This window comes from Clostridium septicum, assembly GCF_003606265.1.
In the GTDB taxonomy this organism is placed as follows: Bacteria; Bacillota; Clostridia; order Clostridiales; family Clostridiaceae; genus Clostridium; species Clostridium septicum.
The window spans coordinates 57672-115342 of record NZ_CP023671.1 but is presented as its reverse complement, the minus strand read 5'-3'; the positions used below and the strand labels follow the sequence as shown (position 1 = coordinate 115342).

Here is a 57671-nt window from a genome sequence, read left to right as displayed (position 1 = left end):
AAGAAGTTAATAAATTAAGAAATAATTTATTAACTAATAACAAAAGAAAAAAGCAAAGATCTTAGATAAATTTGTATAAAAATTAAATTTATTGTAAGTAAATTAATTAAAAAATGAAGATTGACATAAAAATCCAATGTGAGATAATTATACTGAATTGTAGGAAAATTAAACAAGGAAAGTAGATGACTTATAATGGAAAATAATAGAGGATTAAGTGATTTAATAGATGTTACTTTATTACAAGATATTCAGGATAAACTTGCTGAAATTACAGGTCTTGCTTTTAATATAGTTAATTTTAGGGGAGATCCTATAAATAAGTATTCTAACTTTTGTAGTTTTTGTAAAGCTATAAGAGATACAGATGAAGGATTTAAATTATGTCGTTCTGCTAATGCTCATGGAGGATTAGAAGCTGCAATAAGACAAAAACCATATATGTTTAAATGTCCAGCAGGATTAGTTGACGTTGCTATTCCTATAATTATAGATAATCAGTATGTAGGAGCTGTTTTTTTTGGACAAGTAAGGACAAATGCTGAAGATTACTTATTAAGTAAAGAATCTAAAAATATAAGCAGATTATTAAAAAAATATCCAGATTTTAAGAAATATTATAATGATATTGGGTATATAGATTATAATAAAATAAAAGCTATATATTCATTAGTTGAGACAATAATTAATCAATTAATAAATAAATCTTCATTAAATAAATTAGAAGAAGAAATAATTTTTAATAATATTAAATTAAAGAAAAAAGAAGAAGAAAATAATATTCTTAAAAGTAATTTAGAATCTATGAACTTTAAATTTTTTCAAATACCAATTAATATTAATGTTCAATTAAGTATATTAAATTCCATATCTAATCTTGCATTAATTGAAGATGCACCTAAAACTCAAGAAATGATTTGTACTTTAGCAGAAATAATTAGGTATTCATCAAAAAATATAAATAATCAAGTTATATTAGAAGAAGAAATAAAAAATGTTAATAATTAATTGAAGATCCAAACTGCAATATGTTAAAATACAGTAAAATATAAAAATAATGTAGATGATAAAATTAAGAAAATAAAAATGATTCCAATGACTTTAATGTCAGTTATAGAATACATATTTTTAAAGAGGAAAATATGAAAAAATCAAAGAGTCATTTCTATTACAGGAAATAATAAAGAAAAATATGCTATTATCACTATTGAAGATAATGGAGTAAATATTGAAGAAAATAAGTTGTTTTTAATTATGAATAATAAAAAAGAACATAATGATTCATCTTTAAATATATCATTTATAAATAAGTTATTTAATAATTATTATGGTAATGAATATAAGATAAAAGTTACTAATAAAGAAAATATTGGTACCATAATAGAAATGAAACTTCCTTTAGTTTATGAAAAATAGAGGTAATATAATGGTTAAGATATTAATTGCAGATAGTGAAAATTTAGAAATTGAAGCATTGAAGTTAATTATTCAAAGAAAATTTAAAGAGGTTAAAGTTATTGCAACAGCCAATTGTAGTGATGAACTTATTGAAAAAGTTGAATATATAAATCCAGATATTATATTTATTGATATGTTAATATATGGATTGAATTCCTTTGATGTTATTAGATATATAAAAAAAACATATGTAAATAAAAAAATAGTAATTATGAGTATTTACGATGATTTTTATTTTGTAAGAAAAGCTTTAAAACTAAAAGTAGATGATTATTTATTAAAACCTATAAAAGTTGAAAATGTAGTAGAAATATTAAATGAATTTATAAATATTGATAAAGACTATTCTATAAATAATGAATTAAAATTTGTTTTAAATTATATAGAAAAAAATTTAAAAGGTAATATAATGTTACAAGATATAGCAAGTTGCATGAATGTAAGTACATCTTATTTAAGCAAAAGTTTTAAAAATAAGATGGGGACTAATTTTAATAAGTATGTTACAAAGAGGAAAATTGAGGAAGCTAAATATATCCTTAAGAGTACTGATATTAGTATAAGTGATTTAACCTTTAACATTGGATATAATGAACCTAATTATTTTTGCAAGGTGTTTAAAAAGGTAGAAGGGATGACACCATTAGAATATAGAGAACTATATAAAAATAAATAAAATATAAAATTTAAATTTATAATCAAAAAAGTATCATAATAATATAAGAAAGCTTTTCTCTTAGAATAAATTTGAAAAAAAGTATAATAAAGTAGAAATTAAGTGTTAAAGAAATATAAATTTTTAATGTACTATAATTATATAAGCTAAAATTAATTACTACTTTGTAAGTAAATCTATGTTTTAAAAAGTAGATATTAAAATATGGTATAAATCTAGGGGGGAGCAAATGGATATTTTAGCAAAAGGATTTATAGAACCTACTGAGAGGGTAAAAAAGTTAAAAGAAGAAGTTATGTCAGCAATGCCATGTATTGAGGCAGATAGAGCTATAATATTAACTAAAGCATTTAAAGAGAATGAAAATGAGCCAATAATTATTCGTAAAGCAAAATCATTAGAAGCAGTTCTAAAAGAACTTCCTATAGTAATTAGAGATGAAGAACTTATAGTTGGAAGTTTAACAAAGAATCCAAGATCAGCACAGGTTTTTCCTGAGTTTTCTAATGAATGGCTAGTAAAGGAATTTGATAAATTTGAGCAAAGAACATCAGATGCCTTTAAAATTACAGAAAAAACAAAGGATGATTTAAAAGAAGCTTTTAAATATTGGAAAGGTAAAACTGTTAGTGAGCTTGCAACATCTTATATGTCAGATGAAACAAAGAAAGCCATGGGAGCTAATGTATTTACTGTAGCTAATTATTATTTTAATGGTCTTGGACATATTTCTGTAGACTATAAAAAAGTATTAGATAAAGGTTTTAAAGGAATTATAGAAGAGGTAGAAGAAAAATTAGGTAATTATAATAAGTCATTACCAGATTACGTTGAAAAGAGAATGTTCTGGGAATCTATAATAATATCTTGTAAAGCTGCAATAAATTATGCTAAGAGATACTCAAATTTAGCAAAGGAATTAGCAGAAAAAGCGACAAATATAAGAAGAAAAAATGAACTATTAAATATATCTAAAATTTGTAACAAGGTTCCAGAGAATCCTGCTGAAACATTTTATGAGGCATGTCAATCATTTTGGTTTGTACAAGCAATTATAAGTTTAGAATCTAATGGACATGCAATATCACCAGCACGTTTTGATCAATATATGTATCCATACTATAAGCATGATATAGATTCAGATGAAAATTTAAGGGGTTTTAATACAGAAATTCTTCATTGTTTATGGGTTAAATTTAATGATCTGACTAAAGTTCGTGATGAAACTACAACTAAAGCATTTAGTGGATATTCAATGTTCCAAAATTTAATAGTTGGTGGACAAACTGAAGATGGTAAAGATGCAACAAATGAATTATCTTACATGTGTCTTGAGGCAACAGGTAGTTTATTACTACCACAACCATCACTTTCAGTTAGAATATGGAGTAAGACTCCAGATGATTTTTTAATAAGAACTTGCGAATTAACTCGCTTAGGAACAGGTCTTCCAGCATTTTATAATGATGAAGTGATAATTCCTATGCTAGTAAATCAAGGATTAACATTAGAAGATGCAAGGGATTATGGAATAGTAGGTTGCGTTGAACCACAAAAGCCTGCTAAGACTGATGGATGGTATGATGCAGCTTTCTTTAATTTGGCCAAAATACTAGAATTAAGTATAAATAATGGATTTAGTAACGGAAAGAGAGTTGGACTTGATACAGGAGATTTTACTTCATTTAAATCTTTGGATGACTTAATAAATGCATACGAAAAGCAAATGGAATATTTTGTTGGACAAATGGTTCAAGCTGATAACTGTGTTGATATTGCTCATAGAGAAAGAGCACCACTTCCATTTCTATCATGTATGTTAGATGATTGTATAGCTAAAGGGAAATCCATTCAAGAAGGCGGAGGGCATTATCGATTCTCAGGACCTTTAGGAGTTGGTGTAGCAAATGTTGGTGATTCATTTATGGCTATTAAAAAGCTTATATTTGATGAAAATAAATTAACTTTAGAAGAATTAAAAGAAGCCCTTGATTCAAATTTTGGAGAATTTGATAAAGACAATAAAAAGAAAGCAAATCATAAATCTATTAAGCAAATGTTACTTAATAGATCACCTAAATTTGGTAATGATATAGATGAAGTTGATGAACTTACACGTATAGGCTCTCTTATTTATTGCAAAGAAGTAGAAAAGCATATGAATCAACGTGGAGGAAAGTTTATACCAGGATTATATCCAGTATCTAACAATGTTCATTTAGGTAGTTTAGTATTAGCAACACCTGATGGAAGAAATGCATACAAGCCATTAGCTGATGGGGTATCACCAACTAGAGGAGCTGATTTGCAAGGGCCAACAGCAGCAGCAAATTCAGTATCAAAATTAGATCATTTTAGTGCACCAAGTGGAACATTATTTAATCAAAAATTTAATCCACGTTCTCTTGAAGGAGATAATGGTTTGAAAAATTTAGCAGCATTAATAAGAAGTTATTTTGATAAAAAAGGAATGCACGTACAATTTAATGTAATTGATAAGGAAACATTAATAGATGCACAAAAACATCCAGAAAATTATAGAGATCTAATAGTACGTGTTGCGGGGTATAGTGCTCAATTTATCTGTTTAGATAAAGGTGTACAAGATGATATTATAAAGAGAACAGAACAAAGTATGTAAAACTTAAGCCAAATATAGTCCTGTTTTATTAAAATATTGAATTTTAATATCAATATTTATTAAAGCGGGACTTTAAATTTAAGAATAAAAAGAAAGCAGGGCTAGAGTATGGAAAATAAAATAGATTATGATAAAAGAGGAATTATTTTTAATATACAAAGGTTTTCAGTAAATGATGGACCTGGAGTAAGGACTATAGTATTTTTAAAAGGTTGTCCTTTATCTTGCTTATGGTGTAGTAATCCAGAATCTCAAAATTCCTTTAAAGAGTTAATGTTTAATATAAAAAATTGTGTAGGTTGTGAAAATTGCAAAGATATTTGCAAGGAAAATGCTATTGATTTTAATAATGTTAATAGAATAGATAGAGATAAATGTATAAATTGCATTGATTGTTCAGAAGTATGTTATCCAGGAGCATTAGTTATATCAGGTGAGGAAAAAAGCGTAGAAGAGGTTATTAGTGAGTTAAAAAAAGATTCTACTCATTTTAGGCATTCAAACGGGGGGATTACTTTATCTGGTGGAGAACCATTAATGCAACCAGAGTTTACTTTAGAGCTATTAAAAGGATGTAAAGCAAATGGGTGGCATACAACTATTGAAACAACGGGTTTTGCATCTAAAGAAGTTGTTGATAAAATTATTCCTTGGGTAGATTTAATTCTTCTAGATATAAAGCATATGGATTCAGATATACATTTACAAAATACTGGACAAAGAAATGAAATTATATTAGAAAATGCAAAAAGAATTTCAGAACTTGGAGTAGATACTATAATTAGAACACCTGTAATTCCAGGATTCAATTCAGAGAAAAAAACTATTGAAAAAATAGCAAAGTTTGCAAATACTCTTAAGATGGTTAAAGAAATTCATATATTACCTTATCATAGATTAGGACTCAACAAATATAATTGTCTAGATAGAAAATATAAAATAAAAGATTATATAGTTACTCCCTCAAAGGAATATATGGATGAACTTAAAGAAACAATTGAAAATATAGGTATAAAGTGTAATATTGGAGCATTATAGTAAAAATTATTTTTTTAATTAGTTATTATACTTTTAAATAATATACTCGTAAATAAGTATAATATAAAAAATATATTGAACTAAATAATGTATTATAAATATAAAATATTTATAGCATTAAATTAAGGCATATTAGATTCTCTAATTTATTATATATATATAATTAAAACAATTATTAACTATTTAGTCTAATCATAATTCTAATTTCATAATATAAAAATGTGAGACCTTATAAATATATAAAATTTATTAAAATAAGGAGGAATTATAATGGATTTAATTGTTTTTATTCCTGTATTTGCAAGTATTGCTTTATTATTTGCAGCCTATTTAGCAGTTACAATTTTTAAGCTAGATGAGGGTGATGACTTAATGAAATCTATAGCAAAAAGTATTAGAAAAGGTGCTAATGCCTTTTTAATTCGCCAGTATAAGGGGATTTCTATATTTTTCTTAATTATGTTTATAGTATTTTTTGTATTAAGTAGACTAGGATATATGTCAATATTCGTTCCATTTGCTTTTTTAACAGGTGGATTTTTCTCAGGGCTTAGTGGTTTTCTAGGAATGAAAGTTGCTACTAATTCTAATGCAAGAACTACAAATGCAGCTAAAAATAGTTTGAATGGTGCATTAAAAGTAGCATTTTCAAGTGGATGTGTAATGGGATTAGTTGTTGTTGGGCTTGGTCTTTTAGATTTAGGAATATGGTACAACATTCTTAATTGGTATTATGATTCATTACCAGAAGCAGAACGAATAGCCCAAATAACTTCTACTATGTTGACTTTTGGTATAGGAGCTTCTTCAATGGCACTATTTGCGAGAGTTGGTGGTGGTATTTTTACAAAGGCAGCAGATGTAGGTGCAGACTTAGTAGGAAAAGTTGAAATTGGTATTCCAGAAGATGACCCAAGAAATCCAGCCGTTATAGCTGATAATGTAGGAGATAATGTAGGAGATGTGGCTGGACTTGGGGCAGATCTTTATGAATCATATGTAGGATCATTGATTTCTTCCTGTGCATTGGCTGTTGCAGCAGGTCTTGGAAGAGGAGGAGTAACTATACCATTATTAGTTGCATCTCTTGGTCTTATAGCTTCTATTTTCTCGTCTTTTTTTGTTAGGGCTAAGGAAGACTCAACACAAAAAAATTTATTAAGTGCCCTTAGAAGAGGTGTATATATATCAGGAATAATTGTTGCTATAGGATCATTTTTTATAGTTAATGGATTACTAGGAAAGAATTATATTGGAATTTATTTTAGTATATTATCAGGTCTTTTAGCTGGAATATTAATAGGATTTTTTACTGAGTATTATACAAGTGATAACTATAAACCTACTAAAAAACTTGCAGAGTCTACCAAAACAGGTCCAGCCACAACAATAATTGGAGGACTATCTCTTGGAATGTCTTCAACTGCAATGCCTGTGATAGTAGTAGGTATTTCTATTCTTGCAAGTTTTTATTTGTCAGGAGGTTATAGCGATTTTAGTTTAGGCCTTTATGGTATTGCTATATCATCAGTGGGAATGTTATCAACTTTATCAATGACACTAGCAACTGATGCTTATGGACCAGTTGCAGATAATGCTGGAGGAATAGCAGAAATGTCTAATCAAGATCCAATAGTAAGAAAAAGAACAGATGCTTTAGATTCATTAGGAAATACAACAGCAGCTACAGGAAAAGGATTTGCAATAGGATCTGCAGCTCTCACTGCTTTAGCTTTTATTGCGGCATATAAAGATTCTATTGAAAGTATCGCTAAAAGTAATAATATAGATTTTACATTTAATTTATCTGTACTTAACCCTCAAGTTTTAATAGGTTTGTTTATAGGGGGAATGATAACATTCTTATTTTCATCTAAAACTATGGATGCAGTTGGACGAGCAGCTTCTAAGATTGTTGTAGAAGTAAGAAGACAATTTAAGGAAATAGATGGTCTTATGGAAGGAAAGAATGAGCCTGATTATGGCGCATGTGTAGATATATGTACAAAATCAGCACAAAAAGAACTTATAACTATTGCAGTTATAGCTATATTAACTCCTATTTTAATTGGTTTAATATTAGGCCCCAATGGAGTCGCAGGATTACTTGCAGGTTCAACAGTAACAGGGTTTGTACTTGCTATTATGATGGCTAATTCAGGTGGAGCTTGGGATAATGCAAAAAAATATATAGAATCAGGTGTATTAGGAGGGAAAGGTTCAGATTGCCATAAAGCTGCAGTAGTTGGTGATACAGTTGGAGATCCATTTAAAGATACAACAGGACCATCTATAAATATATTAATTAAATTAATGTCTATAGTTTCAATAGTGTTTGCAACATTTATATTAAGTTTTGGAATATTATAAGAATTTTAAAGTTAAACTAAATTACAATATATATTTTTCTATATGAAAAAGTGTAATATTGATATATAATACTTAGGATAAGATATATTTTAATTAATATGGAGGAATACAAATGAGAGTAGTTTATAGAAATCCTAAGGAGTTAGCTACACATTTAAAGGATTTAGTTGATTTATATTTAGAGGATCTTTTATCTTATAATGAATTAGAAGGTAAAGTAATTAAAATTATAAAAGCTAATGAAGATAGAGTGTACAAAGGAAATACTATGCCAACAAAGTTAGCTAATGTTTTAGGTAATGAAAGAGTAGAAATTATAAATGAAATATTTAGTAAAATAAATTAATTAAAATAAATTAATTAAAATAAGACTGTACAAATGTACGGTCTTATTTTAATTAGGTAAACCTTCACTTTCATTAATTAATATATTACCACTAGAATAATATTTTTCTTCATTAAAAGAGTTTATAATACAAATATAATCTCCCATAGTATTTAATGTACTTATACACATATCTAAAATTCTATCTACATTAAGAATTAATCCAATTCCATCAATTGACAAACCTACAGATTGAAGAACCATAAATAATATTATCATTCCAACTCCAGCAACTCCTGCAGTTCCAATTGAAGCCAAGGTAGCAGTTAAAATAATTGTTAGGATTGTATTTATTCTTAAATTAATTCCATAAATTTGAGCTATAAAGATATCTGCAGCTCCTTGCATTATAGCAGTTCCATTCATGTTTATAGTAGAACCTAAAGGCATAGTAAATGATGAAATGGAATTATCAACACCCATATCATCCATTGTTTCTAAAGTAACTGGAAGAGCTGAATTACTTGAAGTTGTAGAAAATACTATAGAATCAGGTTTTATAAATTTTTTACAGGAGAAGTTTTTTCAGAGGCTAAGCAAATTGAAAGTCCTAGCAATATTGAAAAAAATATAATTTGAAGCATTTTTCCTTCAACCATTGATTTAAATGGATTAGAAGGAATTATTCCAATTAAAATCTCAGTAAAGGATTTTGAGCTAGAAATAATAGGAGTTTCAGAAACTAGATGGAATAAATCAAGACCAATACCAGGATTTATTAAAAATGCAATAAATATAGCAATGGTAATAGCTATACATGTTGTAGAAATATAAAATGTAAAAGTTTTAAATCCAACTGGACCTAATTTTTTTACATTTCCCATTGATGATGCTCCTTAAGTTAAAGATATTAACACTAAAGGAACTACCATCATCTTTATAATAGTTAAAAATCCATCACTTAGTATTTTAATAATACCATTTAAAAGAACAGTATCTAGCAGAAAGCTAGATGGAATTGATCTAATTAATAAGGCAAATATTAAGACAGTAAACATTCAAAGGAATATTTTATATGTAAGACCTAAAGTTTTTTTCATATAGTATCATCCTTTATTTATATAAGTATATTTTACATATTTAATACAAAATTGGAAAGTTATTTTTGCAAGTGAAGTTGTCAGATAAATTTAATACTTGTATTTAATATACTCGTAAATGATATAAAATAAAAATTTACAAAAAAAACAACCATTTGATATAATAAAAAATAAAAATAAAATAGGAGAATGTAATGATAAATAAATTAAAAATTATATTTAATAAATTTGATCCGTATATAAATGGTTGGGAATACATGAAAAGAGCATCAGTTGCAATTATAATACTTGAAGAAAATGGAGAAGAAAATGTTATTTTTCAAGTAAGATCAAAGAAAATGAAAAGTCAACCAGGAGATATATCTTTTACAGGCGGTAAAATAGACAAAGATGAAACGCCTAAAGAAGCCATTGTTAGGGAGATTTGGGAAGAAATTGGGTTAGATATTAATGATTTTGATATAATAACTGAATTAGATACATTAGTAACTCACTACGGATTAATAATACATCCATTTATAGTATATATAAAAAATATGAATAATATAAAAATAAACAAAAGTGAAGTAGATCATATATTTTCAGTACCTCTTAAATTTTTATATGAAAATAAGCCTACGATAATTAATAATGAAATATTAATAAAAAGAAATGAAAAATTTCCATTTGAATTAATAAATAATGGAGAAAATTATAAATTTAAAAATGGAATTTATCCATCATTATTTTATATATATAATGAATATGTTATCTGGGGGATAACAGCTAAAATACTAGAAAACTTTATAAAAGAGCTAAATAAAAAAAATTATTTTAAATAAAAGAAAGGGATATGAATATTATCCTTTTCTTTTATTTTTTAAATTGATTAGTTTTTCCCATAATATAAGCTAATTTAATCATTTCTTTTTCAGTAGTAGTTAAAGATTTACTATACATTTTTTCAAATTGACTAAATAATTTATCATAATCAATATTTAATTTGTTAGAAGTTGACTTACTATTATATATTTTAAAATTATAAATTGATGGTTTAATATTAGAATTATACACTTTTTTAAAGACTTCAGCAGTATAGTAAGCATCATTAAAAGCATTATGTAAATCTTTATCTAATTCAATATTATAAATTTCTAGTGCTTTACTAAGACCTATTTTGATTCCTTTAGGGCACTTAAGTTTCTTTGAAATAATTTTTTGTAAATCTATATATCTAATTTCTAATGAATCTATATTTATTTTATGAAATTTCATATTTCTAACAATTTCTTTAATATCAGTAGTTCCCCATACTATAAAAATACTATCCTTTGATTTAGCAAACTCAAAAAAATTTTTTATAATTATGCTAAAATCATCAGATTTAATTAAGTCTTCATCTTTAATTCCAGTAAGCTCTCTTACAAATGGATGAATGTAGGGATAAACAGTAGGTTTAATTAGCCTATCAAAGTAGTTAATGTTGTTTAAATATTCATCTAACTTTATAGCGCCTATCTGAATTATTTCAAATGGACATAAAGAATTTGTAATTATTTTATTTTCATCTGTTGGGTCATAGCATTGGTTAAATTCTAAATCAAATACAATATAAGACATAATATCACTCCTAAAGTCAAGAATATTGTTAATTATATCATTAAAATATTAAATGTGAATAAAAATATAAATTTTATATAGTAAACAAAAATACTTTTTATGATATAATTTGTAAGAGCAAACAAGGTAAAGCACGAAGGGGTAGTTACTATGAAAAAATTTAACATTAAAGTATTAAAGCAACAAAATATGTTTTTATTAACCTTTATATTTTTATTATTGAAAAATATATTATTTTTAGGGTTAGTAACAACATCAGGAGGAGAATTGAAAATTAATATTTTTAGCCTAAGTTTTTTTAGTGCATTTATATTAATTTTTATGTCATTTGGCTATTTTTTAAAAGAAAAACCACAAAAAATATATTATATTTTAATAAACTTAATAATAAGTTTATTTTTAATATTTGATATATGGTATTTTAGAGCAACAAATGGATTTTTAGGATTAAAATTAATATTTTTTAATGATTTAATAAATCCATTTAATAAAAGCTTAATTAATTTTAACTTAATAGATAGTTTATTTTTAATAGATATTATTAGTATTATAATTTTAATAAAAAATAAAACTATAAATTTTTCAGCAAGAAGAAGTTACATTAAAGGTATTTTAATATTGAGCCTATCATTTTTGGTTATATTTGGTTTTAATAGGGCTTTTGATATAAAAGATTTATCAGATGGAGAAATTAGCTTTTTTAAAACTGAATGGGCACAATATATAACTATGAATAATTTAGGACCGATAGGATTTCATGTTTATGAAGCTGATAACACTTTAAAAAAATTATTTACAAAAGAAAATAAAGAGGATAAAGAACAAATAGAAAGCTGGTTAAAATATAATAATGAAAATTTACCTGATAACAATTATAAAGGAATGCTTAAAGGAAAAAACGTTGTATTTTTACAAATTGAATCATTAGAAAACTTTGTTATTGGTAAAGAAATATTTGGACAACCTATAACGCCTAATTTAAATAGACTTATAGAGAATTCATTATATTTTAATAATATATATGAACAAAACAATGGTGCAAATAGTATAGATTGCGATGTTTTAATTAATGCTTCTACATTTACATTAGGAGATTGTATAACAGCTCTTGATTATCCAGAAACAAAATACAATTCTTTTCCAGCAGTTTTAGGTGAAAATGGATATCATACTTTTTCAACTCATATAGAAAAAGGGTCTGATTGGGGATTTGGTGAGCTTCATAAAAACGGATTTGGTTTTAAAGAAATATGGGATATTCGAGAATATAAAAAGGATGAATATGCAGGTTTTGGTTTGTCAGATAGAACTACATTAACACAGTTTTATAACAAATTAGCTACATTAAAACAACCATTTTATGGTGTAATCAGCACCTTAACAAGTCATGGACCTTTTGATATACAAGATGAGTATAGAAGTTTATCATTACCTAAATGGTTAGATGAAAATTATCTTGGAGGATATTTTCAAAGTATAAATTATACAGATAAGCAAATAGGTATGTTTATTTCACTTTTAGAAGAAAGTGGTTTAATGGAAAATACAGTTGTTGTAATTTATGGAGACCACGGTGGCGTTCATAAATATTATAATGATAAAATTCAAGATTTACCTTTAGAAGGAGATTGGTGGAGAAGTTATGAAAAGAAAATCCCATTTATTATTTATTCTAAGAACAATAAAGGTGAAACTTTTAATGTAAATGGAGGACATGTAGATATAGCTCCAACTTTATTATATTTATTAGGAATTGATGATAAATATTATAAAGAAAAATTAATGGGAAGAGTTCTTGTAAACACTAATAGAAATGCAACTGTAATTAAGGGAAATGAAATAAAGGGTACTCCAAAAGATGAAAAAGAAGAAGAACATTTAAAAAATGCCTATAAAATTGGAGAAAAAATAATAAAAGGTAGATATTTTAATTAATAATTTAAATTGTAATTAATATATTATGAATGTTTACTTTAAAACTATATAGTGTTAGAATTATTCGGTAATATTTATAGATAACATATGAAGAATGAGGAGGAAAAATCTTGAAGAAATATTTTAATTTAACAACCTATATTGTGTTTGGGGTTGCTAGTGTATTAACAACATTTTATTTCCCTTATCTAAATCAACATGTAGGATTGTCTTTAACACAGGTTGGTGGGGTAGTTTCTGTAGGAGCATTATTTACATTAATTGCACAACCAATTTTATCAAATCAATTTTCCAAGGTTAAAAATAGAAATAGATTTATTTTAATATATTTAGCTTTTGTGTTTTTTGCAATAATAGGGTTAATTGTTATAAATAAAGATTTAGCTATTATATTTGCACCTATCTATGGAGGAGTCCTAGCTCCAATAACAGGTATATTTGAAATATATATAGAAGATTTATGTGTTAAAAAGGGATATGAGTTTTCTGATATTAGAAAATGGGGTTCAATAGGATATGGTTGTATTGTTTTATTAGGAGGAGGAATAATAGCCAAATTTGGTTATAGAATACTTCACATTTTGGCATTATCAATGATAATTATAATGGCATTAATTATCATATTTAAGTTTGAAAATACAGAAATAAAAATAGAAAACTTATCAAAAGTTGGATTTAAAGACTTAATTAAAGATAAAAATATAGTACTTTTAGCCCTAATAGTATTTTTAAGTATTGGTAGTTATACAGGGTTAGACTTTGCTTATTCATCATATTTAGTAGACGTAACTAAGAACATTGATTTAGCTAATAAGATATATAGTGGGTCTATAGGGTTTAGAGTTTTTATAGAGTTCTTATCTTTTATGCTTGTTACTAAATATTTATCAAAAGCTAATAGTAAAAAGTGTATAATGATGGCATTTACAATAGCTTCAATTAAAATAATGTTATTTTCAACAGGTGTACTTCCGCTTATAGTACTAGGAGACCAGTTACATGGAGTTATGTATAGTTTATATTTAACGTTTATCTTTAAGTATTTAAGAGAAGTAACAGATGAAAAGATAGTGCCTAGTGCTTTTGCTATATTATCAGTTTTAAGTAGTGGAGGAGCCAATTTTATATATCCAGCTATATATAGTTTTGTACAAGAAAAATTTGGATACGGCTTAATGTATTTATTAGGATTTATATTAATTATTCTTGCAATAGTATTAACATATACGTTACTTCCTAAAGGAAAAATGAATAAAACCTCTAATAATGATTTAAATATATAATAATTAGATAAAAAAGTACCCTTATGAATTAATGCATAAGGGTACTTTTTTTATTTAATAGTGAAATTTATTATCAATTAATGTTGATATATAAAGTCGGATATGATAATTTAGTACAAAGAAATGATAATCGTTATCAACAAATAATTTGTAAAGATGGAGGGGATTATGAAAAAAATTATTATTATCAATTATGATTGGGGTAATATCTTTAGGGATATTAGCTGGATGTGGAAAGGAAGAATTATCAGATAAGTCAAATTCAGGAGTTTTAAATCTATATACAAGTAGACATTATGATACTGATGATGCTTTATATGAAGAGTTCACTAAGGAGACTGGAGTTAAAATAAATGTAGTTAAAGGGGAACCAGATGCTCTTCTAGAAAGGTTAGAAAGAGAAGGTAAGGATACTGAGGCAGATTTATTAATAACAGCTGATGCAGGTAGATTATATGCTGCTAAAGAAAAAAAGCTTTTACAACCAGTTGAGTCAAAAGTTGTAGATGAAAATATTCCATCAAATTTAAGAGATAAAGATAATGAATGGTTTGGTTTGGCAGTTAGAGCAAGAGTCTTAGTTTATTCTAAAGAAAGAGTAAACCCAGAAGAATTATCAACTTATGAAGAATTAATTGACTCTAAATGGTCAGGCAAAATATTAACTAGATCATCTACTAATATATACAATCAATCATTAGTTGCATCTATGATAGCAATAAACGGAGAAGAAGCTACTGAAAAATGGGCTAAAGAATTAGTTAAAAACTTTGCTAGAGATCCAAAAGGAAGTGATAGAGATCAAGCTAAGGCTGTAGCTGCAGGTGAAGGTGATATTGCAATAATGAATACATATTATGTAGGAAAATTAATAGATTCTAAAGATTCAGAAGAAGTTAAAGTAGGAGAAAAGGTAGGCGTATTTTTCCCAAATCAAAATACTACAGGTACTCATGTAAATGTTAGTGCGATAGGTTTAACTAAATATAGTAAAAATAAGGAAAATGCAATTAAGTTTATAGAGTTTTTAACTTCTGAAAAAGCTCAAAAACAATTTGCTGAAACTAATTTCGAATATCCTGCAAATCCTAAAGTTGAATCTGCAGAACTTTTAAAATCATGGGGAGAATTTAAGCCACAAGATATAAATTTATCAGCTCTTGGAGAATATAATGCTAAAGCAGTTGAAATAATGAATAAAGTTGGATGGAAATAATAATGAATATCAAAAAACTTAAAAGAGGATTTAAAAAAGATTTTAATATATGGGCTCTTTTAAGTACATTAGGGGTAGTGCTTATTCTTGCACCTACCCTTGATGTTTTATTAAAAATATTTGAAGAGCCTAATGAAAACTGGTATCATGTTAAAGAATTTTTACTTAAGGACTATACAATAAATTCGTTGAAAATAGCATTTTTTACTGCAATATTTACTTTAATACTTGGAGTTGTTTTAGCTTGGCTAATTAGTATGTATGATTTTCCATTTAGAAAATTTTTTAGTTTATCATTAGTACTACCAATTGCTATACCTGGATATATAGCCGCATATACATATGCTGGAATCTTTAGTTATACTGGTATTATTCAAAAAACTTTAAGAAATAATTTTTCCATATTTTTAGACCCAAAGTATTTTGATATTATGTCGTTAAAGGGAGCTGTATTTATATTTACATTTTTTCTTTTTCCATATGTATATATAACAACCAAGGCATTTTTAGAAAATCAAAGTTCAGCATTAATAGAAAATGCTAGAATGCTAGGACATAATTCATTTTCTATATTTACAAAAATAATACTTCCAATCTCAAGGCCATCAATAATAGCAGGTGTAAGTTTAGTAATATTAGAAGTTTTTAGTGATTATGGAGTTGTTAATTATTTTGGAGTAAGTACATTTTCAACAGCCATATTTAAAACATGGTATGGAATGGGTGATATAGATACAGCAGTTAAATTAAGCGGAATATTAATGATTTTTGTTGTAGCCATTTTTATTTTTGAGAATATATTAAGAGGGCGAAGAAAATATTCCTCATCAAATAGTAAAGTAAGACCTTTGAAAAGACAAAAATTAAGTGGTAAAAAAGCTTTAATAGCCTTTTTAAGTTGCTTTATAGTATTTTTAATATCATTTTTAATACCAGTTCTTCAATTGATATCATGGGCTATTTTTAGTTATAAAAATGTTTTAAATCATGATTTTCTAAAACTATTAAGGAATACTATTTTAGTAGCAAGTATAGCAACTTTAATAATAATAATTGTATCTATTATTATAGGTAACTTTTGTAGAATAAATAAGTCTAAGATATCGAAAATATTTTCAAAAATTGCAACTCTTGGATATTCAATTCCAGGAGCAATAATAGCAATTTCAGTAATAGTATTTTTTATATCAATAGATAGAAGTTTAGTAGATATATATATAATCTTTGGTGTTACTAGTAAGACTCTTATTTTAAGCAGTTCACTAACTATGTTAATTTTTGCATATATAATTAGATTTCTAGCAGTTGGATTTAATAATGTACAAGCAGGATTTGAAAAAGTAGGATTTAAATATTTTGAAGCATCAAGATTACTTGGATATGGAATTACTGAAACTTTTCTGAAAGTGGATTTAAATATGATAAAAGGTGCTATAGTAAGTGGAGGAATTCTTACGTTTATTGATATAATAAAAGAACTTCCATTAACTATGACATTAAGACCTTTTAATTTTGATACATTAGCAACAAAAGCTTATGAATTTGCAAATGATGAAAGAGTATATGAAGCTGCAATTCCTTCTTTAATAATTATAGGAATTAGTATGATTTCAATATTTATTTTTCATAATATAAGTAAAAATAGGAGGGAAAAGAGTGCAAGTTAAGATAAAAGATTTAAGTTTTAAGTATGATAACTCTAAAGATATGATTATAGATAAATTTTCATTAAATATAGAAAAAGGTGAGATAGTAGCTATTTTAGGAGCTAGTGGATGTGGAAAAAGCACTATTTTACGTTTAATTGCAGGACTTGAAGAGCCTTATAGCGGAGAAATTATACTTGGTAACAAAATAGTAGTTACTGATGAAAAGTTTGTATCTCCAGAAGATAGAGAGGTTGGAATGGTATTTCAAGACTATGCATTATTTCCACATTTAAATGTTTATGAAAACATAAAGTTTGGCTTACATAAAATTTCTAAAAAGGAACAAAAGGAAATAGTTGAAAATATGATTAAACTTGTGAATTTAGAGGGGTATGAAAATAGATATCCTTATGAATTATCAGGTGGCCAACAACAAAGAGTAGCTTTAGCGAGAGCATTAGCTCCAAAACCAGTAATAATTTTAATGGATGAACCTTTCAGTAATTTAGATAGTCATTTAAGAGGAAAAATAAGAGAAGAACTTAAAGAAATAATAAAAAAATCAAAAACTACTTGCATTTTTGTTACTCATGATATTGAAGATGTAAAAGCTATAAGTGATAGAGTAGTTAAAGTATAAAAATAGGTTAACTGATTAATCAGTTAACCTATTTTTATACTTTTAAGTTTTTAAATCAAATTTAACTTTACATTTAGTACATGTTACAATAATATTTCCCTTACCTTTAGGTAATCTTAATTTTTGTTTGCAGTTTGGGCATTTAGTTATTTTATAACCTTTATTTTTATTTCTTTGCTGTTTAAATATATTAACTAAAAGATATATAGAATTAAAATCAATAATAGGAATTGATTTAGGTATAGATTTTCCAAATTTATTTAAAACTTTATTTAAGTAAAAAATAAATTTATCTAATTCATCTCTTCTTTTATACTTATTTTTAGAAAAACATCTAAAAATAGCTAAAAGTACAAATAAAAGACCTAATATCTTAGTTAAATTAAATATATTAAAAATAGAACCTAAAAAAATTAAAAATATAGAAAGAATATCAATTCCATAGGCGTTTCTTAAAAATCTCATGTAAATCACTCCTATAAATATGTAATAAGGCTATTATAATATAAAATGATAGTTTGGACAAATAACTAATTTATGTATATTTTGTAATACATGTAGATAGAATAACAATGACTCTTCTATTAAGGACAAATTAAACTTAAATTAATAATCTGTTCACTAAATAACTTGATTTTTAGTATATAATCGTATAAACAATATAGAAAGGATTTGAAGAAGTGTTAGAAAAACTAAAATTAGAAAGTAAATATATAAGATATGGATTATATATAATTTTAGCAATATTATTACTTTTTTTAGGCTATAAAATAATAGATAATGGAAGTTATTTAATAGATATTACAAAATCTAATATATATAATTTTTTTAGAATGATTTCGCCGATTTTTTATGCTTTTCTTATCTCATATTTATTATTTAAGCCAGTAGTATTTTTTCAAAATTTAATATCAAAATTATATAGTAGCATTACAAAAAGGAAAATTAACGATAGAATTTATAAAATCTCTAGAGTTTTAGGAATAATTATAATGTTTGTAATTATTAGTATATCTATAGCTTTAGTTATAAATTTTGTAATACCTCCAATAGTTGAAAATATAAAAATACTACTTAGTAAACTACCAGAATATCAAACACAAATGAAAATATGGATTGAAGAAATAGTAGGATTTTTTAATAAAAATAATATGGATATACAAGCTACAGGTGAACTAGCTACAGGCGTTACAGATAAATTATTTTTAGTTGGAAATAAAACACTAGCTTTTATTGCAAATAGTGTAACTACTCTTAGTTCCTTAATATTAGATCTAATATTAACTATTATACTTACATTTTATTTTCTTAAAGATAAGGAAGTTCTTTTTAAAAACTTTAAAAAAATTAGAGATGTAGTTATGCCAAAAAAATTTGGTAGGGCATTAACTATTTTCGTTAATGATATAGATGAAATCGTAGGTAAATTTTTAGTTGCAGAAATATTAGACTCTGTAATAGTAGGGGTAGTTTCAACTATACTGATGTTACTTATAAGACATCCTTTTTATATTTTAATTGGATGTGTTGCCGGACTTACAAATATAATACCATATGTAGGACCAATTATAGGAGCTGCTTTAGCTTTTGGACTTGGAATATTTAGTAGTTTAGGACTTGGAGTAAGTGGAGCTATTTTACTTCTTTTATATCAGCAAATAGATGGTAACTTTGTTCAACCAAAAATAGTAGGAGATAAAGTAGGATTAATACCTGTTTGGATATTAATTGCAGTACTAATTGGAGGAAGTTATTTTGGCGCTATAGGAATGATTTTATCTATACCAGTAGCTGGTTTAATTAGGATTTATTTTAATAGATATGCAAAGTATAAAAATATAATATGAAATTTAGGAAATTTTTACTGTTAAACAAGCTATTTATATGATATAATTCATATTAGATTTTTTATGGAGGTAGTTTGATATGAAACATATAAAAACAGTAAATAAGACAAATATTAAAAATAGTTTAGCTAAACCTGGATGTAAAGAATGTGCAAACTCATGCCAATCAGCGTGTAAGACTTCATGTACAGTTGCAAACTTAGAATGTGAAAACTAATATTTAAGCAGTAGCAATTAAGCTGCTGCTAATTTTTTTTAATATTTAATTTATTAATGGAGGATATAATAATGGCGTTAATTCATAAATTCAAACAAGGAGAAAATTTCTTCATTTTAGATGTAAATACAGGTGCTGTTCATATAGTTGATGAATTAGTATATGATTTAGTTGATGAAGATAAAATGAGAAATAAGGAAGAACTTATCGCTGAATTTAGTAAAAAGTATGGAGAAGATGTTATTTCAGAAGCTTATGATGAAATAATGGAACTTATAGATGAAGACATCCTTTATTCAAAGGATCAGTATGAAGATATAGCTCACAGTTCAATGGATGATAGAGATTACATAAAAGCTGTATGTTTAAATATAATTCATGGATGTAATTTAAGATGTAAATATTGCTTTGCAGATGAAGGAGAATATAACGGAAATAAAGGTGTTATGTCTCTTGAAACTGCTAAAAAAGCAATAGATTATGTAGTAAAAAGAAGTGGTCCAAGAAAAAATATAGAAATTGATCTTTTTGGTGGAGAGCCAACTATGATAATGGATACAATTAAAGGTATCATAAAATATGCAAGAGAAAACGAAAAATCTTGGAAAAAAAATATTAGATTTACAATGACAACAAATGCTACTCTTTTAAATGATGATATGATGGATTTCATGGATAAAGAAATGGGTAACATAATACTTTCATTAGATGGAAGAAAGTGTGTAAATGATAATGTTAGAATTAAAATAGATGGCAGTGGATCATATGATGATATTATTCCAAATATAAAGAAAATGATTAAAAAGAGAACAGAAGGTAAAACCTATTATGTAAGAGGGACATTTACTAGAGCTAATACTGATTTTTATGAAGATGTAATGGCTATGATTAATGAAGGCTTTAGAGAAATTTCTATAGAACCTGTTGTTTTAGAAAATGGACATCCCCTTGCTTTAAGAGAAGAGGACTTAGAAGAAATATTTGAAAATTATGATAAACTATATGATGAAATGTCTAGAAGAAAGAAAGAAAATAATGATGTGTTTAATTTCTATCATTTCAACATAAGCCTAAATGGTGGACCATGTGTTTATAAAAGAATTTCAGGGTGTGGTGCAGGATTTGAGTATGTTGCAATAACACCACAAGGTGATGTTTATCCATGTCATCAATTTGTAGGAAAAGATGAATTCAAACTTGGTACTATATACGATGATACTTATAACACAAGCCTTGGAAAAGAATTTAAAAAAGCTCATATATATAATAAACCTAAATGTAAAGAGTGTTGGGCTAGATTCTATTGTAGTGGTGGATGTCAAGCTAATAACTTTAATTTTAACGGAGATATGAAGATACCATATGAAATTGGTTGTAAAATGCAAAAGAAAAGAATTGAGTGTGCTATTGCATTAAAAGCTGAATAATAAGAATCTTGGAGGTATATTTTGGTAGAGTATATCTTAAAAAATAATATAAAGTTAGTATATAAAAAAACTACATCAAGTTTAACTTCTATTTCTATATCTTTAGGCGCAGGGGCTGCTATGGACGGAAAAAAACTAGGAATAGCCCATGCTACTGAACATATGGTTTACAAAGGAACAAAGAATAGAAGTGAAGCTGAAATCAATAGGGAATTAAGTGATATTTTTGGGTTTCAAAATGCTATGACTAATTATCCATATGTAATTTATTATGGAACTCTTTTAAATGATGATTTTAAAGCGGGAATATCTTTATTTAAAGATATTCTTGTAAATCCAGAGTTTAAAGAAGATGGTTTTAATGAGGAAATGCAAGTAATTATTGAGGAGCTTAAGGAATGGGATGAAGAATTAGATCAATATATTGAAGATAAGCTTTTTCTAAATTCTTTTAGTAATAGAAGATTAAAGAATCCTATTATAGGAAAGTTAAGTACTTTAAAAGAAATGACTTTAAAAGATATAAGAAACTTTTATAATAAGTATTATGTTCCAAGCAATACTTCAATAGCAGTAATATCCTCTTTAAATTTTGATTATGTAAAAAAAGTAATAGAAGAAGAATTTAATAGTTGGGAAGATAAAAAATTACTTAAAGAAAAAGAATTATATGAAAGCCCTAAATGTGAAATCTTTTATAATTATAGAGAAGGTATAAAAACTTGTAAAGTAGAGATTATATATTCTATTCATAACTTAACAGAAAAAGAATTAAAGGCCTTAACCATATTTGATGAATATTTTGGAAAAGGAGTAAACTCAATTCTTTACGATACATTAAGGACTAAAAATGGCCTTATTTATGATGTACTTACTAAGATATCTTTAGAAAGTCATATAAAATTATATAAGATAAATTTTAGTACTTCAAAAGAAAATCTAGATTATTCATTAAAGTTGATTAATGATTGTATAGATAACATAGTTAATTTAAAAGATATGCTAACTGAAGAAGATAAAAAAAGATTAATTAAAGGCATTAAATTAAAAAGGTTATTTAGAGAAGAACAAAATATAATTTTAGCTAAAGAACTTTCTACTTATGGAACAATGTTTAATGATTTTAATAGATATTTAGATGAAATTAATAATCTAGAGGATATGGAAATTGATTTTATAATTGATGTTGCAATAAAAGTATTAAAAAAACCTTCTATAGAAATAATATTAGGTAAATAGTTTATAATATAAAGGAATGAAGTAAATTTTCATTCCTTTATATTATTTTAAGTTAAGGAGTGTAGATATTGAAGGAAAAATTACCTTTATTAAATGAATTAATAAAGTATCATAAAGAAAATAATTTAATACTTTCTATGCCAGGTAATAAGTGTGGAAAAGGATTTTTAAGAGATGGTATAGGAGAAAACTTTGTAAGAAATTTAGGCTTTTTGGATATAACAGAAGTAGATCCTTTAGATAATCTTCATTGTCCAGAGGGGGTTATTAAAGATTCCCAAGAATTACTTAGTAAATATTACAAGGCAAAAAAAGGATACTTTTTAGTAAATGGTAGTTCAAGTGGTAACCTTGCAGCTATATTTTCAGCTTTCAATGAAGGAGATGAAATATTAGTTGAAAGAAATTGTCATAAATCAGTTTATAATGCCATTATATTAAGAAAGCTGAAAGTAATATATATTGAAGGTAATATAGATGAAAATAATGGAATATTTTTGCCACCTAATAATGATAATATTTATAAGGCTTTAAAAAGATCTAAAAATCCAAAAGGTATAATTTTAACTTATCCTAATTATTTTGGGATTACATATAATTTAGAGAATATATTAAAGAATTTAAAAAGTAGCAATTTAAAAATAATTATAGATGGAGCTCATGGAGCTCATTTTGGAGTAACTGATAAACTACCCAAATCTATAGTTAATCTATCAGATTATATTGTTTTAAGTGCACACAAAACGTTACCTTCATTAACTCAAGGAGCATATCTTTTAACTAATAATGAAGATAGTAATTTAGAGTTTTATTTAAAAGCATTTACAACTACATCGCCATCATATTTAATTATGGCATCTTTAGATTATGGACGCTATTATTTAGATAATTACGGAAAAGAAGATTATGAAAAACTTATAACTCTAGCAGAAAAATGGAAAGAAAATATAAATTCTTTAAAAAAGGTTTATATATTAGATAAAGAAGACTTAATAGAAGGATATAATGTTGATAAAAGTAGATATATTATTACAGTACCTAAAGGGCATAATGGACATAAGCTTTTAGCCTATTTAAGAAAAAATAAAATTCAAGCAGAAATGAGTTTTCAATTGGGAGTAGTTCTTATGTTATCATCATTTAATACAGATGAAGATTTTTTTAAGATATTTAATGCTATAAAAGCATTAGATTTATCTTCAATATACGAAGGAAAGTCCTTTAATAAGGTTTATAGTTTTATTGGAGAAAAAAAGATGGAACCCTATGAAGTCTTTAATAAAGATTCTGAAGAAATAAATATAGAAGACTCGGAAGGAAGAGTATGTAAAGATTCTATAATACCATATCCACCAGGTATACCTTTACTTTGTGCAGGAGAAGTAATAAATAAGGAAGTAATTTTAATTATTAAAGATTATATTTATAACAATATAAATGTAATTGGGATATATAAAGATAAGGTAAATGTAGTAAGATAGTCATGTTAAAGTTTTAAGATAAAATTATTTTAAAAGTTTAAATATTAATTATGGACAAGTATTTGTTATTGAATGTATAATAAATAGAATTGAATTTTAAGCAATATTTAAAGTAAGGAGTGGCTATTATATGGATATAAATCAAATACTATATGTTGCTATGTATGCTGGGAAAATTATGTTAGAATCTGGAGCAGAAACATATAGAGTTGAAGAAACTATAGATAGAATATGTAAAAGTTATGGTATAGCGGAAGTTGATAGTTATGCAACACCTACTGTAATTATTGTATCTGTATATAGTAAAGGCCATACATCTTCTTTAGTTAGAAGAATATCTAGTATATCTGTTGACTTGAATAAAATAGATATGGTAAATAATTTGTCAAGAAATATAGAGAGAGAGAATTTATCTATATATGATTTAGAAGATAGATTGAAAATTATAGAAAGTAAAGAAAGATATTCATTTAAGATAACTCTTCTTTTTTCAGCCCTTGGTGCTTTCGGATTCGTATTTCTTTTTGGTGGATCATTTGTAGATGCAATATCAGCATTTTTTATAGGTTTTATAGTTAAGTATGTGACAATAAAAGGTAGTGAAATTAAAATAAATCCATTTTTTATAAATAGTATATCTGCAGGTGTTTTAGCGTTTTTTGCCATTTTATCTGTAAAAATTGGATTAGCATCAGATATAGATAAGGTAATTATAGGATCTATAATGCTTTTAGTTCCAGGACTTTCTATAACTAATGCTATAAGAGATACAGTAGCAGGAGATTTAGTATCTGGGCTAGCAAGAGGAACAGATGCATTTTTAACAGCAATAGCAATAGCTATTGGAACTGGGGCAGTTTTAAGTTTATGGATTAATATATTTGGAGGATTATAGATGCTTGGTGAAACATTAGCAGCTTTCGTAGCTACAATAGGATTTGGAATATTATTTAATATTAAAGGTAAAAAGCTTATTTTTGCTGGAATTGATGGTGCTATAGGATGGTTTGTATATAAATTTATTTTAATATTAGGATTATCACAGGTTTCAGCATTGTTTATTGCATCCATTAGTATAAGTATATTTTCAGAAGTTTATGCAAGAGTATTAAAAACTCCTGTTACAACATTTATAGTTTGTGCCCTTATTCCATTAGTTCCTGGCGGTGGTATGTATTATACAATGGTAGAAGCAATAACAGGAAATATAATGGAATCTTTAGAAACAGGAATAAACACTTTAGCATCAGCAGGATCACTTGCACTTGGAATAATATGTGTATCTACTGTAACTAGAATTATAATGTCCTATAATAATAGTAAATCATTTAAATTTAGACACAGTAGACATATGAAATTGTAAATAAATAACCCGTTTTAATTTATAAAATGGGTTATTTTTATATAAAATATATGTATAATAATAAATAAATAATTATTATAAAAGAGGAGATTAAATGAAGATTATTAATAGTTATTATGAACTTAAAGAATTTATAAATAATAATTCTTTAAGTATTATATATTTTAGTACTAATACATGTACAGCTTGTAATGCTTTAAAACCTAAACTAATATCATTAATAAATGAGTTTAAAGATATTAAAATAGCAGAAGTTAAAGCTGATAAATCTATAGAATTAGTAGCTCAGTTAAATATGTTTATGGTACCAGCTATTTTATTCTTTGTAAATGGAAAAGAAACATTAAGAGAATCCAAATATATAAGTATAAGTGAACTTAAAAATAAATTAGAAAGGGTTGTGAATTTATATGAAAGATAAATTAGAGGAAAAAAGTATGTTTTCAAAATATAAATATAAAAGACCAGATTTTGAAATGTATAAAAACACTATATTAAAATTAATTACTGAAATGGAGATAGCTAAAGACTTTAAAGAAATTGAATCTAAATTAAAAATAATAGAAAAGCTAAGAAGTAATTATGATACAATGTTTAATTTAAGCTATATTAGGCATACAATAAATACTAAAGATGAATTTTATGATAAAGAACAAGAATATTTTGATACTAATGGACCTCTTTATTCTGAAGTAGATGATAAGTTCTTTAGATTTATAAATAACTCAAAATTTAAAAATGAGTTTATAAATAGGTATGGAAACCAGTTTATAAAATTAATAGATCTTAAATTAAAAAGTTTCTCACCAGAAATTATAGAAGATTTAAAAGAAGAAAATAGATTAGTAACTGAATATGGAAAATTAATTGCATCTGCTAAGATAATTTATAATGGAGAAGAATTAAACGTTTCATCTATAGGTAAATATACAGAGGATTTAGACAGAACTATAAGAAAAGAATCATCTGAAAAACTTTGGGGATTTTTTGAAGAAAATGAAGATAAATTTGATGAAATATATGATTCATTAGTTAAAGTGAGAACTAAAATAGCTAAAAAACTAGGATATAAAAATTTTATAGAATTAGGTTATATAAGAATGTCTAGAACAGACTATAATAAAGAAATGGTAGAAGTTTTCAGAAAACAAGTAGAAAAATATGTTGTACCAGTGGCAATTAAGTCTTTTAAAAAACAGCAGGAAAGATTAAATTTAAATAATTTTACTTATTATGATTTACCTATAAAATTTTTATCAGGAAATGCTGTTCCTAAAGGAGATAAGAATTGGATGTTAGATAAAGCCTCTAAAATGTATTCAGAGCTTTCAAATGAAACAAAAGAATTTTTTGATTTTATGATAAATAATCAATTATTAGATTTAGAAAGTAAAAAAAATAAGGCTGCAGGAGGATATTGCACATATATAGCTGATTATAAATCACCATTTATATTTGCTAATTTTAATGGAACTTCTGGAGATGTAGATGTTTTAACTCATGAAGCTGGTCATGCATTTCAAGTTTATTCATCTAGATGGATAGATATACCAGAAATTCTTTGGCCAACTAGTGAAAGTGCTGAAATTCACTCAATGAGTATGGAGTTTTTAACTTGGCCTTGGATGGAATTATTTTTTAAGAATGATACAGAAAAATATAAATTTACTCATTTAGAAAGTGCGTTAACATTTATTCCCTATGGTGTTGCTGTAGATGAATTCCAACACTATGTTTATGAAAATTATACGGCAACTAAGGAAGAAAGAAAGGCTGCTTGGAGAAAAATAGAAAATAAATATTTGCCATATAAAGACTATAGTGAAAATTCATTTTTAAATAAAGGAACATATTGGTTTAAACAAGGTCATATTTTTGAAGTTCCTTTTTATTATATAGATTATACTTTAGCACAAATATGTGCATTGCAATTTTGGGAAAAAATGAATGAAAACAAAGAAGAATCATGGAAAGATTATATATCTTTATGTAAAGAAGGTGGAACAAAATCATTCTTGGAATTAGTTAAAATTGCAAATCTTAAATCACCCTTTAAAGAAGGATGTATGGAAGAAATTATCGATAATATAGATAAATATTTGGATAGTATAGAAGACAAAAAACTTTAATTGAAAAATTTCTTAAAATAATTAGTTATAACATAAACTTTACATACATATATATAAGTAAATCAGATTTAAAGGAGATGTATTTATGAGTATATATGTATTAATAAATTATGTTGAGGAATGTTTTAAAAATGGAATAGAACCAACATTTAACGGACTACACAAATTTAATAAAGAAATAAAAAATTAGAGATTACTATTTAAATATAGTAATCTCTTCTTTTTATATAAATTATAGCAATATTTTAATAAATTATTAAAAGAATGTTGTTACTAATTGTTAATATGAATATCCATATGTATAATAATATGTGAAAAGACAAGTAAATAATAAGGGATAATTAGCTACAAATTAATTACGCTAGGAGGATTAAAATTTGAAAAAGTACATTGAATTTATAGATGTAAAGAAAATCTATAAAATGGGTGAAGTAGAAATTAAAGCTTTAAATGGAGTGGACTTTAACATTAATAAAGGAGAGTTTGTAGTTGTAGCAGGAGCTAGTGGAGCTGGGAAAAGTACTATATTAAACATATTAGGTGGAATGGATATAGCATCTAGTGGAAAAGTTATTGTAGATGGAAAAGATATTAGTAAGTATTCATCAAAGGAGTTAATAACTTATAGAAGATATGATATAGGATTTGTATTTCAATTTTATAATTTAGTACAAAATCTAACGGCTTTAGAAAATGTAGAATTAGCTACTCAAATATGTAAAGATTCTCTTAATGTAAGCGAAACTCTAGATGCTGTAGGACTTTCTAATAGGAAAAATAATTTTCCAGCTCAGCTGTCAGGTGGAGAACAACAAAGAGTAGCAATTGCAAGAGCCCTTGCTAAAAATCCTAAATTGCTTTTATGTGATGAACCAACAGGGGCTTTAGATTATAACACAGGAAAATCAATTTTAAAATTATTACAAGATACATGTAGGAAGATGGGAATGACTGTAGTAATAATTACCCATAACTTAGCCTTAACACCAATGGGAGATAAAGTTATTAAAGTTAAAAATGGAAAAATAGAAAGCATTGTCATTAATGAAAATCCGGTACCAGTGGAAAGGATTGAGTGGTAATGAAAAGTGGTGCGTTTAGTAAAGATATTTTTAGAGACATAAAAAAGTCTAAAGGAAGATTTATATCAATAATTGCAATTGTAGCTTTAGGAGTAGCTTTTTTTGCAGGGGTTAAAATTTCACCTGTTGATATGAAGAAAACTGCTGATACATATTTTGATAATTATAATCTAATGGATATTAGAATTTTATCTACTCTTGGATTTACAGATGAGGATTGTAAAGCTTTAAAAGAAATTAAAGGAGTTGAAGGAGTTTTTCCAACTTATTCAATGGATGCTTTAACAACAATAAAATCGAAAGAGTATGTATTAAAAGTTCATGGGTTAGCACTAGATAAATTAGGTAGCAATGATTTAGATTATATAAATAGATTAAATATTATTGAGGGAAGATATCCAGAAAAATCTGGTGAATGTGTAATTGAAAAATCAAAAATGGATGCCTTAGATATAGATATAGGTTCAACTATAACTTTATCATCAGGTTTAGATACCAATATAACTGAGTTACTAAAAACTTCAGAATATAAAGTAGTTGGTGTAGTTGAAACTCCCTATTATCTATCATACGATAAAGGAAAATCTAACATAGGAAATGGTCAAGTAAATAATTTTATTATGATTCCCAATGATGATTTTATAAGTAAGGCTTATACTGAAATTTTTCTTACGGTAAAGAATGCTAAAAATGTAAATAGTTATACAGATGAATATTTTGATATTGTAAATAATGTAAAAGAGAAGGTAGAAAATTTAGGGGAAACACGAGCTGGAATTAGATATAAGGATGTATTAAAGGAAGCTGAAGATAAAATAGATTCTGGAAAAAGTGAACTTGAAGAAAAAAGAAAATTAGCTAATGATGAGCTTGAAAAAGCTAAACAAAAGATAGAAATTTCAAGAGTACAACTTGAAGGAGCCAAAGAAGCTTTAGATATTAAAGAAAAAGATTTTAATGTATTTATTTCAAATTCAGAAGATAAAATTAAAACTTCTGAGGAAGAGCTAATTAAAGGTGAGAAAGCATATGAAAGTGCATTAAATATTTTTAATGAAAAGAAAAAAATGGCTTTACAAGAATTTGAAAAAATAGAAAGCCTAATAAGAAACTTAGAAAGAAATTCTAATGAACTACAAACAAAAGTAAAGGATTTAGAAATTAAATTAGAAAATCCATTACTTACTGATGAAGAAAAGTTGCAATTAGAAAATGAATTAACTGAAATAAAAGATTCTTTAGAAAGTATACATACTAGGTTGAAAAATACGCAAAATTCACTTAAAGAACAAAAAAGCACTTTATCTAAAGGTGAAGAAGAACTTAATAATAAAAATATTATTTTGCAAAATTCTAGAAAAATATTAGAAAATGAAAAAGAAAAATTAAATGATGGAAAGAAGAAGGCTGAAAATGATTTTTCCTTAGGAAGAGAAAATATAGAAGAAGGAAAACAGGAACTTATAAATGGTGAAGATGAGTACAATAACTCTAAAAACTTATTAAATGAAGAACTTAAATTAGCTGAAAGTAAAATTAAAGATGCTGAAGAAGCTTTAAGTGATTTAGAAAAACCGGAATGGTTTGTTTTAGATAGAAATTCACACTTCTCCTATGTTGATTATGGTAACTCTGCTAACAGTATTGATGCTTTAGCAAAGGTATTTCCAGTATTTTTCTTTATGGTAGCAGCTTTAGTTTGCCTAACTACAATGACAAGAATGGTGGATGAGCAAAGGGTTAATATAGGAACTTTAAAAGCCCTTGGTTACTCAAAAAGCACTATTGCTTCAAAATATATAATATATGCATTATTAGCAAGTATTATTGGAAGTATTTTAGGATTATCTATTGGACTTACTTTATTTCCTAATATAGTTTTTAATGCCTATGGAATTATGTACACTTTACCAGATATAATTTTAGAGTTTAATATTCCAATTTCTTTAGGGATAACATTAGCAGCAATATTAGTAACTACCCTTTCAGCATTTTTTGCTTGTTATAAAGAGCTTATAGAAACACCATCTACACTTATGAGACCAAAGGCACCTAAAGAAGGGAAAAGAATATTATTAGAAAGAATTCCGTTTCTTTGGAATAAGTTAAGCTTTATTGGTAAAGTAACTATTAGAAATATTCTAAGATATAAAAAGAGATTTTTAATGACTGTTTTTGGAATAGCAGGGTGTACAGCTTTACTTCTTACTGGGTTTGGTATAAAGGATTCTATTAAAACTATAGTATCTAAACAATTTGGAGAAATATTTAAATATGATATGGTAGTTAATTTTAATAAAAAAGCTACGATACCAGAAAAAGAAAAAGCATATTTAAATTTATCTAAAGATTCAAGAATATTAAACTCCATAGAAGTAAATAGTGAAAACGGAAAGGTTAATTTTAAAGATAGTGAAGAAAAAGATATAAATATAATAGTTCCAAAGGATTTAAAGAATTTTGAAAATCTTATATCCTTAAATAATAGAAAAACAAATGAAAGAATAACTTTATCTGATGATGGAGTTGTTATTTCTGAAAAAGTAGCAAAGCTAATAAAAGCTAATGTTGGAGATGAGATAGATATTATAAATGCTAATAATAAGAAAGGAACTGCTAAAATTACCGCCATAGCAGAAAATTATACATTTAATTATATCTATATTACTTCTAAAGTTTATAATGAAACTTTTAGAACAACAGTGGAATTTAATTCAATATTTGCTTCTTTATATGATAAATCTAAAGACGCAGAAGCTTCCTTAGCAAAAGATATTACACAAGATGCTGTTATAACAGGAGTAAATTATAATTCTAGTATTAAAAATAATTTTAATGATACTATTAGAAGTCTAAATTATGTAGTATTAATTATGATAGTGTCAGCTGGTGCATTAGCTTTTGTAGTGTTATATAATCTTACTAACGTTAATATAAGTGAAAGATTAAGAGAAATTGCAACTATTAAAGTATTGGGATTTTATGATAATGAAGTATCTGCTTATATATACAGAGAAAATATAATTTTAACGTTGGTTGGAACAGGTTTAGGTCTTATTCTTGGGGAAATATTACACAAGTTTATTATGATTACAGTTGAACTAGAGAATATGATGTTTGGTAGAATAATTGATGTTTCAAGCTTTATATTTTCTGTAATATTAACACTATTTTTCGCAATACTTGTAAACTTTACAATGTATTATAAACTTAAAAATATTAAAATGGTAGAATCATTAAAATCTGTTGATTAAGATTAAACGTACCTATATATGAATAGGTAATATAGCAACTAATAATAACTTTAATATTATTAGTTGCTTTTTATTTAAATAATAAGAAAATAATTAATAAAGTATAGTTTTAAGACACTTTTATCTTGTGAAACTTTGTATCCATACAATAGACATTGTATATTCTATATATTATTATAAGAATAATTATTTAATAAAAGTGTAGGTGGTTAATTTGAAAAATAAAATTAAGAGAGTTGCAGCAATAAACGATATGTCTGGAATAGGTAGATGTTCATTAACAGCAGTAATACCTATACTTTCAACCTTAGGAATTCAATGTTGTCCTTTTCCAACAGCAATTCTTTCTAATCAAACTGAGTATTCAAAGTTTACATTTTTAGACTTAACAGATAATATGAAAGAATATAAAAACTCATGGAAAGGTTTAGATATTACATTTGATTGTATATATAGTGGTTTTTTAGGTTCAGAAAGCCAAATAAATATTGTATCTGAATTTGTTAAGAATAATCATGATGCATTAATTGTTATAGATCCTGTTATGGGTGATAATGGTATTATTTACGATACTTACACCAAGGAAATGTGTTCTAGACTTAAAGAACTTGTTAAAATGGCTGATTTGGTAACTCCTAATTTAACTGAAGCATGTATTTTGACAGAAAAAGATTATAACTCAATAGATATAACAGAAAAAAATCTTATAACTATTGCAAAGGAAATAATTAATTTAGGTCCTAAAAAAGTAATTATAACTGGCATTATAAGTAAAAATGAAATTTGGAATTTTGCATATGATAAAGAACTTAAGGAGAGTTTTATAGTTAGATCTAATTATAATAATAAATCTTATAGTGGTACAGGTGATATATTTACATCAATAGTAGTAGGTATGTTATTAAGGGGAAATAGCTTAAAGGAATCTATAGAAAAAGCTTCAAAATTTATATATAAAGTAATTGAATTTACTTCAAAATATGATACTGACACAAAAGAAGGAATTATGTTTGAATTATTTTTAAGGGAATTAATTTTATAAATACATAGTATATAACTAAAAACAGCATTTTTTCAATATGCAAGTAGATATTTAAAATAGAACTTTTATAAAAAAGATAGATTTACTAATTAGATCTATCTTTTTCTTTGAAATTAATTACAAAATTTCCCAGGTAATGAGGCGGATTTTATATAAAATTTACTTTATTAATAAATTGTTTTAATATAATACTATAATGAGTATTTTATATGGAGGTGATATATTGAAATTAAAGGATATTGTAAATGGAGTATTATATTCAGGATCCAATTTTATAAGAACTCAAGGTAAAACTTTATTTGATTTAAAACTAGTGTCTAATATAAAAAGCAAAAAAATAGATAATATATATCATATATACGGAAAGGTATTGAATGAAAATAACTCTAAGGATTATAGTTGTCATATAAAAATAGATTTAAACTCTAATAAGATTATTGGGAGTAATTGTAGTTGCGAAGATTTTTCTAATAACTCAAAATATAATATTAACTTTATTTGTAAACATATTATTGCAACAACTTATAAATTTTATGATTTAGCAAAAGAAAAAATTCCCAATTTAAAACAAGATTCTGAATTAAATGGTAATAGAATACTTAAACTTTGGAAAAATAAAAAAAATATTGAAATTTTAGATTTAAATATAAAAATAAAAAGTATAAATACAGAAAAATATAACTATTATGAAGCTGAATTTAGAATAGGAAATAAGTATAATAATTTAATTAATTCTTTAAAGGTAAGCGAGAATAGGACTTGATAGAAGCTAAAAATAAAAAGGAACCATTAATATTTATTAAAGATTTTACATATGAACCTAGAAAACAGATGGTTAATAAATGTGATGAAGATATATTTAATTTTATAGAAGAGTATCTAGATGTAACAAATGTATACAACAATAAAAATTTTAACTTTGTAAATGGTAAAAATCTAATAATATTGCCTAATAATTTGAGAAGATTTCTTTTACTTATAAAAAAAGATAAAAAAATAGATATTAATTATAATTATATTACTTATACATCTAAAATAAATAATATAAAATTACCATTATTATTTACAATAAAACAATCTGAAAAAATATTTACAGTAAAAACAACTAAGAAATTACCTATTATATTAAATGAAAAGGGAGACGTTTATATCTATGATAGGGAAATATATATTCCCCCTGTAGAGTTAAACTATTATTATAAAAGTGTTTTTAGAGAATTTACTTCCAAGGGAGAAATAAACTTAAATAAAAATATAAATAATATCAAGGAATTTCTTAAAATATCAGAAGATATAACAAGTAAAGTAATTTTAGATGAAAGCAGTAAAGAATACATAACTAATCTAATAAAACTTAAGTTTTACTTCAATAAAATTTATAATAATATTTATTGTACTGTTAAAATTGAATATTTAGATAAAGAATTTAACATATTAAAGGAAGAATATAATAGAGCTTTTTTATTAGAGTCTAAAATAAAAGGTAAAATAGATATAGAACTTGAAAGATTTAGATTTATAAAGAAAATTGATAAATTTGAATTTATCGGTAATGACGATGATTTATATTATTTTTTAAAGGAAGGGTTAAATATTCTAAGAAGACTTGGAGAGGTTATATTATCAGATTCTTTAAGAAAGCTTAAACTAATAGATTCTTCTTATATAGATTCTTTTATCTATTATGAAAATTCTTATTATAATTTAAACTATAATATAGATAATATGGATTTTTATGAATTTAAAAATGCATTAACATCTATTAGAAATAACAAAAAATATTTTAAAACAAAAAATAATAATTTTTTAGATTTGACAGATACAGCAGTTAAGGAATTTTTCTACTTATTAGATATTTTAAATTATGAAGAAAATTTTAAGAATGGAAGTTTGAAAGTAGATAAAAATAAAGCTATTTATTTAGATAGCAAAATAGAAAATAAAGAGTTATCCTTTATAAGATCTGACAAAACATTGAATAAAATATCAAATAAGTTAAAAAATAAAAAAGATATAAAATTTAACCTACCCTCTAATCTTAAAGGATCACTTAGAGATTATCAAATAATAGGATATAATTGGCTTAAGACTATAGCATCTATGAATTTTGGTGGAATATTAGCAGATGAAATGGGTCTTGGAAAAACTGTGCAAATAATAGCTTTTTTACTTTCAGAAGTTAACAGAAAAACTCTAATAATTACACCTACTTCTTTAATATATAACTGGCAAAAAGAGTTTGAAACTTTTGCTTCAACCATAAAGGTAGGGATAGTCCATGGAAGTACTAAAGAAAGAGAATATATTTTAAGAGATAAATATAAATATGATGTAATACTTACTACCTATGGAACTTTAAAAAATGATTTTGATACTTATAAAGATCAAGTATATGATTATTGTATTATTGATGAAGCTCAAAATATAAAAAACTCTAAGTCCCAAAATTCAAAAATTGTAAAGAAAATAAATGCAAATTGTAAAATTGCACTTACCGGAACACCACTAGAGAATAATTTATATGAATTATGGTCAATTTTTGATTTTATTATGCCAGGATATCTATATACTGAAGAAGAATTTAAAAATAAATTTGCTGATAACGTAGATGATCTAAAAGGCTTAATTAATCCATTTATTTTAAGAAGACTTAAAAGTGATGTTATAAAAGAATTAAAAGGTAAAATAGAAAAGAAGTATTTTGTTGAAATGACAAGAGAACAAAAACAAATTTATAACTCTTATGTTATAGATATAAAAAATAAAATTAAGAGTAGTAAAACTAATAATATTACAGTATTTTCTTATTTAACTAAGCTTAGAGAATTATGTTTAGATCCTTCTATTTTAATAGATAATTATACAGGGGGTAGTGGAAAGTTAAATATAGCAATAAACTTAATAAAAAATAGTATCGCTGACAATAAAAAGATACTAATATTTTCCCAATTTACTTCGGTGTTACAAAAAATTAGAGAAGAACTGGAACTTGAGAAAATAGATTATTTTTATTTAGACGGAAAAACTCCAGCTAAAGAGAGAGTAACTTATGTTGATAGTTTTAATAAAAGTTCAGATAAAAATGTATTTTTAATATCCTTAAAAGCTGGTGGAACTGGATTAAATTTAACGTCAGCTAATTTAGTAATACATTTTGATCCATGGTGGAACCCTGCAATAGAAGATCAAGCAACAGATAGAGCTCATAGAATAGGTCAAAAAGATATAGTAGAAGTAATAAAATTAATATCTAAAGATACTATTGAAGAGAAAATAATTGAAATGCAAGAAGACAAAAAAACTTTAATTAATGAAATTATTAATGGAGATAATTCATTAAAGGAAAATAATTTAAGTAAGTTAACAAATGAGGAGATAATAAAACTATTTGAATAATATCATTTATATAATTGGTAACAAATTTTAATTTCAGCATATGATAAATAGTAAATTAATTAGAGGTGATCATATGTTTGAATTTAGAGATATACTTATTAAGCAATTTTTTAACTTTCAAGTTGTTAGAAATATTCCAGGTGAAATGCTTATAAAATTTCCTAATTATATAGATTGTAAATTTGAAAAATATAATATAATTTTAGAAGAAGGGATTAAATTATTAAAAGGAATAAAGAGTATTCAATTTGATTATTCTAGAAATTTAATTGGAATAAATTATAACATAAAAAAAATGGACTCTAAAATATTGTTATATTGGATTAAAATTGTTATTGAAACTTTAGTTGATAATTCAACTTTTATAGAAAAAAATTTTAATGTTGATATAGATATAATTATTTTAAAAGTAAAATCAGACTTATTAATAAAAAGAAATAAATTTAACTAACAATCCTAAAGGTATTAATATATCTTTAGGATATTTTTATTCTTTATAATTATATATTAAAATAACAAGATTTGTAAAAGTAATTATAAAACTTAATTATAATGCTAACTAAGCAGAAAAATAAGTTGCTCTAGCTTTTTCTTCAGCAGCCCTATCTTCATGTAGATCAGCAACTACATCACCTTTAGCTTGAATATAGGTTGCAGTCCATGGATTACTTTTTGAATCAGTATAATATAATGCTCTACCATGATCTGTATAGTGGCTTCCTAAACCAGCTTAAATTACTTCCTCTTTAGTAGCATTAGACATTAGTTGATATATCATTGTTGCAATCATCTCAACATGAGCCATTTCTTCTGTACCAATATCAGTCAATAATGCTTTTGATTTTCCAGTTGGCATTGTATAACGTTGATTTTGATATCTAAGAGCCGCACTTAATTCACCGTCTGGTCCACCATATTGGGACATAAGAAATTTTGCCATTTTTAAATCTTTGGATTTTAAATTTATTGGATATTCTAGTGTTTTAACATAATACCACATTAACTTATTACTCCTTTACTTATTTTCCCAAGGCCAAGGATTACATGTCCATTTTACAGGATCTTCAATTGAAGCAGAGCCGAAATTACTTAAGGGTCCGTAACATCTTTCATATTGAACAATTAAAAAGTCAAGTTTTTCAGAAACTGATTTATAATCATCTATAGCCTTCTGATTTGTCGGAAAATTATCTAAATATAAGTTAAGGTCTATAGCATAAAATATATATTTCATAATATTAACTAATAATGAATTTTCAGACATAATATTCATCTCTTTATTAATTATTTTTCACTTTCTATATATGGTCTATAAAGATCTCTAAAAATTGTTCCTATATTTAAAGCAGTAGCAGGAGTAAGTAGATTTTCATATTTTTGAAGAATTATATATGCTTTTGCATATTCATTATTTCGAATTAGATTTTCTTCAATATTCATTTTTCACCAATCCTTTTTTTTATATTTCATACAGTATATACTATGTAAAAATGAAAATTTAGTTATATAATAATATAAAAATTTACAGAAAATGAATTGCTTACTTTTTATGATATTACTATCGGGTAATATAGCTGTAATTATTAAATTAATATATGAATATATTTAAATAATTAAAAACAAATATCTATAAATAATATATATAAGAATAAATAAAGGAGAGAGTATATAAAATGAAAACAAAGAGATCATTATTAAACCTAATATTTTGGATATTATTAGCTATTATATTTAATATATATATATACTATTTAAGGGGAGAAAAGGCAGCAGTAGAATTTTTAGGTGGATACATAATAGAAATGTCATTAAGCTTAGATAATCTATTTTTATTTTTAATGATATTTGAAAGTTTTGGAATACCTGAAGCCTATCAGGAAAGAGTGTTAAAGTATGGTGTCCTTGGAGCTATTATTTTAAGATTAATATTTATATTATTAGGAGTTGCTATAGTTAATAAGTTTCACTTTATAATATATTTCTTTGGAATACTATTATTTTTTAGTGGATTTAAAATGATATTAGATAGACATTCTAATATGAATTTTAGCAATAATCCTATAATAAGATTAGTAGGAAAGATAGTACCACTTACTAATACATTTCATGGTGATTGTTTCTTTGTTAAGATTAATAAAATTATATATGCAACTCCATTATTTATAATATTGCTTATTATAGAAAGCTCAGATATTATTTTTGCATTAGACTCTATACCGGCTATATTTTCTATAACAACAGATATATTTCTAGTTTATACCTCAAACATATTTGCAATACTTGGTTTAAGAAGCATGTATTATATACTTGCAAGAATGAATAGTATGTTTAAGTTTATGAAATATGGTGTTGCATGTATTTTAATGTTTACAGGATTTAAACTTATGATAATGTATTTTGGTATTGAAATATCTGTTGTAATATCAGTTTTAATAATTATGATAATATTACTTTCAAGTATTTTAATTTCTTTAGTTTTTGATGATAAAAATATAAAGAAACATAGATACATAAGAAAATAACAAAAATATATTTTTAGAATATAGTAATTATTAATTATATAAGTATTAAAATTTTATAAAAAACCTATTGTATTTATAAAAAACTTTGATTATAATATAAAAAAATAATATTTTAAAGATAGTGATAAGGAAGAGTATATAAAGAAAACTTTAAAGAGAGCTGAATGCTGGTGGAATTTCAGTAAGTAAACTTTATAGAAGCAGCCTTTGAATCTCTTATTGAAAAATAAGAATATACATTTCTTAATTAGATAATGACGTTTTCCTTACGTTATAAAGGATAGAATATAATTTTTTACCTATATTCTAGCTGAGTGAGCAATTTTAAATTGCTTATTAGGGTGGTACCGCGAAGTAATTCCTTCGTCCCTTGTTTGGGATGAGGGAATTTTTTTATAAAAAATATTTAGAGTTAAAATACATAACTTTTAAAAGGGAGGATTAGAAATGGATGATATACTTGAAGTTCTGGAAAAAAATAGTAGGTACACTGATGAGGAAATAGCTATTATGGCTGGTAAAACAGTTGAAGAAGTACGAGAAGCTATTAGAGAATATGAAGAAAAAAATATAATTGCCGGTTACACAACATTAATTAACTGGGAAAATACAGGCAAAGAAACTGTTACTGCATTAATAGAAGTTAAAATAACACCTCAAAGAGGAGTTGGTTTCGATAAGGTTGCAGAAAGAATATATAACTTCCCACAAGTTAAGGCCTGTTACTTAATGTCATCAGGTGGATTTGATTTAACTGTTATAGTTGAAGGGAAAACAATGAAAGAAGTAGCTATGTTTGTATCAGGAAAACTTGCTATACAAGAATATGTTACAGGAACAGCAACCCATTTTGTGTTAAAGAAATATAAAGATCATGGAACTATATTTAAAGAAAAAAAATCTACTGATAGAGAGGTAATATTTATATGATTTTGCAAGATATGATTTTAGATAATGTTAGAAATATGCCTCCGTCAGGTATAAGGAAATATTTTGATATGGTAAATGAAATGGAAAATGTAATATCTTTAGGCGTTGGAGAGCCTGATTTTGTTACTCCATGGAATGTAAGAGAGGCTGGTATATACTCTTTAGAAAAAGGACACACACATTATTCTTCAAATGCAGGGTTTATTGAATTAAGAGAAGAAATATCAAAATATTTATATAGAAGATTTAATACACTATACGATCCAAAAGAAGAAATTCTTGTAACAGTAGGTGGAAGTGAAGGAATTGATTTAGCATTAAGAGCTTTAGTTGGACCTGGAGATGAAGTTATAATTCCAGAACCAAGTTTTGTTGCTTATAAAGGATGTACAGCATTTACAGGAGCTACTTCTAAAATTATAAATTTAAAAGCTGAAGATGATTTTAAGCTTACACCTAAAGTTCTTGAAGAGGCTATAAATGAAAAAACAAAAGTTGTTATAATACCGTTTCCTAATAATCCAACAGGAGCAATAATGACTAGGGAAGAATTAGCTTCAATAGTAGAGGTCTTAAAAGATAAAAATATTATAATAATTTCTGATGAAATATATGCTGAATTATCTTATGATAAAGAACATGTTTCTATAGCTAGTTTTGAAGAAGTTAAATATAAGACTTTAGTTATAAATGGTTTTTCAAAAGCTTATGCTATGACAGGATGGAGACTTGGTTATATTTGTGGTAATAAAATATTAATTGATGCAATGAAAAAAATACATCAATATGCAATTATGTGTTCTCCAACTACTGCCCAATATGGGGCGATAGAAGCTCTTAAAAATGGAGATGATAGTGTTAAGGAAATGGCAAGAGAATATAATAGAAGAAGAAGAGTTCTTGTTAATGGATTTAGAAAAATGGGATTAGATTGTTTTGAACCTTTAGGAGCGTTATATGTATTTCCTTGTATAAAGTCAACAGGAATGACTTCAGATGAATTTTGTGAAAAACTTTTAATGGAAGAAAGAGTTTTAACTGTTCCAGGAAATGCTTTTGGAGAATGTGGTGAAGGATTTATAAGAGCATGTTATGCAGCTTCTATGGATGATTTAATAGAAGCGGTTAAAAGAATTGAAAGATTTATTAAAAACCATAAGAAATAAAATTAAAGGAGATCATAGTTAAAGACTATGGTCCCTTTTAATTTTATGATATAATAAATTCTATGCGTTTTACTAATGAAAATAAAGGAGAGGTTTTTTTGAAAGAAAAATATAAATATATACAAACTTTAATGATTTTAGTAATAATGATTCTTATGGCTACAACGGAAGGATTTATAAATATTTTTGGAACAACTATTAAAGGTGATTTTGCATTAAGTGATACTAGATATTCATTAATGTTTACTTTAGGATCTATAGCTTATTTGATTTTTAATTACGTAGGTGGATCTTTATGCGATAAACTTGGTCAAAAAAATCTGTTTCTAATAGGGTTAATAGGTGTAACATTAGGTAATTTAATTCTAGCAACAGCACTTAATTTCAATATTTTTACTATGGGTTTTATAATAATGCAATTATTTATGGGAATGATGTCTATAGCAGCTAATACTATAATTCCACTTTTATGGATTACTGGCCAAGCCATTATAATGAATTTAACACATTTTTCATATGGTGCAGGCTTATCTATTACACAAAAATTAGCAGGAGTATTTTTAAATAAAGGAATTACATGGAGAAATATTTATTTAATAGGTGCTCTAATTTCATTAATAGTATTTATAGTATTTGTCTTTATTAAATTACCTAAAAGTAAAGTATCAAAAGCCGAGAAAAATATTTCTTTAAAAGAAATTTTAACTAAAAAAGTTTCTTGGTATTTTATTTTTGCTATGGGATTCTATATTATGGCAGAACAAAGTACAGGAAGATGGTTACCAGGATTTATAAAAATTTCGTATTCTAATTTAAATGAGTCACAAATAGCATCATATATATCTTTATTTTTTGTATCACTTACATTAGGAAGGTTAATTGGTGGATTTATAGCTGAAAAATTAGGAGAAATTAAAACAGTAATAATATTTTCAATTTCAGGCGGAATCTTATTTATTCTTGGATTACTCTTAGGGAAAAATGGATTATACATTATTTCATTATCAGGGTTTTTCTTTTCTATAATATTTCCAACTCTTGTTATAATAGTAGGAAATACATTTAAAATAAGTACTGCTTATACAACAGGAGTTATAATTAGTTTTGCAGGAATAGTAAATACAAGTATGAATTTAGCTTTAGGATTTCTATCGGATTTAATTGGAATAGAAAAAGCTATTTTCCTAGTCCCAATAGCCATTTTAATGACATTTATATTTGTAAGTTGTATAAATTGGAATTTGAAAAATATAAAGAGTGTTATATAAAAAAGTAGATTTCTATTAAAGTGGTACCTATGTCAAGGACATTTAAGAAAAGAGAGTTAAGAAGCTAAAAGCTGATTTCTGTATTTTACAGGAGTCAGCTTTTTTAAGTTCCACTGACAACGCTCATTGTTATAATAATCAATATAATCATCTATCATTAATTGTAATTCTTCTAAACTCGAGCAAGATTTATAGTTAATTTCATCTTTCATATGTCCAAAAAATGATTCCTGTGGTGCATTATCCCAGCAATTTCTGCGTCTGGACATAGATTGTCCAAGTTTTTTAGATTTCAAATAATTATAATAACCGGAACGTGAAACTCCAGCTACATTACATAGCTGTTTAATTACATTATTTAAATGTAGTTTATTAACTATAGATTTTATTAGCATAAATGCTTGTGCTGCTACTAATTTACCTTTTTTCACCTGCCTTTCGTGCAGCTCTAATTTTTTTAGTAATTCTACCTCGGCCATTAAATACTCAATTTCAGCATTTTGTTTCGCTATTATTTCATCTTTGGTGATTTTACGCTGACGCGGACGACCACTATTGTTTCTTCTAGTGTCATCTAAGCCTAGCACACCATTCTCTTTATATGCCTTCCTCCATCTAGTGCCTGCGCAGTCTATACGTCGTACTCCAAGAACATCAACATCAAATCCAGCTTCCTCAAAAATAACCTTTGAAGTTTTACCTTTACTGTATTCAGCTATAAAATGTATCTTAAATTCATTAGTATATGTTATTGCTTTATCACTTACCTTAAGAACATATTTATTTTTTGATAATTTATCTATTTCATTTTTTGAGAATCTTATTTTACTCACAACTAATTCACCTCATAAATTTATTGTACAAAAAAAGAACCTATATGAATAGACTCTCTTTTATAAGTGTCTATCTTATAGGTTCCATTTTATATAAAATCCACTTTTTTATTTTTAAAGTTAATATAAATATTATTTATTAAACAATTAAATAAAAATTTTACTTTTTAAACATATTAATAAGAGAATTTGTAGAAAAATATTTGAAGGAATATTTTTACATATGAAGAATTTATAAAAATAGGACAAGAAGAGCTGACATCGTTAGTATATTGTAAAAGGAGGGAAGCTTATAAGAAAAATTTGTATTTTATACTCTATAAGAATAAAAATTTAGTATTAATTGCAATTTTACAAAAAAGGGGGATAAAATGAATAGTAAATTTTTAAAGAGGTTAGCACTTTTTATTACTTTAGCAATTACAACTCAAGGAATAGCTTCTTATGCAAACGTTTCAAGAAAAAATTATGATGAAAATTTATGTATATCAGGTGACACTAACTATACACAAGAAAAATTATTACTTTGGTATGATGAACCAGCTACACAATGGGAAAGTCAAGCTTTACCAATAGGTAATGGTCACATTGGAGGAATGATTTTTGGAGGAATTCAAAGAGAACAAGTTCAGTATAATGAAAAGACATTATGGTCAGGAGGCCCAGGTTCTGTAGATGGATATAATGGAGGAAATAAAGAAGGGGCTTATGAAGCGCTTACTCAAATAAGAGAACTGCTTGCAAATGGTGAAGAACCATCTAATTCTCTATATCAGGCAGTATGTGGAGATGTTAAGGGTTTTGGATCTTATCAAAATTTTGGTAATATATTTTTAGATTTTGATATACCTAATAATTCCGAAATAACTAATTATAGAAGGGAACTAAATATTGAAGATGCTATTGCAAATGTTAAATATACTTATAATAATATAAATTATACTAGAGAGTATTTTATAAGTTATCCTGATAATGTAATGGTTATTAAAATAACAGCTGATACACCAGAATCAATTAATATGAATGTTAAAAACGAAGGAGTGCATGAAGGAAATAAGTCTAATGAAAAGATAACAGTAGAGAATAATACTATAACTTTAAAAGGTACTTTAACTCCAGGTGTTATATATGGTGGAGATGGAAATGTTGGAAATGGCATGAAATATGAATCACAAATAAAAGTTATTAGTGATGGTGGTGTAATTGAAGATCAAAATACTAATATTCAAATTAATAATGCTAATTCAGTAACGTTATTAATGGCAGCGGGAACAGACTATAAAAATGAATATCCAACATATAGAGGAGAAGATCCCCATAATACAGTAACTGAAAGAATAAATAATGCAATAAATAAAGGATATGATGCTATTAAAATCTCTCATTTAGATGATTATAAATCTCTATTTGACAGAGTTGATTTACAGCTTGGTGAATTAAATCTTAATAAACCAACAGATAAATTATTAGAGGATTATAGAATAAATAAGTTTAATAGTTTAGAAGTATTATTTTTTCAATATGGTAGATATTTATTAATTTCATCATCAAGAGAAGGATCTCTTCCTGCCAATTTACAAGGTATTTGGAATAATTCTAATGTAGCTCCATGGCAATCAGATTATCATTTTAATGTTAATCTTGAAATGAATTATTGGCCAGCAGATGTAACTAATCTTTCAGAATGTGCTACTCCATTAGTAGATTATGTAGATAGTTTAAGGGAGCCAGGGCGAGTTAGTGCAAATGTTCATTGTGGAATTGATGATGATGGTACAGGAGCTCCAGGATGGATAGTTAATACCATGAATAATCCTTTTGGTTTTACAGCTATGGGATGGGCATTTGATTGGGGGTGGGCTCCAACAGCAAACGCATGGATTTCACAAAATCTTTGGGAAAACTATCAATTTACAGACAATAAAGATTATTTAAGAGAAAAAATATATCCAATAATGAAAGAAGCAGCTAAATTTTGGACTAAATTTTTAGTTGAATATACTCATTCAGATGGAAAAACATATTTAGTGTCATCACCAAGCTATTCACCAGAACATGGACCAAGAACTGTAGCAACAACTTTTGATCAACAATTAATACGTCAATTATTTAATGATACTATAAAAGCTATAGATATTTTAGGAGTAGAAGATGAAGAGTTTAAAGAAGAATTAATAAATAAAAGAGATAGGCTGCTTCCTACTCAAATTGGAAGTCGCGGGCAAATACAAGAATGGAAAGATGATATAAATGCAGGAGAAGCTAATCATAGACATATTTCTCATCTTGTAGGTTTATATCCAGGAAAAGAAATAAATAAAGATACCACTGAATTATTTGAGGCAGCTAGAATTACAATGCAAGAAAGAGGAGATGGGGGTACTGGATGGTCTATGGCCAATAAAATTAACCTTTGGGCTAGGTTATTAGATGGTGAAAAAGCACACATGCTTTTAGGAAATCTATTGAAAAATGGTACTTTAGATAACTTATTTGATACTCATCCACCATTTCAAATCGATGGCAATTTTGGAGCAACAGCAGGTATTTCAGAAATGCTAATTCAAAGTCACATGGGTTATATAAGTTTAATACCTTCTCTTCCTAATTCTTGGGCTGATGGATCTTACTCAGGATTAAAGGCTAGAGGGAATTTTGAGGTTTCTGCTAATTGGAAAAATAGCAATTTAAAATCTGCAACTATCGTGTCTGGCTCGGGAAATGAATGTATAATAGATTATCCAGGTATAAAAGATGCAATATTAAAAGATGCAAATGGAAATAATATAACGCTTATAGTAACAGAGGAGGGAAGAATAAAATTTTCTACTGAAAAAGGGATGACATATACTATAGAGAATATTCCTGCTCAACAAGTAGAAAAAGGAAAAGGATTAAAAGCTCTAAGAATTGACGATAATTCCATTAAATTAACTTGGGAAAAGTCTAAATTTGCAGATGGATATAATATTTATAGAAAGTCTGAAGGTGAAGAATTTATTAAAATAGCAGAAGACGTAAAAGAATTATCATTTATAGATGAAATTGCACCTTTAAATGATGCATATGACTATGTATATTATATTAAGGCTATAAATTCATTAGGAGAAGGGGAACCTTCGAATTTAGCAATAGCAGAAATGTTGTTATATTTAAGTGATTTAGAATGGAAATCAGCAACAACTGGTTGGGGAAATATAGGAAAAGATGTTAGTGTTGATGGAAATAAGTTAACTTTAAAAGGAGAAGATGGATCTAATGTAAAATATGATAAAGGACTTGGCGTTCATGCTAATTCTACTATAATTTATGATTTATCTGATTATGAATATTATGACTACTTTGAATCTTATGTTGGAGTTGATAGAGAGATGACAAGTACTGCATCTATAGTCTTTAAAGTATATTTAGATAATGAAGAAGTCTTTAACTCTGGTATTATGAATCCTGACACTACTGAAAAATACGTAAAGGTTCCTATTAAAGAGAAAAATGAATTGAAATTAGTAGTAGAAGATGGTGGGAATGGTATAGGGTCCGATCATGGAGACTGGGCTGATGCAAAATTTATTAAAAATCATCCTACAACTAATGCATATCTAAGAAGTATATCTATAAACAAAAATGAATTAGAAGATTTTAACTCAGATGTATATGAATATACTTATGATTTAGGTAAAGGTGAAAATTTATCTAATTTGGAAATATCAGCTATAGCTGAAAATAGTAATGCAAAAATTGAAATAAATAAACCAACTACTATTCCGGGAAAAGCTATAATAAATGTTATTTCAGCTAATGGAGTTATTAATAAAGAATATCTAATTAATATAAATCCTTATGTTGAAATATTAGAAGAAACAATAGCTCAATATGATTTTGAAGATGTAAATAACTTGGGAAAAGATATATCTAATAACAAACTTAACGGTATTTTAAACGGAACTATACAACAGGTAGATTCTACCAATGGAAAAGCAGCTGAATTTGGAAATGGATATATAAGTGTAGAAAGTTCAGAAGATCTTAAATTCAGTGAAAATTTTGCTATTGAAGCAGACATATATTTAGAAAGATATACTTCTTATTGGCAAAAAATAGTTCAAAAAATTAATAATGAAACAGGAAAAGGCGGATTTTTATTAGATGTTTCTCCAAGTGGTAAATTAAGATTTCATGCAGAAGGGGCAATAACACAATTTATATCTAATGAAACTATTCCATTACATGAATGGGTGAAAATTAAAGTTGTATTTGAAAATCAAGAAGGTACAGCAAAAATTTATATTAACAACAAATTAGATAAAACTGTTAATGTAAGTGAAAATTTAGAAGTAAGTGATTTACCTTTGATAATAGGTGCTAATGGAAGAGGACAAGAAAATTTAAATGGAAAAATAAATGATATAAAGATAAGCAAATTTAGAAAAGAAGTTATAACAGAAAAATCAGCTGATTTTAATAATAATGGTAAAATAGATATTGGAGATTTATCAATGGTATCAAAATATTTTAATCAAAATATACCTAAATATGATTTAAATAATGACAATATTATAAACGACTATGAAATTGAATTTATAACAAATAAAATCTTAGAAAATTAATTGTTAAAAGTAAAAGAGATGTATATAAATATTAGTGTACATCTCTTTTATTATAAAACTAAGAAGATTATTTATCTATAGAAATAACAATTTCTAATATTATTAGTAAAAAATTCATGAAATTTTTTAATGAAATTTAGTTACTAATTACATTTTTTACTTAGCCTAAATTCTAAAAAATAGTACATACTATAAATGTGAATAAAATAAAGGAGGTACCAAGGCATGAAAAAGAGATTATTAACATCTTTAGTATTAACAACTATGGTTATAGGATCAGCTAGTAGCCGAAATGTTATGGCAGTGGAATGTAAACCTAATAGTCTTCGAGTATCCTGTGAAATATCTGCACCTAAAACTGCAGCTAATTTTGATGAGTTTTGGACTCCGGAAAATGAAGGTTTTTTAACTTCCGATGGAAAAGAAAAAATACATTCATTTAGGGAAAGAGTAGAAAAGGGCGAAAGATTATCTGAACATGAAAAGCATGAAATTAAAGAATTAAAAGCAGAAGTAATAAAAACAAAACTTGGAGAACAAAAATTTAATGAACTTCAAAAATTAATAGAAAAAAGAGAAGGCTCTACAGATTTAACTTTAGAAGAAAGAGCTAGATTATATGAACTAGATAAAGAAGCAACAGGTAAGTAGAGATAATATAAGCCTAATTTTATTCACAAAGAAAAGGATAATGAGTTTAAAAATCATTATCCTTTTTACTTTTAAATAAATTTAAATGGGCTTTAAATAATATATCGAGATTATTTTCATTAGTACTAATATCAGTTATTTCTAGTATATCAGTATTAACAAAAGAAATAATTACATTTCCTTGTTTTTTATCAAATTGAATTATTGATGTATCTTCTAAATATTTAAAAAATGTATCTTTTTCAATATTAATAAAACCAATTTTTCCTTCTTGAAAATGAAATATCCCTTCTCCATTTTCGCTATAAGGCATAAAAATTGTTTTAATTTGAAGTGGTAAATTATTATATTTAAAGTTAATAAATATATAAAGTTTATTATTATTGATATTTACTTTTAATCCTGTTACATTATTTTTTAAATCAGGTATTTCATTAACTACCGAAATAAACAAATCTGTTAATTCTTCTTCTGTAAAGTTAACCTTAGATTCTAAAGATATTTCAGATAATGAAAGATTAAGTTTATTTGGGAAAAATTTAGCTAATAGTTTTTTATTATCTATAATTGCTTCACTATTTATAGATTTCACTTCAATATTAGGATAAAAATAATGTTTGTAAATAGCAACTATACTAAAGCAAAAAGTTAATATTATTAGTAAAGTAGTTAAAATAATAGATTTCTTTTTCATATTAATAACCTCCAACATTATTATACTCTATAATAAGATTAATAATTGTCAATTTAAAATATATATTCACAAAAATTTATTAATAAAATATTAGTAATATTTATAATTTAGTGATAAAATGTAAAAGACGAACAAAGACAGAATAATACAGAAAAACATATGATTTTGAAAGGACGGATATTTAATGGAAAAATATAAAAAAGAGTTTATTGAATTTATGGTTGAAAGTAATGTATTAAGATTTGGTGACTTTGTTACTAAAAGTGGTAGAAAAACTCCATTTTTTATTAATACAGGAAATTATACTACAGGAGAGCAACTAAAAAAATTAGGTGAATTCTATGCACAAACAATAAATAAACACTTTGGAAAAGATATAGATATTTTATTTGGACCAGCATATAAAGGTATTCCATTAACTGTAACTACCGCTATCTCAATGAATCAATTATATGATATGAATGTTGAATATTGTTCAAATAGAAAAGAAGCAAAAGATCACGGTGAGGGAGGTATCTTACTAGGTGCTAAACTAAAAGATAATTCAAACGTAGTAATAGTTGAAGATGTTATGACAGCTGGAACTTCTATTTATGAAACAGCACCTATATTAAAAGCACAAGGCAATGTTAATATAATGGGTCTTGTAATTTCAGTAGATAGAATGGAGAAAGGTAAATCAGAGAAATCAGCTCAAGAAGAAATAAAAGAAGTATTTGATATTACAACTTATTCTATAGTAACTATGCAAGAAGTAGTAGAACATCTTTATATGAAAGAGATAAATGGAACTATCTACATAGATGAAAGCATGAAAGAATCCATAAACTCTTACTATGAAAAGTATGGAGTAGCATATAAAGCGATATAATAGATAGGAAAGACAGTATTTAAAAACTGTCTTTTTATTTTTTATAAGAATATAAATATTATTAATATATTGTGAAAGTTTAAAGCATATTACCATATACTGTACTAATACTATTTGTATTATAAAGGGGATGCAATAAAATTGTATGAATTTATATTATGGTTTTATGTCTATAGCTTTTTAGGATGGATATGTGAAACTATCTATTGTTCAATCCCAGCTAAAAATTTTATTAAAAGAGGTATGTTAAAAGGACCTGTATGTCCTATTTATGGATTTGGATCTTTATTTGCTATTACCTTATTAAATAAATGTGATTATAAAATTTATACTATATTTATTTTAGGACTACTTCTAGCATCTATACTAGAATTCATAACCTCATTTCTTCTTGAAAAAATATTTAATCGTAAATGGTGGGATTACTCTAAAAATAAATTTAATATAAATGGAAGAGTGTGTTTACTTAATTCGACTTTGTTTGGAATTTTATCAGTTTGCTTAATTAAATTTATTCATCCAATAGTAATTTTCATTTTAATAAAAATACCTTTATGTATTATAGAAAAAATTACACGAAGTATTGTTATAATTTTTGTATTAGATGCTGGTACAACATTTTTTAATTTATACCAATCACGTAAGGGGCTAATTAACTAATAAATATTATAAAATAATAAAGAACCTAAAGGTTCTTTATTATTTTATAAAGGAGAGTTTTTAATAACAAATTTCAAAACTTCTAAAGCTACAGGAGCTAATTCTTTTACATTTATATTGCTTAAATCATGATTACTAGTTTCTAAAGAAACTAGTTTTGTTTCAACGGAAGCTTTTAATAACCTATTATAAAGTAATGTAGAATTTTCATAAGGAACAAGTTTATCTGTTTTACTATGTATTATTAGAGTTTCTGGAACCCCTTCCTTTACATAATTTATAGGACTATATTTTTTTTCAAGTTCATTTAAATTTGGTAATTCAGATAATTCTGATGCAATAGTAGTATTTGCATTATTTATATTTAATGTAGATAAGTCAGTAGGTCCAAAGATATCAATAACATATTTAACATTTGATGGATAGTCTTTTAAGTTAATATCACCTATGAATTCATCTTTATTAGAATATGCAGATATAAGAGATAAGTGAGCTCCAGCAGAAAATCCAAGTATTCCTATTTCGTCTGTATTAAAATTATATATATCTTTATTTTTATAAACCCATCTAATTGTATCTTTAACATCTGATATTGGTTTATCCATATTAATATCTTCTTTTAAAAATTCATAAGATGTACTAATAACTGTATATCCTGATTCTCTAAATGATTCAAGTAAAGGTGATATGCTTTTAGGAATTGTTTTATCTCCATATATCCAACTTCCTCCGTGAACAAATAGTACTACAGGAGAACCCCCATTTAATTTTTTAGTAGGTCCAAACAAGTCAAGTGTTAATTCTACTCCATTTTGATTTTTATAAACTATATCTTTATAATCCATGCTATTTAAAGGTGTATAACAAGTTAAATCCTCAATTGATTTCATATCCTCTTCTATTTGGAGATAATTTTTAGCTATATTTAAATATAAATTTATTCGATTTCTAAATACATATGTAAATATTCCTATACCAAATACACATATAAAAAAAACTACTAATAGTGTTTTTAAAAATTTTCTCATAAGCTTTTCAAATCCTTTCTCTTATTTTATTTAAAAGTTCACTTAATTAATATTATAACCATAAAATTTAATTAGTTAACGTATATAATATATATTTTCTATAATAAATAGCAAACTTTTTTCATAGAATGTAAAAGATAAAATATTAAAATATATCAAAAGGGGGAAATGCTAAATATATAGCATAAAATTATGAGTAATTTAAATATTGACAAAGAGGATATATTTTATGTATCTTTATTAAACCTAAATGAACAAATAGCACTTAATCTAGTAAATAAAGATAATAATATGGTAATTTACACAGAAGATTATTATAAATATAAGATAATTAAAAATTTGGTTATAGATAGATTAATTAAAGAAAAGAAGGTTTTAATAATATCAGATAATATTGATAATAATTTATTTCAAGAATTAAATTTAATTAAGAATAAGGTAATAAATATTTCAAATAATGACATAGATAGCATAATAAAAAATCAACTTAAAAATATATCTAAAACTACTGGAAAAACTACTATAAGCAAATTAAATGTTTTATCAAGAAACATTATCAAAAGTTTAAAATCTTTAGAAGATATAAATAATATATTAAATATTAAGGGTTATTGTGGGCTTACATTATTAGAAATGTATAATCTAAGTATTAAAGTAGAAAAAGGCCAGTTAAGCAATGAATATAAAAGATATAGAATAAAAAAACCTTTAGTAAGTTACAGTTATGATATGTTAAAAGAAAATGTTAATAATATACTTAAAAAGGATATTATTAAAGATTATATTAAATATAAAAGATTTAATAAAAATAAAATTTTTGACATAATAAATAAACCAATAGATAAAAATAAAATTAATAATAGTATAAAAAAGTTAAATGGATTAATTAATAATCCCTTTTCTATTGAATTACCTGTAATTAAGTCAATATATACAAAATATTTTTTAGAATACCTCACTAAAAATACATTTCCTACAGAACAGGATATTAGCATACTTTCTAAAGAAGTTAATATTAAAGTAAATTCATCTATTTTGAATTATAAAAATATAAAAAGTAAAATTAATCCTCTATATTGGGTTAATATAAAAAAATATAAAAGTGATTTAGAAGAATCTAAAAAAAATTTTAATATACATGAAAATATAATTTATTTGGAGTATATTGAAAATCAAAAAAATATTAGTATTTATTTACATGCTTTTAACTTTTTAAAGGATATTATTACTGATGAGGAATTTAAAAAATTTCTTAAAAAATTATTAGACACAAATGATACTATAGAATATTTGAAATCATTAAGAGACACATTAGTAATTGTGCGAAATTTCAATATTATATTAGAAAAAATAGAATCGTTAAATAATGTAGAAAAGGAAATTTTAGAATATTGTTATAATAATATTGAAAATAAAAATCAATTTGAAAGTTTATTGACCAATATTCCCTAATTTTTCATTTGCTTTTAAATATAGAAGAATAATAGAGAAGTTAAAATATAAAATATTATTGAAAATTATAATATTATTATATAATATATTTTAAATAATATAATTTAGTAGTTATAGATACTAGAGCAAAACTTATTCCAGATGTAATAAAGTATGTATGGGATGATAAATTCTTAAGTGAAATAAAAGATCAAAACATTAATATCAATGAAATAAATAGATTATTAAATAATTCTACTGACTATTCTATTAATCTAAAAGATATTATTTTAAATTTATTTCCTTGTATTATATCTAATCTTAATAAAGCAAAAGATATTATTAATGAATTTGATTTAGTTATAATATATGATTACAAAAGTTGCTATAATAATATTTTAAATAACTTAAATTCCAATAATAAATATATAATAGTTTCAAAGGAAAAAACTGAGCTTAGTAAATTTAAAGACTATAATATGAAATTCATTAATATAAATAAACCTGTTTGTAAATTTAAATTTGAAAAAGATCTAATATTTAAAAGTAGCCTTCAAAAGAAAATTTATTTAGCTTTAAAAGACTTAAGCTATTTAATGGAGATAAATGTTCAACTAGATGAATATATATTACCTATTGTTATACTTGATAAATTTAGCAAAGAACCAATTTTAGTTATCGAAGTAGATGATATGATATATTCTAAGAATTATAATATTTTTAAAGATGATATATATATTCATAAATATCTGGATTTTTTAGATTTAAAATTTATCAGAGTTTGGAGTAATGATTGGCTAAAAGATAAAAATACAGTTATTAATAATATTTACAGTAATATTACTTAATAGTAAAAGCAGGCATCATATAATAAGTGTCTGCTTTTATTATCCAATATAGAGCTTAATTGACATATTTAAGAAAATATTTTATATTAAACTTAAAGAAAATTATAATATAATTAATTTAATAAGAGTTCTAGGGGGAGTGAGAATATTATATGTCAAAAATTATTATATGTCCTAATAAATATGTTCAAGGAAAAGGTGAAATAAAAAATTTAAGTAAACATACTAAAAATCTTGGGAAATCTATTTTTATAGTAGCAAGTCCAAATGGTATTAAAAGAACTAAAGTTATAATCGAAGAAAGCTTTAATGAATCTGGATGCAGTTTAGTTTTTGAATCTTTTAATGGTGAATGTTCAAAAAAAGAAATTGATAGGTTAGGAAAAATAATAGTAGATAATAAATGTGATGTAATAGTAGGAATTGGAGGTGGCAAAATATTTGATACAGTTAAAGTTGTAGCCTATTATAAAAAAATTCCTGTAGTTATTGTTCCTACTATTGCTTCTACCGATGCACCTTGTAGTGCATTATCTGTAATATATACAGAGGAAGGTATATTTAGTGAATATCTTTTATTGCCTAAAAACCCTGATTTAGTATTAGTTGATACAGAAATTATAGCTAAATCTCCTACAAGACTTCTTATGGCTGGTATCGGTGATGCGTTAGCAACTTATTTTGAAGCAAGAGCTTGTGTTAGATCTAATGCTTTAAATATGGCAGGTGGTGAAATTACAAAAACTGCATTAGTATTAGCTAAATTATGTTACACCACTTTATTAGAGGATGGCTTCAAAGCAAAACTTGCAGTTGAAAATAATGTAACTACAAAGTCAGTTGAAAATATTATAGAAGCTAATACTTTTTTAAGCGGTATAGGATTTGAAAGTGGTGGTCTTGCGGCAGCACATGCAATACATAATGGATTTACAGTTTTAGAACAATGCCATCATTTATATCATGGTGAAAAAGTTGCTTTTGGAACTATAGTACAACTTGTATTAGAAAATAGTCCTACAGAAGAAATTGAAGAAGTCATAAAATTCTGTATTAAACTTGGACTTCCTGTCACTTTAGAAGATATGGGAATAAATAAGATAATTGAAGAGGAAATTAAAGCAGTTGCAGATGCTTCATGTGCAGAAGGAGAAACTATTTATAACATGCCTTTTGAAATAACATCAAATGATGTATATGCTGCAATTATTTCAGCAAACTCTTTAGGATGCTATTATAAAACAAATGCTTTGTAGTAATTCTTAATAATTTATAAATTGAAAAGCTGTAGTGATATTATTTATTACTACAGCTTTTTAATTTAAACTATATTATTTAATTTAGAATGAAACATCTAACCCTTTTTCTTTAAATATTGATACAAACTCTAAAAACTTAGGGTCATCTTTTTTTAAAGCATCAACATCACTCATATTATAGGTTTTATTTAGTAACGTATATTTATTTTCTCCAAACTGATGAAATGGGAGAAGATTTACTTTATTTATGCCAAGATTTATTAACGCATCTGAAAGTCCTATTGCATCTTTAATACTAAAATTAAATCCTGGAATAATAGGAATTCTACCAATTACATCTAAACCACAGTCTATAGCATATTTTATATTTTTCTGTATATTTTCTAAAGAAACACCAACAACATCTCTATGCTTATTACTATCATAATGTTTAATATCACATAAAAGTAAATCTAAATTTTCTATAAATCGTTTAAAAGTTTCGAAATCAGTATAACAAGTAGTTTCACTAGCTGTATGCAAACCATTTTCGTGAGCCTTTTTTAATAATTGCATTGCAAATTCAGCTTGTTGAAGAACTTCTCCACCAGAAATAGTTACTCCACCTCCGCTTTCATCATAAAATACATCATCTTTCATCACTTCATTAATAATTTCATCTACATCTTTAAATTCGCCCTCATAAGAAATAGCACTTTGTGGGCATTCATTCTTACATTTTAGGCAACCTACACATGTTTTTTCATTAACTGAAATAATTTTATTGCCGTCTTTTATAATGTTACTTAAAGACTTAGTAGGACATATATCAATACATTTTTCACAATTAATACATTTATTTTTATCCCAGGTTATTTGAATATTATTATTTTGAGATTCTGGATTCGAACACCAAGGGCAATGTAATGGACATCCTTTTAAAAAGACTACGGTTCTGATTCCTGGGCCATCATGAATACTGAATCTTTGAATATTAAAAATAATGCCTTTTTCACAAGTCATAATCTCATCTCCTTAAATTTATACAATAATAATTTAATATTACTTATTTATGGATAGGATAACACAAAACCTAATAAGCGTAAAGAATATTGTTGCAAAAACAACAAATTTTATTTTCATATAAAATTTAAAATAATTTCGTTTGAAACTTTTAATTGACTCAAATGAAATGGAGTGTTATATTATTAGCATAAAGTAATAAATCTTCTAAGTAAATAAAAGAGAAATGGAGGGAAAATAATTATGAGTAATTATTTTGGAGAATTAACATCAAGAATGAATAAATATAGAGAGGATGTACTTAATATTAAAAGATGGGTATGCGTAGAAAGAGCTATTTATACCACTGAAGCTTATGGTGAACATGAATCTCAACCTCTTGCTATTAAAAGAGCCTTAATGTTAGATAATATTTTAAGTAAAATGACAATATATATAGAGCCAGAATCAATTCTTGCAGGTAACCAAGCAACTAGTAATTGTGCTGCACCTATTTTCCCAGAATATGCTATGGATTGGGTTATAGATGAATTAGATAAATTTGAAAAAAGAGATGGAGATGTATTCTATATAACAGAAGAAAATAAACAAGTACTTCGCAATCTTGCTCCATTTTGGAAAGGAAAAACCATTAAAGAAAAAGCACTTGTTGCAATGCCTGAATTATCAAAGCTTTATTATGATCTTGGAATTATTAAAGCTGAAGGTAATATTACAGCAGGAGATGCTCATATAGCTGTGCTTTATGAAAGAATTATTAAAGAAGGTCTTAAGAGCTATGAGGCTCAAGTTGATAGAAAAATAAAAGAACTTGATTTAACAGAATATACAAATCAAGAAAAGCTTCATTTCTATAAAGGTATAAAGATTACAATAGAAGCAACTAAAAAGTTTGCTAAAAGGTATAGTGATCTTGCTAAAAAACTTGCACAAGAAACTAAGGATAAAAAACGTAAAGATGAATTGTTAGAGCTTTCAAGAATTATGGATAAAGTTCCATATAAAGCAGCAGATACTTTCTATGAAGCAGTACAATCAGTTTGGTTTATACAACTTGTACTTCAAATTGAAAGTAATGGACACTCACTTTCTTATGGACGAATGGATCAATATTTATATCCATACTATAAAAGAGACCTTGAAAATGGAACTATGACAGAAGATTTTGCATGTGAATTACTTACAAACCTTTGGATAAAAACATATACAATAAATAAAATTCGTTCATGGAGTCATACTCAATTTTCAGCAGGAAGTCCGCTTTATCAAAATGTTACAATTGGAGGACAGACAGTAGATGGAAAAGATGCAGTTAATCCTTTATCATATATGATTATTCGTTCAGATGCACAAGTTCATTTACCACAGCCTAATTTAACTATACGTTATCATTCAGGACTTGATGATGCTTTCATGAATGAAGCTATTGAACTAATGAAACTTGGAACAGGAATGCCAGCATTTAATAGTGATGAAGTAATTATTAAGTCTCTT

General features: G+C 25.5%; 51 protein-coding genes, 1 pseudogene and 1 other annotated feature (1 of these 53 only partly in view). Of the genes and pseudogenes, 40 read left to right on the top strand and 12 right to left on the bottom strand.

From position 1 onward, the window contains the following. Positions 1-195 precede the first annotated feature (195 nt). From CP523_RS00485 to CP523_RS00460, 7 genes are all read left to right on the top strand, one after another. Entirely contained in the window at positions 196-1008 is an 813-nt protein-coding gene (locus CP523_RS00485; protein WP_120140410.1) for a PocR ligand-binding domain-containing protein, read from the top strand. A gap of 246 nt (positions 1009-1254) precedes the next feature. Next, positions 1255-1416, top strand: coding sequence for a hypothetical protein (locus CP523_RS15855; RefSeq protein ID WP_162925923.1), 162 nt, complete (start codon positions 1255-1257; stop codon positions 1414-1416). A gap of 10 nt (positions 1417-1426) precedes the next feature. Next, complete coding sequence (locus CP523_RS00480; RefSeq protein ID WP_066676308.1) at positions 1427-2134, top strand: response regulator transcription factor; 708 nt, start codon at positions 1427-1429, stop codon at positions 2132-2134. Positions 2135-2363: 229 nt separating this feature from the next. Beyond that, positions 2364-4775: a glycyl radical protein gene (locus CP523_RS00475; protein ID WP_066676306.1), complete on the top strand. Its 2412-nt coding sequence runs from the start codon at positions 2364-2366 to the stop codon at positions 4773-4775. Positions 4776-4883: 108 nt separating this feature from the next. Continuing rightward, positions 4884-5813, top strand: a complete 930-nt coding sequence (locus tag CP523_RS00470) for a glycyl-radical enzyme activating protein (protein ID WP_066676304.1) — start codon at positions 4884-4886, stop codon at positions 5811-5813. Between the two features lie 270 nt (positions 5814-6083). Further along, positions 6084-8183 carry a sodium-translocating pyrophosphatase gene (locus CP523_RS00465; protein ID WP_066676302.1) on the top strand — a complete coding sequence of 700 codons (2100 nt, stop codon included), beginning with the start codon at positions 6084-6086 and terminating at the stop codon, positions 8181-8183. A 112-nt stretch (positions 8184-8295) separates the two neighbouring features. After that, positions 8296-8529 carry a TIGR04540 family protein gene (locus CP523_RS00460; protein ID WP_066676300.1) on the top strand — a complete coding sequence of 78 codons (234 nt, stop codon included), beginning with the start codon at positions 8296-8298 and terminating at the stop codon, positions 8527-8529. Between the two features lie 48 nt (positions 8530-8577). Here CP523_RS00460 and CP523_RS16265 read toward each other — a convergent pair whose 3' ends face one another. Genes CP523_RS16265 through CP523_RS16255 form a run of 3 tightly spaced genes read right to left on the bottom strand, consistent with a single transcriptional unit; the run spans position 8578 to position 9566 of the window. After that, complete coding sequence (locus CP523_RS16265; protein ID WP_242871375.1) at positions 8578-9054, bottom strand: dicarboxylate/amino acid:cation symporter; 477 nt, start codon at positions 9052-9054, stop codon at positions 8578-8580. Between the two features lie 11 nt (positions 9055-9065). After that, positions 9066-9392: a cation:dicarboxylate symporter family transporter gene (locus CP523_RS16260; RefSeq protein WP_066676296.1), complete on the bottom strand. Its 327-nt coding sequence runs from the start codon at positions 9390-9392 to the stop codon at positions 9066-9068. Positions 9393-9404: 12 nt separating this feature from the next. Further along, a complete protein-coding gene (locus CP523_RS16255; protein ID WP_227909502.1) occupies positions 9405-9566 on the bottom strand; it encodes a hypothetical protein in 162 nt (53 codons plus the stop codon). 236 nt (positions 9567-9802) lie between these two features. Between CP523_RS16255 and CP523_RS00450 the strand changes: the two genes are divergently transcribed. After that, on the top strand, positions 9803-10429 hold the full coding sequence (locus CP523_RS00450) for an NUDIX hydrolase (RefSeq protein ID WP_066676294.1): 627 nt from the start codon (positions 9803-9805) through the stop codon (positions 10427-10429). A gap of 31 nt (positions 10430-10460) precedes the next feature. Here the strand turns inward: CP523_RS00450 and CP523_RS00445 are convergent, their stop codons facing one another. After that, entirely contained in the window at positions 10461-11207 is a 747-nt protein-coding gene (locus CP523_RS00445) for a 3'-5' exonuclease (protein WP_066676292.1), read from the bottom strand. A gap of 150 nt (positions 11208-11357) precedes the next feature. On the opposite strand from CP523_RS00445, the gene CP523_RS00440 reads away from it, so the two are divergent. The 5 genes from CP523_RS00440 (at position 11358) to CP523_RS00420 (ending at position 17930) form a co-directional block, all read left to right on the top strand. Next, positions 11358-13142: an LTA synthase family protein gene (locus tag CP523_RS00440; protein WP_066676289.1), complete on the top strand. Its 1785-nt coding sequence runs from the start codon at positions 11358-11360 to the stop codon at positions 13140-13142. A 110-nt stretch (positions 13143-13252) separates the two neighbouring features. Beyond that, entirely contained in the window at positions 13253-14425 is a 1173-nt protein-coding gene (locus CP523_RS00435) for an MFS transporter (protein ID WP_120140409.1), read from the top strand. 193 nt (positions 14426-14618) lie between these two features. Further along, on the top strand, positions 14619-15641 hold the full coding sequence (locus CP523_RS00430; protein ID WP_120140408.1) for a Fe(3+) ABC transporter substrate-binding protein: 1023 nt from the start codon (positions 14619-14621) through the stop codon (positions 15639-15641). A 2-nt stretch (positions 15642-15643) separates the two neighbouring features. Continuing rightward, positions 15644-17308 carry an ABC transporter permease gene (locus CP523_RS00425; protein WP_120140407.1) on the top strand — a complete coding sequence of 555 codons (1665 nt, stop codon included), beginning with the start codon at positions 15644-15646 and terminating at the stop codon, positions 17306-17308. Further along, positions 17298-17930: an ABC transporter ATP-binding protein gene (locus CP523_RS00420; RefSeq protein ID WP_066678158.1), complete on the top strand. Its 633-nt coding sequence runs from the start codon at positions 17298-17300 to the stop codon at positions 17928-17930. Before CP523_RS00425 ends, CP523_RS00420 begins: the two co-directional genes overlap by 11 nt. Before the next feature lie 42 nt (positions 17931-17972). Here the strand turns inward: CP523_RS00420 and CP523_RS00415 are convergent, their stop codons facing one another. After that, on the bottom strand, positions 17973-18395 hold the full coding sequence (locus CP523_RS00415) for a hypothetical protein (protein ID WP_066678156.1): 423 nt from the start codon (positions 18393-18395) through the stop codon (positions 17973-17975). A gap of 215 nt (positions 18396-18610) precedes the next feature. Between CP523_RS00415 and CP523_RS00410 the strand changes: the two genes are divergently transcribed. The 15 genes from CP523_RS00410 to CP523_RS00345 all read left to right on the top strand — a co-directional run bounded on the left by CP523_RS00410 (position 18611) and on the right by CP523_RS00345 (position 36858). Then, positions 18611-19777: an AI-2E family transporter gene (locus CP523_RS00410; RefSeq protein ID WP_120140406.1), complete on the top strand. Its 1167-nt coding sequence runs from the start codon at positions 18611-18613 to the stop codon at positions 19775-19777. Positions 19778-19856: 79 nt separating this feature from the next. After that, positions 19857-19994 (top strand): six-cysteine ranthipeptide SCIFF, encoded by a 138-nt coding sequence (gene scfA / locus CP523_RS00405; RefSeq protein ID WP_066678151.1) that lies wholly within the window; start codon positions 19857-19859, stop codon positions 19992-19994. A gap of 71 nt (positions 19995-20065) precedes the next feature. Further along, positions 20066-21421, top strand: a complete 1356-nt coding sequence (scfB, locus tag CP523_RS00400; RefSeq protein ID WP_120140405.1) for a thioether cross-link-forming SCIFF peptide maturase — start codon at positions 20066-20068, stop codon at positions 21419-21421. Positions 21422-21442: 21 nt separating this feature from the next. After that, complete coding sequence (locus tag CP523_RS00395; RefSeq protein WP_120140404.1) at positions 21443-22660, top strand: M16 family metallopeptidase; 1218 nt, start codon at positions 21443-21445, stop codon at positions 22658-22660. A gap of 68 nt (positions 22661-22728) precedes the next feature. Further along, positions 22729-24141, top strand: a complete 1413-nt coding sequence (locus CP523_RS00390) for an aminotransferase class I/II-fold pyridoxal phosphate-dependent enzyme (protein ID WP_120140403.1) — start codon at positions 22729-22731, stop codon at positions 24139-24141. A gap of 130 nt (positions 24142-24271) precedes the next feature. After that, positions 24272-25036 carry a threonine/serine exporter family protein gene (locus CP523_RS00385; protein ID WP_120140402.1) on the top strand — a complete coding sequence of 255 codons (765 nt, stop codon included), beginning with the start codon at positions 24272-24274 and terminating at the stop codon, positions 25034-25036. After that, on the top strand, positions 25037-25504 hold the full coding sequence (locus CP523_RS00380) for a threonine/serine exporter family protein (protein ID WP_066678144.1): 468 nt from the start codon (positions 25037-25039) through the stop codon (positions 25502-25504). 94 nt (positions 25505-25598) lie between these two features. After that, positions 25599-25925, top strand: coding sequence for a thioredoxin family protein (locus tag CP523_RS00375; RefSeq protein WP_066678143.1), 327 nt, complete (start codon positions 25599-25601; stop codon positions 25923-25925). Further along, on the top strand, positions 25915-27633 hold the full coding sequence (locus CP523_RS00370; RefSeq protein ID WP_227909503.1) for a M3 family oligoendopeptidase: 1719 nt from the start codon (positions 25915-25917) through the stop codon (positions 27631-27633). The genes CP523_RS00375 and CP523_RS00370 overlap by 11 nt, the downstream gene beginning before the upstream one ends. 377 nt (positions 27634-28010) lie before the next feature. Beyond that, a complete protein-coding gene (locus tag CP523_RS00365; RefSeq protein ID WP_120140401.1) occupies positions 28011-28715 on the top strand; it encodes an ABC transporter ATP-binding protein in 705 nt (234 codons plus the stop codon). Continuing rightward, positions 28715-31969, top strand: coding sequence for an FtsX-like permease family protein (locus tag CP523_RS00360; RefSeq protein ID WP_205687124.1), 3255 nt, complete (start codon positions 28715-28717; stop codon positions 31967-31969). Before CP523_RS00365 ends, CP523_RS00360 begins: the two co-directional genes overlap by 1 nt. A 214-nt stretch (positions 31970-32183) precedes the next feature. After that, positions 32184-33011 carry a pyridoxamine kinase gene (locus CP523_RS00355; protein ID WP_227909504.1) on the top strand — a complete coding sequence of 276 codons (828 nt, stop codon included), beginning with the start codon at positions 32184-32186 and terminating at the stop codon, positions 33009-33011. A gap of 223 nt (positions 33012-33234) precedes the next feature. After that, positions 33235-33774, top strand: coding sequence for a hypothetical protein (locus tag CP523_RS16250; RefSeq protein WP_243106762.1), 540 nt, complete (start codon positions 33235-33237; stop codon positions 33772-33774). Continuing rightward, positions 33771-36407, top strand: coding sequence for a DEAD/DEAH box helicase (locus CP523_RS00350; RefSeq protein ID WP_243106760.1), 2637 nt, complete (start codon positions 33771-33773; stop codon positions 36405-36407). Before CP523_RS16250 ends, CP523_RS00350 begins: the two co-directional genes overlap by 4 nt. Before the next feature lie 73 nt (positions 36408-36480). After that, a complete protein-coding gene (locus tag CP523_RS00345) occupies positions 36481-36858 on the top strand; it encodes a hypothetical protein (RefSeq protein ID WP_066678136.1) in 378 nt (125 codons plus the stop codon). A 120-nt stretch (positions 36859-36978) separates the two neighbouring features. Here CP523_RS00345 and CP523_RS00340 read toward each other — a convergent pair. The 3 genes and pseudogenes from CP523_RS00340 to CP523_RS00330 form a co-directional block, all read right to left on the bottom strand. Further along, positions 36979-37407: pseudogene (locus CP523_RS00340) on the bottom strand (manganese catalase family protein); the annotation flags it as partial. A 15-nt stretch (positions 37408-37422) separates the two neighbouring features. Beyond that, positions 37423-37671 carry a spore coat protein CotJB gene (locus CP523_RS00335; RefSeq protein WP_066678130.1) on the bottom strand — a complete coding sequence of 83 codons (249 nt, stop codon included), beginning with the start codon at positions 37669-37671 and terminating at the stop codon, positions 37423-37425. A gap of 20 nt (positions 37672-37691) precedes the next feature. Continuing rightward, entirely contained in the window at positions 37692-37847 is a 156-nt protein-coding gene (locus CP523_RS00330) for a spore coat associated protein CotJA (protein ID WP_083089593.1), read from the bottom strand. A gap of 233 nt (positions 37848-38080) precedes the next feature. Between CP523_RS00330 and CP523_RS00325 the strand changes: the two genes are divergently transcribed. The 4 genes from CP523_RS00325 to CP523_RS00310 all read left to right on the top strand — a co-directional run bounded on the left by CP523_RS00325 (position 38081) and on the right by CP523_RS00310 (position 42293). After that, on the top strand, positions 38081-38929 hold the full coding sequence (locus CP523_RS00325; protein ID WP_066678128.1) for a TerC/Alx family metal homeostasis membrane protein: 849 nt from the start codon (positions 38081-38083) through the stop codon (positions 38927-38929). Between the two features lie 112 nt (positions 38930-39041). Continuing rightward, positions 39042-39303, top strand: a binding site (T-box leader). Between the two features lie 73 nt (positions 39304-39376). Then, positions 39377-39859, top strand: a complete 483-nt coding sequence (locus CP523_RS00320) for an Lrp/AsnC family transcriptional regulator (protein WP_120140399.1) — start codon at positions 39377-39379, stop codon at positions 39857-39859. Then, positions 39856-41025, top strand: coding sequence for an aminotransferase class I/II-fold pyridoxal phosphate-dependent enzyme (locus tag CP523_RS00315; protein WP_066678124.1), 1170 nt, complete (start codon positions 39856-39858; stop codon positions 41023-41025). The genes CP523_RS00320 and CP523_RS00315 overlap by 4 nt, the downstream gene beginning before the upstream one ends. A gap of 98 nt (positions 41026-41123) precedes the next feature. Next, complete coding sequence (locus tag CP523_RS00310; RefSeq protein WP_162925922.1) at positions 41124-42293, top strand: MFS transporter; 1170 nt, start codon at positions 41124-41126, stop codon at positions 42291-42293. Positions 42294-42349: 56 nt separating this feature from the next. Here CP523_RS00310 and CP523_RS00305 read toward each other — a convergent pair whose 3' ends face one another. Then, positions 42350-43126, bottom strand: coding sequence for an IS3 family transposase (locus tag CP523_RS00305; protein ID WP_120140389.1), 777 nt, complete (start codon positions 43124-43126; stop codon positions 42350-42352). Positions 43127-43497: 371 nt separating this feature from the next. Here CP523_RS00305 and CP523_RS00300 point away from each other — a divergent pair, with 371 nt between their 5' ends. Both CP523_RS00300 and CP523_RS00295 read left to right on the top strand, forming a co-directional pair. Next, on the top strand, positions 43498-47733 hold the full coding sequence (locus tag CP523_RS00300) for a glycosyl hydrolase family 95 catalytic domain-containing protein (RefSeq protein ID WP_120140398.1): 4236 nt from the start codon (positions 43498-43500) through the stop codon (positions 47731-47733). A 225-nt stretch (positions 47734-47958) separates the two neighbouring features. Beyond that, entirely contained in the window at positions 47959-48384 is a 426-nt protein-coding gene (locus CP523_RS00295) for a hypothetical protein (RefSeq protein WP_066677356.1), read from the top strand. Between the two features lie 46 nt (positions 48385-48430). Here CP523_RS00295 and CP523_RS00290 read toward each other — a convergent pair whose 3' ends face one another. After that, complete coding sequence (locus CP523_RS00290) at positions 48431-49078, bottom strand: hypothetical protein (protein WP_066677358.1); 648 nt, start codon at positions 49076-49078, stop codon at positions 48431-48433. 184 nt (positions 49079-49262) lie between these two features. Between CP523_RS00290 and pyrE the strand changes: the two genes are divergently transcribed. Then, positions 49263-49949: an orotate phosphoribosyltransferase gene (gene pyrE / locus CP523_RS00285; protein WP_066677359.1), complete on the top strand. Its 687-nt coding sequence runs from the start codon at positions 49263-49265 to the stop codon at positions 49947-49949. 141 nt (positions 49950-50090) lie between these two features. Continuing rightward, on the top strand, positions 50091-50609 hold the full coding sequence (locus CP523_RS00280) for a putative ABC transporter permease (RefSeq protein WP_066677360.1): 519 nt from the start codon (positions 50091-50093) through the stop codon (positions 50607-50609). Between the two features lie 44 nt (positions 50610-50653). Here the strand turns inward: CP523_RS00280 and CP523_RS00275 are convergent, their stop codons facing one another. Further along, entirely contained in the window at positions 50654-51499 is an 846-nt protein-coding gene (locus CP523_RS00275; protein ID WP_243106758.1) for an alpha/beta hydrolase, read from the bottom strand. Between the two features lie 330 nt (positions 51500-51829). Here CP523_RS00275 and CP523_RS00270 point away from each other — a divergent pair, with 330 nt between their 5' ends. The 3 genes from CP523_RS00270 to CP523_RS00260 all read left to right on the top strand — a co-directional run bounded on the left by CP523_RS00270 (position 51830) and on the right by CP523_RS00260 (position 55172). Then, a complete protein-coding gene (locus tag CP523_RS00270) occupies positions 51830-53089 on the top strand; it encodes a hypothetical protein (RefSeq protein ID WP_120140397.1) in 1260 nt (419 codons plus the stop codon). 458 nt (positions 53090-53547) lie between these two features. Next, on the top strand, positions 53548-53916 hold the full coding sequence (locus tag CP523_RS00265) for a hypothetical protein (protein WP_120140396.1): 369 nt from the start codon (positions 53548-53550) through the stop codon (positions 53914-53916). A gap of 152 nt (positions 53917-54068) precedes the next feature. Continuing rightward, the gene (locus CP523_RS00260; RefSeq protein WP_120140395.1) at positions 54069-55172 is read left to right on the top strand and encodes a glycerol dehydrogenase; all 1104 of its coding nucleotides are present in this window, start codon (positions 54069-54071) and stop codon (positions 55170-55172) included. 84 nt (positions 55173-55256) lie between these two features. Here CP523_RS00260 and CP523_RS00255 read toward each other — a convergent pair whose 3' ends face one another. After that, the gene (locus CP523_RS00255) at positions 55257-56177 is read right to left on the bottom strand and encodes a glycyl-radical enzyme activating protein (protein WP_120140394.1); all 921 of its coding nucleotides are present in this window, start codon (positions 56175-56177) and stop codon (positions 55257-55259) included. Positions 56178-56420: 243 nt separating this feature from the next. On the opposite strand from CP523_RS00255, the gene CP523_RS00250 reads away from it, so the two are divergent. Next, a protein-coding gene (locus CP523_RS00250) for a glycyl radical protein (RefSeq protein WP_120140393.1) crosses the window boundary here: on the top strand, positions 56421-57671 show its 5' portion. It continues 1158 nt past the right edge of the window; 1251 of the gene's 2409 nt are visible here — the first part of the coding sequence; the start codon lies at positions 56421-56423; its stop codon lies off the right edge, out of view.

Bases quoted from the DNA above. Each gene is read 5' to 3' on its own strand.
- CP523_RS00345 (WP_066678136.1), top strand. From the start codon at position 36,481: ATGTTTGAATTTAGAGATATACTTATTAAGCAATTTTTTAACTTTCAA.
- scfA (WP_066678151.1), top strand. From the start codon at position 19,857: ATGAAACATATAAAAACAGTAAATAAGACAAATATTAAAAATAGTTTA.
- CP523_RS00485 (WP_120140410.1), top strand. From the start codon at position 196: ATGGAAAATAATAGAGGATTAAGTGATTTAATAGATGTTACTTTATTA.
- CP523_RS00275 (WP_243106758.1), bottom strand. From the start codon at position 51,499: ATGAAATCAATTGAGGATTTAACTTGTTATACACCTTTAAATAGCATG.
- CP523_RS00335 (WP_066678130.1), bottom strand. From the start codon at position 37,671: ATGTCTGAAAATTCATTATTAGTTAATATTATGAAATATATATTTTAT.
- CP523_RS00475 (WP_066676306.1), top strand. From the start codon at position 2,364: ATGGATATTTTAGCAAAAGGATTTATAGAACCTACTGAGAGGGTAAAA.
- CP523_RS00325 (WP_066678128.1), top strand. From the start codon at position 38,081: ATGAAAACAAAGAGATCATTATTAAACCTAATATTTTGGATATTATTA.
- CP523_RS00385 (WP_120140402.1), top strand. From the start codon at position 24,272: ATGGATATAAATCAAATACTATATGTTGCTATGTATGCTGGGAAAATT.
- CP523_RS00465 (WP_066676302.1), top strand. From the start codon at position 6,084: ATGGATTTAATTGTTTTTATTCCTGTATTTGCAAGTATTGCTTTATTA.
- CP523_RS00470 (WP_066676304.1), top strand. From the start codon at position 4,884: ATGGAAAATAAAATAGATTATGATAAAAGAGGAATTATTTTTAATATA.
- CP523_RS00255 (WP_120140394.1), bottom strand. From the start codon at position 56,177: ATGACTTGTGAAAAAGGCATTATTTTTAATATTCAAAGATTCAGTATT.
- CP523_RS00290 (WP_066677358.1), bottom strand. From the start codon at position 49,078: ATGAAAAAGAAATCTATTATTTTAACTACTTTACTAATAATATTAACT.
- CP523_RS00370 (WP_227909503.1), top strand. From the start codon at position 25,915: ATGAAAGATAAATTAGAGGAAAAAAGTATGTTTTCAAAATATAAATAT.
- CP523_RS00265 (WP_120140396.1), top strand. From the start codon at position 53,548: ATGAAATTCATTAATATAAATAAACCTGTTTGTAAATTTAAATTTGAA.
- CP523_RS00320 (WP_120140399.1), top strand. From the start codon at position 39,377: ATGGATGATATACTTGAAGTTCTGGAAAAAAATAGTAGGTACACTGAT.
- CP523_RS00430 (WP_120140408.1), top strand. From the start codon at position 14,619: ATGATTGGGGTAATATCTTTAGGGATATTAGCTGGATGTGGAAAGGAA.
- CP523_RS00425 (WP_120140407.1), top strand. From the start codon at position 15,644: ATGAATATCAAAAAACTTAAAAGAGGATTTAAAAAAGATTTTAATATA.
- CP523_RS00440 (WP_066676289.1), top strand. From the start codon at position 11,358: ATGAAAAAATTTAACATTAAAGTATTAAAGCAACAAAATATGTTTTTA.
- CP523_RS16260 (WP_066676296.1), bottom strand. From the start codon at position 9,392: ATGGGAAATGTAAAAAAATTAGGTCCAGTTGGATTTAAAACTTTTACA.
- CP523_RS00460 (WP_066676300.1), top strand. From the start codon at position 8,296: ATGAGAGTAGTTTATAGAAATCCTAAGGAGTTAGCTACACATTTAAAG.
- CP523_RS00415 (WP_066678156.1), bottom strand. From the start codon at position 18,395: ATGAGATTTTTAAGAAACGCCTATGGAATTGATATTCTTTCTATATTT.
- scfB (WP_120140405.1), top strand. From the start codon at position 20,066: ATGGCGTTAATTCATAAATTCAAACAAGGAGAAAATTTCTTCATTTTA.
- CP523_RS00315 (WP_066678124.1), top strand. From the start codon at position 39,856: ATGATTTTGCAAGATATGATTTTAGATAATGTTAGAAATATGCCTCCG.
- CP523_RS00270 (WP_120140397.1), top strand. From the start codon at position 51,830: ATGAGTAATTTAAATATTGACAAAGAGGATATATTTTATGTATCTTTA.
- CP523_RS00300 (WP_120140398.1), top strand. From the start codon at position 43,498: ATGAATAGTAAATTTTTAAAGAGGTTAGCACTTTTTATTACTTTAGCA.
- CP523_RS00360 (WP_205687124.1), top strand. From the start codon at position 28,715: ATGAAAAGTGGTGCGTTTAGTAAAGATATTTTTAGAGACATAAAAAAG.
- CP523_RS00330 (WP_083089593.1), bottom strand. From the start codon at position 37,847: ATGAATATTGAAGAAAATCTAATTCGAAATAATGAATATGCAAAAGCA.
- CP523_RS00295 (WP_066677356.1), top strand. From the start codon at position 47,959: ATGAAAAAGAGATTATTAACATCTTTAGTATTAACAACTATGGTTATA.
- CP523_RS16255 (WP_227909502.1), bottom strand. From the start codon at position 9,566: ATGTTTACTGTCTTAATATTTGCCTTATTAATTAGATCAATTCCATCT.
- pyrE (WP_066677359.1), top strand. From the start codon at position 49,263: ATGGAAAAATATAAAAAAGAGTTTATTGAATTTATGGTTGAAAGTAAT.
- CP523_RS00375 (WP_066678143.1), top strand. From the start codon at position 25,599: ATGAAGATTATTAATAGTTATTATGAACTTAAAGAATTTATAAATAAT.
- CP523_RS00445 (WP_066676292.1), bottom strand. From the start codon at position 11,207: ATGTCTTATATTGTATTTGATTTAGAATTTAACCAATGCTATGACCCA.
- CP523_RS00480 (WP_066676308.1), top strand. From the start codon at position 1,427: ATGGTTAAGATATTAATTGCAGATAGTGAAAATTTAGAAATTGAAGCA.
- CP523_RS00450 (WP_066676294.1), top strand. From the start codon at position 9,803: ATGATAAATAAATTAAAAATTATATTTAATAAATTTGATCCGTATATA.
- CP523_RS00380 (WP_066678144.1), top strand. From the start codon at position 25,037: ATGCTTGGTGAAACATTAGCAGCTTTCGTAGCTACAATAGGATTTGGA.
- CP523_RS00260 (WP_120140395.1), top strand. From the start codon at position 54,069: ATGTCAAAAATTATTATATGTCCTAATAAATATGTTCAAGGAAAAGGT.
- CP523_RS15855 (WP_162925923.1), top strand. From the start codon at position 1,255: ATGAATAATAAAAAAGAACATAATGATTCATCTTTAAATATATCATTT.